The sequence below is a fragment of the Pseudanabaena biceps PCC 7429 genome, assembly GCF_000332215.1.
Lineage (GTDB): Bacteria > Cyanobacteriota > Cyanobacteriia > Pseudanabaenales > Pseudanabaenaceae > Pseudanabaena > Pseudanabaena biceps.
The window spans coordinates 1-51229 of the sequence record NZ_ALWB01000006.1 but is presented as its reverse complement, the minus strand read 5'-3'; the positions used below and the strand labels follow the sequence as shown (position 1 = coordinate 51229).

40 protein-coding genes and 1 pseudogene are annotated in these 51229 nt (G+C 42.6%); 3 read left to right on the top strand and 38 right to left on the bottom strand.

The genetic code is table 11. From position 1 onward, the window contains the following. From PSE7429_RS23210 to PSE7429_RS01330, 23 genes are all read right to left on the bottom strand, one after another. On the bottom strand, nt 1-1191 hold a 1191-nt coding region (locus PSE7429_RS23210; protein ID WP_158467601.1), incomplete at its 3' end, for an eCIS core domain-containing protein. 181 nt (nt 1192-1372) lie between these two features. Beyond that, nucleotides 1373-1801, bottom strand: a complete 429-nt coding sequence (locus PSE7429_RS01430; protein WP_009625253.1) for a hypothetical protein — start codon at nt 1799-1801, stop codon at nt 1373-1375. Nucleotides 1802-1852: 51 nt separating this feature from the next. Next, on the bottom strand, nt 1853-3739 hold the full coding sequence (locus PSE7429_RS01425) for a phage tail protein (RefSeq protein WP_009625252.1): 1887 nt from the start codon (nt 3737-3739) through the stop codon (nt 1853-1855). After that, complete coding sequence (locus tag PSE7429_RS01420) at nt 3721-4707, bottom strand: baseplate J/gp47 family protein (protein ID WP_009625251.1); 987 nt, start codon at nt 4705-4707, stop codon at nt 3721-3723. The genes PSE7429_RS01425 and PSE7429_RS01420 overlap by 19 nt, the downstream gene beginning before the upstream one ends. A 3-nt stretch (nt 4708-4710) precedes the next feature. Next, on the bottom strand, nt 4711-8400 hold the full coding sequence (locus PSE7429_RS01415) for a putative baseplate assembly protein (protein ID WP_009625250.1): 3690 nt from the start codon (nt 8398-8400) through the stop codon (nt 4711-4713). A 61-nt stretch (nt 8401-8461) separates the two neighbouring features. Beyond that, entirely contained in the window at nt 8462-8848 is a 387-nt protein-coding gene (locus PSE7429_RS01410) for a GPW/gp25 family protein (RefSeq protein WP_009625249.1), read from the bottom strand. Next, nucleotides 8848-9555 (bottom strand): phage baseplate assembly protein V, encoded by a 708-nt coding sequence (locus PSE7429_RS01405; protein WP_009625248.1) that lies wholly within the window; start codon nt 9553-9555, stop codon nt 8848-8850. Before PSE7429_RS01405 ends, PSE7429_RS01410 begins: the two co-directional genes overlap by 1 nt. Next, nucleotides 9552-10619, bottom strand: coding sequence for a phage late control D family protein (locus PSE7429_RS01400; RefSeq protein ID WP_009625247.1), 1068 nt, complete (start codon nt 10617-10619; stop codon nt 9552-9554). The genes PSE7429_RS01405 and PSE7429_RS01400 overlap by 4 nt, the downstream gene beginning before the upstream one ends. 49 nt (nt 10620-10668) lie before the next feature. Beyond that, nucleotides 10669-11316 (bottom strand): CIS tube protein, encoded by a 648-nt coding sequence (locus tag PSE7429_RS01395; RefSeq protein WP_009625246.1) that lies wholly within the window; start codon nt 11314-11316, stop codon nt 10669-10671. Then, on the bottom strand, nt 11307-14138 hold the full coding sequence (locus tag PSE7429_RS01390; RefSeq protein ID WP_009625245.1) for a hypothetical protein: 2832 nt from the start codon (nt 14136-14138) through the stop codon (nt 11307-11309). Before PSE7429_RS01390 ends, PSE7429_RS01395 begins: the two co-directional genes overlap by 10 nt. 116 nt (nt 14139-14254) lie before the next feature. Next, entirely contained in the window at nt 14255-14713 is a 459-nt protein-coding gene (locus tag PSE7429_RS01385; RefSeq protein WP_009625244.1) for a phage tail protein, read from the bottom strand. A 122-nt stretch (nt 14714-14835) separates the two neighbouring features. Continuing rightward, complete coding sequence (locus tag PSE7429_RS27860) at nt 14836-15012, bottom strand: DUF6760 family protein (RefSeq protein ID WP_407681151.1); 177 nt, start codon at nt 15010-15012, stop codon at nt 14836-14838. Further along, nucleotides 15009-15371, bottom strand: coding sequence for a hypothetical protein (locus PSE7429_RS01380; protein WP_009625243.1), 363 nt, complete (start codon nt 15369-15371; stop codon nt 15009-15011). Before PSE7429_RS01380 ends, PSE7429_RS27860 begins: the two co-directional genes overlap by 4 nt. Nucleotides 15372-15382: 11 nt before the next feature. Continuing rightward, on the bottom strand, nt 15383-15823 hold the full coding sequence (locus PSE7429_RS01375) for a phage tail protein (protein ID WP_009625242.1): 441 nt from the start codon (nt 15821-15823) through the stop codon (nt 15383-15385). 46 nt (nt 15824-15869) lie between these two features. Next, on the bottom strand, nt 15870-17054 hold the full coding sequence (locus PSE7429_RS01370) for a phage tail sheath family protein (RefSeq protein WP_009625241.1): 1185 nt from the start codon (nt 17052-17054) through the stop codon (nt 15870-15872). 69 nt (nt 17055-17123) lie between these two features. Next, nucleotides 17124-18434 carry a phage tail sheath family protein gene (locus PSE7429_RS01365; protein WP_009625240.1) on the bottom strand — a complete coding sequence of 437 codons (1311 nt, stop codon included), beginning with the start codon at nt 18432-18434 and terminating at the stop codon, nt 17124-17126. Nucleotides 18435-18504: 70 nt separating this feature from the next. Further along, entirely contained in the window at nt 18505-19419 is a 915-nt protein-coding gene (locus tag PSE7429_RS01360) for a carboxypeptidase regulatory-like domain-containing protein (RefSeq protein ID WP_009625239.1), read from the bottom strand. Nucleotides 19420-19470: 51 nt separating this feature from the next. Next, nucleotides 19471-20052 carry a DUF4255 domain-containing protein gene (locus tag PSE7429_RS01355; protein ID WP_009625238.1) on the bottom strand — a complete coding sequence of 194 codons (582 nt, stop codon included), beginning with the start codon at nt 20050-20052 and terminating at the stop codon, nt 19471-19473. A gap of 4 nt (nt 20053-20056) precedes the next feature. After that, nucleotides 20057-20269 carry a hypothetical protein gene (locus tag PSE7429_RS01350; RefSeq protein ID WP_009625237.1) on the bottom strand — a complete coding sequence of 71 codons (213 nt, stop codon included), beginning with the start codon at nt 20267-20269 and terminating at the stop codon, nt 20057-20059. A 186-nt stretch (nt 20270-20455) separates the two neighbouring features. Further along, the gene (locus PSE7429_RS01345; protein WP_009625236.1) at nt 20456-22417 is read right to left on the bottom strand and encodes a hypothetical protein; all 1962 of its coding nucleotides are present in this window, start codon (nt 22415-22417) and stop codon (nt 20456-20458) included. A gap of 367 nt (nt 22418-22784) precedes the next feature. Further along, nucleotides 22785-28679 carry a trifunctional serine/threonine-protein kinase/ATP-binding protein/sensor histidine kinase gene (locus PSE7429_RS01340; protein ID WP_009625235.1) on the bottom strand — a complete coding sequence of 1965 codons (5895 nt, stop codon included), beginning with the start codon at nt 28677-28679 and terminating at the stop codon, nt 22785-22787. A gap of 285 nt (nt 28680-28964) precedes the next feature. Further along, nucleotides 28965-31031 carry a PAS domain-containing sensor histidine kinase gene (locus tag PSE7429_RS01335; RefSeq protein ID WP_009625234.1) on the bottom strand — a complete coding sequence of 689 codons (2067 nt, stop codon included), beginning with the start codon at nt 31029-31031 and terminating at the stop codon, nt 28965-28967. A 303-nt stretch (nt 31032-31334) separates the two neighbouring features. Beyond that, nucleotides 31335-31913, bottom strand: a complete 579-nt coding sequence (locus tag PSE7429_RS01330; protein ID WP_009625233.1) for a hypothetical protein — start codon at nt 31911-31913, stop codon at nt 31335-31337. A gap of 716 nt (nt 31914-32629) precedes the next feature. On the opposite strand from PSE7429_RS01330, the gene PSE7429_RS01320 reads away from it, so the two are divergent. From PSE7429_RS01320 to PSE7429_RS01310, 3 genes and pseudogenes are all read left to right on the top strand, one after another. Further along, nucleotides 32630-34441 (top strand): tetratricopeptide repeat protein, encoded by a 1812-nt coding sequence (locus PSE7429_RS01320; RefSeq protein WP_009625231.1) that lies wholly within the window; start codon nt 32630-32632, stop codon nt 34439-34441. 131 nt (nt 34442-34572) lie between these two features. Beyond that, a complete protein-coding gene (locus tag PSE7429_RS01315) occupies nt 34573-35175 on the top strand; it encodes a Uma2 family endonuclease (protein ID WP_009625230.1) in 603 nt (200 codons plus the stop codon). Nucleotides 35176-35186: 11 nt separating this feature from the next. Continuing rightward, a pseudogene (locus tag PSE7429_RS01310) lies at nt 35187-35414 on the top strand (Uma2 family endonuclease); the annotation flags it as partial. Here the strand turns inward: PSE7429_RS01310 and PSE7429_RS01305 are convergent. The 15 genes from PSE7429_RS01305 to PSE7429_RS01235 all read right to left on the bottom strand — a co-directional run bounded on the left by PSE7429_RS01305 (nt 35397) and on the right by PSE7429_RS01235 (nt 51112). After that, nucleotides 35397-35660, bottom strand: coding sequence for a hypothetical protein (locus PSE7429_RS01305; protein ID WP_009625228.1), 264 nt, complete (start codon nt 35658-35660; stop codon nt 35397-35399). The pseudogene PSE7429_RS01310 and the gene PSE7429_RS01305 overlap by 18 nt on opposite strands. Nucleotides 35661-35678: 18 nt before the next feature. Continuing rightward, nucleotides 35679-36230 carry a histidine phosphatase family protein gene (locus PSE7429_RS01300; RefSeq protein WP_009625227.1) on the bottom strand — a complete coding sequence of 184 codons (552 nt, stop codon included), beginning with the start codon at nt 36228-36230 and terminating at the stop codon, nt 35679-35681. Nucleotides 36231-36260: 30 nt separating this feature from the next. After that, nucleotides 36261-37565 carry an MFS transporter gene (locus PSE7429_RS01295; RefSeq protein ID WP_009625226.1) on the bottom strand — a complete coding sequence of 435 codons (1305 nt, stop codon included), beginning with the start codon at nt 37563-37565 and terminating at the stop codon, nt 36261-36263. A 791-nt stretch (nt 37566-38356) separates the two neighbouring features. After that, nucleotides 38357-39220 carry a class I SAM-dependent methyltransferase gene (locus tag PSE7429_RS01290; RefSeq protein WP_009625225.1) on the bottom strand — a complete coding sequence of 288 codons (864 nt, stop codon included), beginning with the start codon at nt 39218-39220 and terminating at the stop codon, nt 38357-38359. Nucleotides 39221-39254: 34 nt separating this feature from the next. Then, a complete protein-coding gene (locus PSE7429_RS01285) occupies nt 39255-41042 on the bottom strand; it encodes a SulP family inorganic anion transporter (protein WP_009625224.1) in 1788 nt (595 codons plus the stop codon). 54 nt (nt 41043-41096) lie between these two features. Continuing rightward, nucleotides 41097-42170, bottom strand: coding sequence for a sulfate ABC transporter substrate-binding protein (locus tag PSE7429_RS01280; RefSeq protein WP_009625223.1), 1074 nt, complete (start codon nt 42168-42170; stop codon nt 41097-41099). A 487-nt stretch (nt 42171-42657) separates the two neighbouring features. After that, nucleotides 42658-42999, bottom strand: coding sequence for a 4Fe-4S binding protein (locus PSE7429_RS01275; protein ID WP_009625222.1), 342 nt, complete (start codon nt 42997-42999; stop codon nt 42658-42660). After that, the gene (locus PSE7429_RS01270) at nt 42996-44648 is read right to left on the bottom strand and encodes an FAD-dependent oxidoreductase (RefSeq protein WP_009625221.1); all 1653 of its coding nucleotides are present in this window, start codon (nt 44646-44648) and stop codon (nt 42996-42998) included. Before PSE7429_RS01270 ends, PSE7429_RS01275 begins: the two co-directional genes overlap by 4 nt. A gap of 165 nt (nt 44649-44813) precedes the next feature. Further along, nucleotides 44814-45488 (bottom strand): class I SAM-dependent methyltransferase family protein, encoded by a 675-nt coding sequence (locus tag PSE7429_RS01265; RefSeq protein WP_009625220.1) that lies wholly within the window; start codon nt 45486-45488, stop codon nt 44814-44816. 133 nt (nt 45489-45621) lie between these two features. After that, on the bottom strand, nt 45622-47013 hold the full coding sequence (locus tag PSE7429_RS01260; RefSeq protein WP_100228861.1) for an MFS transporter: 1392 nt from the start codon (nt 47011-47013) through the stop codon (nt 45622-45624). An 18-nt stretch (nt 47014-47031) separates the two neighbouring features. After that, nucleotides 47032-48315: an MFS transporter gene (locus PSE7429_RS01255; RefSeq protein WP_100228860.1), complete on the bottom strand. Its 1284-nt coding sequence runs from the start codon at nt 48313-48315 to the stop codon at nt 47032-47034. Between the two features lie 263 nt (nt 48316-48578). Beyond that, a complete protein-coding gene (locus PSE7429_RS01250) occupies nt 48579-49427 on the bottom strand; it encodes an Rpn family recombination-promoting nuclease/putative transposase (protein WP_009625217.1) in 849 nt (282 codons plus the stop codon). Nucleotides 49428-49505: 78 nt separating this feature from the next. Further along, the gene (locus PSE7429_RS01245) at nt 49506-50258 is read right to left on the bottom strand and encodes a class I SAM-dependent methyltransferase (RefSeq protein ID WP_009625216.1); all 753 of its coding nucleotides are present in this window, start codon (nt 50256-50258) and stop codon (nt 49506-49508) included. Nucleotides 50259-50383: 125 nt separating this feature from the next. Continuing rightward, a complete protein-coding gene (locus PSE7429_RS01240) occupies nt 50384-50848 on the bottom strand; it encodes a type II toxin-antitoxin system VapC family toxin (protein WP_009625215.1) in 465 nt (154 codons plus the stop codon). Further along, nucleotides 50849-51112, bottom strand: coding sequence for a hypothetical protein (locus PSE7429_RS01235; protein ID WP_009625214.1), 264 nt, complete (start codon nt 51110-51112; stop codon nt 50849-50851). Nucleotides 51113-51229: the final 117 nt, after the last annotated feature.

Sequence of the window (51229 nt, the reverse complement as noted above, 5' to 3'; positions counted from 1 at the left end):
AATTTGGGTTGCACTGAGCGTGACTTTGTCCCAATCAAGTCCATTGCTGTCAATTCGTGCATTCTCGACTGTGGCTTTGGCATCATTTAGTTTCGGAATGATGAGATCTGACTGTTTAATCTTGAGTGCTTTGCTAGGACGGTCGTATTGCAGATTATCTGCCTTAAACTGGAGGATCTCGGAAAGCATGACCTCCACACCAACATTTTCACTCTTGTAATCCCATTTCTTTGATTGGCTTTGGTAATTGATCTTGAAGCCACCCTTGGGCTGAATATTGCCAAAATCAGAGCCAAAATTCAGTTCTATTTGCCCTTGAATATCTAGACTGTAATTATTTGTTGTCTTCTCCAACTTGATGCTTGGTTTGACAAGCTTAAACCAAGGAAATATTTCGACTTCTGATGGTGGTGAATTTAGCCATGTATCTGAAAAGGCTTGAATTTCTTGAGCAACATCCTGAACAAAAGTCGCAATTTCTGGAAACGGTTCATTACTAAACTGGATTTTTCCTGCTCCTTTCCGTTGAATGGCAGTTTTTTGAGAATTTTGCTGAATCACATGGGTCAGTTCATGGGCAAGGAGTTCTTGACCTTGACGGCTGCGGGGTTGGTATGCACCCTGCTTAAAAAAGATGTCTGTTCCTGTAGTAAAAGCGATCGCCTGAATTGAGTGGTTTAACTGATGGGATTGTTCATTGGTATGGACACGCACATGTCTGAAATCGGCATTAAAAGCTTCTTCAAGGGGTTCGCGCACATCCTCTGGAATTGCTTGCCCCTGTCCCCTTTGCTGCTGGAGCGTGGTCTCAAACTGGGGAGTTACGGCTGTGCCAGTGGGTGCAGATGTCGGAGCAGCAGCTTTGGGCATAATGCGATCGCCCTTTGTTACCTCAGTTTTGCGGATAGGATCTGTGTTGATCCGCTTGACGACCTGAGCTGCTACTAGATCCGCTTCTCGTTCGTGGCGATCGCCTGCCTTAGTCAGCTTCAGCTTGGGTTGCACTACTAGCCCCTCTGTGCAACTCTGCCCCAACTCTTGCGATAAACCTCGAAAACCAGAGGCATGTATACTTTGTCTCTGGATCCTGTCCATTGGCAGAGGGGATGCCTGTGGCGATCGCCTCTGAGCTTGCAAAACGCGCCCCAAAGCCTGATTAGTCAAAAATTCCTGTGGCTCTTCACGCAGCATAGTAGACTCTTGCTTACTAGCTGTTTTTATTGAAGAAGAAACAGTTTTTAACGTTTGATATTGACCTAGTCGCGAATCACCCATGATTATTTCGCCCTTAATTCTCTTAAGTTCCAGTCAATTCCACATTGATCGCCAATTGGTCGAACAGAACTTTAATATTCCAATCATTATCTACGATTTATGTACCTTTAACCCGCATATTTGTAGTCATAAAAGTACCAGTACCTGAATATTGCGGCATAGCATCAGGAACTGGTCCTGCTGGTGTCGGTTGTTGAGCTGGCACCAGCACTTGAAACTTTGCATTAAATGTTCCCCCTTTCAGTAACACTGGCTTATTATTCGATTTTGTGCGGAGAGCTTTTTGGTTCGGAGCGAGGGAAGCAATACTGAGCATACCGACCCCAGGAATAGGGTGCGATGCAGTGATATAGGGACAGCCAGGAACCATAACTGTCTTTTCGTCCCCATCAATACAAACCATTTTTTTATTAATCATCATTTTGCCTGTTCCCGTTAAATTGCCTGGAATCACCGTGACGATCGCTGCTCCGAAAACAGGATTAAACATCGCTAAATCACCCATGGTTAAAATAAAATCAGCCATAACTGTGGAACCTCAAATCTTTAGCAAACCTATCTTTTTCGGGGATTCAAATTAATCAATCCAGTCATCCTCTTGTATACTCGCTCGGAGCATCGCAGGAGTGACCCGACCGAGAATAGTGTTTCCACCCATTGTGCCATCGGTATTCTGATGACAAATTTCTAACGCATGAACCCTTGGGCTTAGTTCAAAATTCTCCACCAAAACAACCAAAGAAGTAGGTCGCTGATTGAGATTAAAATTAATCTGAATCGTCACCGTCCCCGTCACAGTCTGATTATTGAGATTCTGGAGCACTATATAAAAACCCTGAATATTCTTGAGAAACCGCTCATAGGGCATATGGTGAGTAGCCCGAATACCTCGATCTACAAATTCCAATTCAGGGGTAAAGGGTGGAAAAGGAGCTGTTTGGGACTGCATTCGGACTACTAAAAGATGGCTGATTTTTGGCAATTCCTCTGGGTTGATAGATTGTATTTCGATCAAAGCTTCAATTTCGATGCGACGTTTATCGGGCGGATCAAAGAGATAAAATCGATAAATTCGTTCTAGCCATTGGGAGTTGGGGACGAGGCGTAAGGTGTCGCCGATCTCTGAACCTAGAAGCGTATTGCCGATTTTATATTCGGCGCGACGGGTATACACCTGAAGCGTTAAGTTCTCTGGGTCACGGGGCAATTGCATAGTTTGATCTGATCTGGAACCAAGGCGCGTACTGCCTTGCATCTGATCCCATCGGGTTCGAGGTTTATAGATGCGAAGCCGCGCATCGTGAACAAGGCGCATGGTCTGATCCATCCTCTTTTCAATATGCGTATTCCCGTCGATATAATGGGTTTGAGCTTGATGGAGACGAGGGGGCGAAGCGCTCTGTAGTCTCAGAGTAGTCTGAGGATCATCGGTGATGCGACTAGTACCAGACATCTCCTCGACTGGTCGCCAAGGTCGATAGATTCTGAGGTTTGGTTCTAGACGAAAGGGAGCAGTCAAGAGGACGACAGAGACATGTTGATGATTTAGAGTGAAGTTAAGTTGAACGGTCATAGTGCCGCTGAGATGGCGATCGCTCAGATTTGCCAAAGCCACAAAATAACCATTGGGATTCGCCAACATCTTTTCATAGAATACTGTCTGCCTGACCACTGGTCCCATTTGACTGCCGTTCGGCTCTAATACTTCTGTTTTGCCCTGAATGCGAATGAGAATTTGTTCTGCTAATGCTGGTTCAAAAAGTGTTGGGTCGAGGGCAACAGACACTTCCACCTGTACCTTCTGCCCTAACGGGGCTTCAAACATCGCAAAAGGATAACAACAACCCCAAGTTTGGGTCAATTGCATCGTCAGCGTTAAAATTCGGAGGGCATAGAAGGTATGGGCGGGCTTCTCTTCGTTGATGATTGCCTGAGCTGCTCGGCATTCTCGCCAGTAGCGATCGGGCTGAATCACCTGATTGCTGGGTAGAGCTAATTGCACTTGAAAATAATGGGGGCGATCGGCAAACTCAAAGACGGAAATAGTCCGTTCGGGATAGCTCAAACCCGAATTTTCAAGGTAGATCGTGAGCATTTTTTTGAGCCCAAAAATAGTCCCCCGCAGGCGATACAGGGGCACAATCTGGCTGATAAACTGCCGTTTTACCGCATCATCCCAATCTTCCCGCAAACTCAGTGCTACCCAACCCGCTAACCAAGGCAAAAAGTCAGCAGGTGTTTGTTGAGGATCAAGATAGGTATGAATTTGGGAAATAATAGTTTCGAGCCCCACAGGGGATTCTGATTCTGGAGTCAGAATATGAGGGCGAAAGGGAACGGGTTCAAGGGCGGGAATTCCACTCAAGCCCTGCTCAAAGGCAAGCAGAAATCGACCCAAAAATGGATCACTTTGCAGATAGGCGGGAAGGTATTCTAAATAACTGCTTAGATGTTTGGTTTCCATGTTGTTCCGAAGCGTTGCAAGGTTTGAATTTTGCCAATCTGGATCTTGACTAATTCGTGTTCGCGAATTGTCAGACCAATTAGTTGATTTTGCTCATTGAATTTTTGGCGATCGCCTTCTACTCCATCTAGTTCTATGGCTTCCACATAGTCAACACCAGCCAACCCATCGAGGAGTTGATATAGTTCTGAAAGGTATATATCATTGCCAAAGGGGTAGCCTTGCCCATCCCAAAATTCATGGGAATCAAGGGGGGCAAAGAAATGTTGAATCCGTTGTTCCGTTTGATTTAGGACTGCCCTGAAGTTGGCACTGTCTTCTAGATAGAGAGTAGCGGACAGTGTAACATTAACGTAATGGGGCTCAACGACATGGAGATGAGTGGTAATCAAGCGGCGTTGATTCAGGAAACGTTTGAGGGTATGCCTTAGTAGAGTGGTATCCTCTTGGGGATGGCGTGGTAAAACGACAAGGCTAATGTGAGCTTCGACAACCCGATCAATGTCAGCATGATCTAAATCTCTCTCAGGAAGACAATGGACACGGGCAATTTCAGCATTTGCCCCAAATTCCCTTGGGGCAGTTTTAGTTTGTAACCAGTCATGGAAAATGAGTTGCGTAAAATCGGCCGCAGTAACGGCGCGGTAGGGTTGGCGCAGTTGAGCTAGGGTCTTTTGGATTTCGCTTTGGAGTCGATTAGCTTGGTCAGTGGTGGAGAGTCCAGTCGGTATTGTCCAAGGTTGTCCTTTGAGTAGGGAAAGAAAGATGGCTTGGTTTGAGTAGGGAATTTGGTTGAGACGGTACAAAACCATTTCGGTCAACCAAGCCAATAGTTCAATGAGCACAATACCTGTATCGGCAGGATTGTAATCTGTCCATTGGGGAGCTTCGAGGGGGATGCGCCCGATCGCCTCTTCCACAAGGTCAGCGTAGGTGCGATCGTCTAGATTTGAGAGAGGGATGGGCATAGCTTAGGTACTAATTTCAGGTAGTTTTAGCTCAATTTGGTGGGTTCCCGAATAGATCAAGGTTTGCTGGTCAATGATCGCATTAGCAGGTTGGATATCGAGGGCATGAACATAGCGCACTCCAGGGACAGATTCGAGAACGGCGTAGACATCGGAATGGTGGGGACGACGACCAAATTGCCAACCACTGCCCTGCTGTCCTCCTGTTAAGGGATGAAAAAATTGTTGGAGAGCTTTCAGGACATCGGCTTTCACGGTTCCCGCATTAGCGACGCTCTGAGGAACGATTTCGGTGTTAACGCGGATTTCCTGCCATTTAGGTCCCGAAACGCGGAGTTGGAGAGTGGGAACATAGCGAGCTTTGAGGAATTGGGTAACACGGTTCAGGAGAGCTAGATTGGGGGTAGGTTGATGGTCGGGGCTATGGGGAACAACGATCACTTGCACCCAGCCAGCGCGGAGTTCATTTTTGAAGACATCGATCTCGTTGCCAGCGATCGCTTGATGATTGGGGTCGGGGTTAGGGTCGATCCAGAGTTCCTCAAGGAGGGGACTAAAGTCGGGAGCCATCATGTCAGGGGTGATCACTTGCACGCGGGCGATATCAATGGAGGCTTCATAGGTGAGATCGGCAAAGTCTTGGGCGGTAACAGCTCGATCGCCATGACGGAGATGCTTGGGCGATCGCTCCTTCAACCGCTCAAGGGATTCTTGATTATTGCCGCCTTGGGCCGATTCCCAGTTGATTGCTTGGGCGATATAGGGAATCGTTGTCTTCAGTTCCGTGATGCTTTGAGCGGCTTGATTACCTCGGATGCCACCACCCGTGCAGTAGGTATTTAGGCGAATATTATTGCGCCCACGGGGGGGGATTTTTCCTGCTTGACCATCTCCAAAGCGAATTTGTCCCAGTTGGCGATCAATCACATAGTGGCGATCGTTGGGCATAGAGCTGTGAAAATCTGGGACTTCTTGCCAACGCACCCAAACAGTTTCCAGACGACCTGTTTCATCGTAGTGGGCAGCGATCGCCTCATCGCCAAATTGCTGACGTAAATATTGTTGTTCGGATTCCGCTGGCAAGCGCCCCTCTTCCACAGCTAAGGATTCGCCCCATAAAATCGGAAACTGACTCGCCTTTAGTACTTGATTTGGTTCATGATTGCTAGATCCCAGCACTTCTCCATTCAGAGTAATGGATTGATTTGCCCAAGTCGTATTCGTTCGCACCGCACAGAGCCTTGGTGGTACGGGTAAATCTACCGAGCGAGCCACCAGACGTGCAAAGTAACGCATCATGCCGTAGAGATTGTATAGTTCAAAGGTGATCGCCCATTGCCAAAGATAAAACAAAACTATAGGCAAGGATTGCCAATCCAACGGCTGTTGACGTACCCGTAACCAATAGCATTGCTGTCCAAAATGGGGAGAAGTAATCCAATCGGTCGGACCCACAAACTGGATCAACCCCTTTTCTAAAAAACCTTGGGTCTCATCCACTACGGTTAAGGGTAGCCATCCCTTCGGGCTGGGATATTCCCATACTAAGCGCTGGGCGTGACTAAGATGAGCCATCTGATTTACCCCTGGAGCAACATCTTCAGGTTGGGGCGCTTGGATTTGTAGATAAAGCGTATTGGCTCGGTTGGGAAAAGGACGGTTAAATCCAAGATAAAGAGAAGAATCGCGATGGATCTGGGGCGTAAGCGGATGGAACGATCGCCATACCCTTGTCGCGTTGAGGTGGTCGTAATCTAAGGGCTTAACTAAAATTACCTGTTGGCGATCGCGATCGATCAGTTCAATCTGCCCCAGTTCGACCGTCTGCCCCGTAAACTTAATAATTTCCCCAACCGCCAACGCACTGACATCGTTTAACTCGACGATCCTTTCGCCAGCGAATATAGAACGATGGAGAAACAACTCTAGGGCATCGCCATCCGTAAAAATAAAATCGTTGTACGACTTTATCGTGGCTTTTCTTTCAAGAAAAAAGCGATAGGTCAGAGTGATCGATTGCAAAATCGGGGGGGCAAATATATCTGGTGTTTGGTCGGTGATGGCAAATTTGCTGAGGATACGACTGCCAGCGGTATAAGCATTACGGGTGGCTCGGTTTAGGACGACAACGGATGTCGCAGGACGAATGGCGACAATTTTAGCCTCCTCTTGGCTGGTCGGGGCTATTCCTGACTGGATGCGGATTGTATCCTCGACAGCCAAAGCCTCAATGTTATCCACCACAATTTCAGTTTGACCAATGGCGATCGCGGTCGAGAGCATGGTCACATCGTTATACATCACATACTGACGGGTACGTCCTCGGCTCCCATATAGCCCTTGCACAATCCGCGCCCTCAGCCAATAGCTTTCCTCCCCCATTGGTAATGGTGGCAAGGTGGCAGGAAACTGAAACGTCCCTGTCACACTTCCCTCTACCAAACGCAAAGGAGCGGAATCCGATCGCCATCGAAATTTTTCGACATCCTCAGTACTTTGATCTCTATCTTGATCTCTATCTTGATCTCTATCTTGATCTCTATCTTGATCTCTATCTTGATCTCTGTTTTGATCTGTACTTTCAATGGTATGCCATTGCTGTCCACAGCCAACTTCCCACAGTAATTCCAAATCATCGGTATGACGGGGTACTTGGCTTAATTGCGCCTGTATTTCGATCGCCATACTGGGTTGGATCAGATGCGGATCTAACGCCATCAGAAACGTGTCGTTATATTGCGGTGTCGTTCCGAAAGGATAAAAATCCTTACTCAGATCCAGCCTAATCGTATTAAAAAAGCACTCTTCGGGGAGAGCTGGGCGATCAATATGGGTTGTGATCAGGCTGGAAACGAGTTCGGGCAAATTTTGCCGATTATGAGGGGTCAAACTCACCCTTAGCCATTTGGCGGCAAGACCATTCACCTCAACCTCTTTCAGTTTCGGCAATTGCGAAAGCGTGACTTGCACCTGCGATCGCGCTGATTCACACTCACATTCAACAGCCGTCAAGGGTTGCCAAAATTTGCCATCCCACACCATCCAATCGCGTAACCGAAATGCTAGCTGTTCGGCACTCTTTGGAGAGTCCGTCTCAAAGGTCACCGTGATTGTCTCCAGTTTTGGCAAATCAAACAGATCCTTGCCATGCAAATAAAGGTAATGCTCTACGGGCTTATCACCATGGAAGACGTGGAATGGCTCATGGACAGCATCAACCATTGCCGCGCCATGGCGATCGCTATAGTAATCGCGATCTTCAATCACAAAAATTGCATTGAGTTGGGTGTCAGTGACCAGTAACTCCCGCTCTGTCTCGAACACAATTTCTTCGTCTTCACCCTCCTGTGGCGGAGCCGCAATTCTCGTTTGCTTTGGCACTAAGGCTTCCACAGGACTGCCTGCCGCCAAATTGAACGTAACTGGAACCCGTGATGGCTGTGGTGGAATCAACTCCGTACCGATCAGATTCATAAACGCGAGCTGATTGCGGCTGGGAACCTGATTGAGGCGATCTTGTACCACCGTCATCATGTGACCAAAAATTCGTACCAACGCTAGCCCCACATCGGCAGATGGGGAAGATGTAGAATCGGGCGATCGCCAATCCGTATAGGATTCCGCCAGCTTTACACTCTGCTGAACAATATCTTCATAACTGCGTTGATCTAGCTTAGGCGGTTCCAAGGACATATCTTTTACTGGAGATAAATTACTGGAGATAAATTACTGGAGATAAATTACTGGAGATAAATTACTGGAGATAAAAGGGATAGACAAGGTTAAACTCATTCGTTGTCGTTCGGACTTGATAATTAATCGAAATTTGTAACAAGTTCGGGTGAGTAAATTGCGGCAATAACTCAATATCTAAGACATCAATACGAGGTTCCCATTCAATTAAGGCGGCTCTTACGTCACTAATAATTTGCCCTACCGTTCCTGCCGTATTCGGCGCAAAAATATGATCGTGAATCCGACAACCAAAATCAGGACGCATTAACCGTTCGCCGCGCGCAGTACTAAGAATAGCCCAAATGGATTGACGTACTGCCGCTTCATATTTTGCAGTCTGGATCTGCTGTGTTTGATCTAATTGGATCGGTAATGACCAACCAACCCCTAAAAAATCAATATCCATTACATCACCTCCAACGCCCCGTTATTTACCTTTACCCCTGCCGAACAGTTCAACTCAAGCCCAGATTTGGAACTGAATTCCCCCTTCATTTTTGCTTGAATATTACAATTAGAACCAGCATTAATCTTGACATCCTGTTCGGTTTTAAGCTCTAAATTTTTACATTCCAGTACTATATCATTGTCACTACTTTTAATGGAAACTTTGCCCTTAGCCTTAATAATTAAGTCTTTTTCAACTTCAATCTGCATGGAGTCTTCTTCGCAATCAATCGTAATTTTATTCTTGCCACTTTTATCCTGAATAATGAATTTTTCTTTATCCTTAGTGTCATCAAAAATAATCATATGACCACTACGAGATTTAATGAAACGCTTATTATTTTTACCATCATCATTCTTTTCGGGCGGTTTATCCTTGCCATTCCATAAGCTTCCTAAAATATAGGGAAAAGCCATATCCCCATGCTCAAAGGCAACTAACACTTCATCATCCACTTCAGGTAAAAAATAAAAGCCGCGATCGTCCCCTGCCATCGGGGTCATTACCCGCGCCCAAGGACTTTCATCATCATCTGTCAACCAAGGAAATTTAACCTTTACCCGACCTAGACCATCATCATCTTTAATATTTGTAACTATAGCGATCGTAACACCATAAAATCTGGCTGTTCGATCCTCAGGAATCAATAAATCCAATCCCATCATGATGCTGTTCTCCTTGCGGTAAATGATGTTTGATAACCTGATTTGTGACTATAGTGATGCTCCGTTGAAGTCACATAGTAGAGTCCACTAAACCGTTTGCCTACCTCTTGAATATCAATGACTTTGGCAATTTGTAAAGTAGGATTGCCAGCACAGGTTCCTTCAGCAGTGATATAGGCAAGAGCCATATCTTTAAACTGTCCTAGAGCAATTTGATCTGCTTCTGCTTTGGTTTTAATCGGTTGATGCACAATCGTAGCAGTCGAAGAGCCAAAACTATCGACCACTTGCGGTCCCGTTTTCTTACCAGACATCTTACTGCCCTCCTTCCCTGCGGCTGCTTTCCCTAAGGTCTCCTTTTTATCATCTGGTAGCCACCCCCGTACCTCTACCTTTTCAACTTGATTCATCGTACTCAAACGAGGAAAAAACTCACTTAAACCCTCTTTGAATTTTAGGGTTAATACTTTTTGACTATCAATCTGAGGAGGTTGAAAAAAAATATTTTTTTTCTCAATGACTATTTCATAACCAATCCGTTCAGCTCGACTTTTTAAAAAATCCCAATCCGTTTGATTATGTTGCAAAACATAATCATGCTTAACTTCACTATCTTTAACTTTGGGCGTTAAATTTCTCGCTCTTGCAATATCACTGAAAATTTCGCTATCTTTCATTTTGGTAAATGATTTAGTCTTTGAGCCGCGTAAAAGTCGATGTCTTAGATCATGCCCTCGTACTACTAGTCTAGGAGTAGCCCCTTGACTAAATTCTGGCTCTAATCCTGTAATTTCACCAAAAATAACAGTTTTAACTGTATTTTGATAACCCATTTTTATTTCGACTTCATTCCCAATATCAAATAGACTGTCATCAATCCATGTAAACTTACTTTTTGCTAGATCCCAGCTTAGAAACTCCAAGGTGAACATGCTGGGAGCATCAATATCTTCAAATACTGTTACTTCCAGAAGATCGGCATCAGATTTCGTCGATAATTTTTGTCCTTGAATCAGGACTTCGACATTAGGAGATAGCGTTTTAACACCAGAATATTCAGACATTGATTACTATTATTTGGTTAATTTTTGTATGGTTTTTATAGGTGAACTTTTAGTAGGAAATTCTCAATGGGGGAATAGTTAAGACCATTCCTGGAGGTAAGGAACGGGGATTGATGAGATTATTTTCATTGGCAATAATTCGCCATAATGCAGGATCGCCATATTCTTCATTGGCAATACTGCTTAATGTTTCACCTCGACGGACAATGCGGACAGGATCGTCAATTAGATTGGCTTCCTTTCTCCGTTTTTCTAAATCTGCCCATTCTCGAAAAGTACAATTTAAGGTAGCCCTGACTGGGGTTCCGTCTTCTAGAAAATGAGTTAAGGTTTTACTCACTCTTTCTAAAAAACCATCGGGCAGTAAGACACTGTCATTGCCACCAATTTTTCCCCAAATCAATTTACAACGAGGGGGGCGCTTTGTATCTGTACCAATTTTAGGATGGGTTAAATTGAAGATTTTTTTCGTATGCTTTTGTACGTTTTCTGGAGGAGATCCGCTTAGAGTCGTATCAAAAAATAGATTAATTGTTAAAGTTGCTAGTTCATTAGCCGCAACAGGATAGCCATCACCTAATCGCCAACCTGTTTTGTCAATTTGGAGCTGGTTTGGATTAAAAAGCACTTCGATTTCCTCAGCGAAATCACCCTCTTGATCTCTTTCAGCCTTAATTTTTAATTTCTCTAGAGCCATTTTCGTTTTCCTCTTCGTTCACCTTCAACAATGAGGCGCTTGATTATTTTTCGTTCTACTTGTGCTACTAATAAGTCCATGTTTAAATCCATGTTAATTGTGTTTGCGCTCCTTGCTTCCTCTAATTGGATATTTTGAGGTCTCATCAGGGTGGGGGGATCTGGATTAAAGTTATTGGTGGTAGCGGCGGAATGTACTGGAGGTAATTGCGTAGATGGATTATTCGGGGTTGATGAGTTTGAAGTAGGGTAAGTAGATCTATTACTAGAGTTAGCGATCGCCCTTGCCTTGGGGATACTCTGATTTGGATGATTTCCTGCCATTTCTGATGTTGAATTAGAAGCATTATGACGGGATAAAAGTAGAGGTTCAAAGGTTTGTTCAGAGATTTCTACTATTGCTTGAACTGTCGGCAAAGTGGGGGATTGAGCAGAGGATGCGACGGAAGATGGCGCAACAAAATTGTTGTTAGTAGAAATCACAATGGGCTGAGAAATCTGATTAGTCTCCCTTGCTAAAGATAGTGCAAAATTAGAAGTAGAAACTTTTTCTCTAACTATTGGAGTTTGCAGGGGAGAAGATTTTAGTTGTTTTTGAGGATTGTTGCTTGGTATTGCATCAGGGGATTTTTTTGCGTTGGGATTAATGGAAATAGTAACTATTTTATTTGCTTTATCCGCTTTATCCGCTTTATTCACATTGACTGGAGTGGTATTTGATGCTGTAAACATCAAGCTATCTTGAGATGAATAACTTGTTTGTGCAGAGGGCATTGTAGCATTTTCAATTGTGGAATTGTCTACATTTTGAGTTGTAAAACTAGGATGAACTGTAGGTAATTCTATGTTTGTTTGCTCAAACAAGCTTGGCTCCTGAATAGTTCTGGGAACTAGAGAATCGGGCGAATTTTGAGTAGTCTGGGTATCAATCTTGCTAACCTTAAAGAGAGTTGGAGGCTCAAAGGTAGAACTTGCAATGCTTGTGCCTATTGACGGTAGTGATAAGACAATGGGGTCAGCGTTAACTATGGGCATTGAGTTCTGGGAATCGTTAGGGGATGTCCATGGAATTTCTGAGACTTCAGGCAAACTGGCTAACAAAGGTTGAGCATTGATGGTACTGGAAGCCGCGCTATCATACCGAGCCTGAATAACACCATCATTAACAGGTTGCATAACCAAGGGTTGAAGAATCTCAGGCTGAGCTTCAGAAGCTACCTGCACAATTGTTGGAGGGATCTCAACAGGCTCAGTATTGGCAGTATTGATTTGTGGGACTTGTAAGGATGATATTTGTTGCTCCGATCGCTCTGAGTCTCTACCTGAGTCTATATCTAAGTCTATGTTTGCAGGAAAACTCAAAGGCTTTGATGATAAGGTAGGCGGCGGATTTAATATCGTAACGATCGGGATCTGGGGAAGATCGGCAATTAACCTTTGTCCCATCAGCGTAGCATCTGAGCTTTGGGGAGACTGTACCAAGGATAATTCTTGGGATAGCTCTTGTTCTGAAGGTGCGATCGCTGAATTAAAACTAATTGGCTCTGAAATTGGTTCTGAAATTGGTTTTGCAATTAGCTCTGAAATTGGCGCGGATAAGGGAACAATTGGGGATCTTGCCTTTGTACTCAAATCCTCCTTGGCTTGAATTACAGGTTCACTTACTGTATTGATTGTGAGTGGTGTAGTCTCCGCGATCGCGTTAGTTGCATTTGATGAGATTTCCTGCATTACGAGACTTACATCTAATGCAGAATCACTCCCAGTAGCGATCGCGGTAACAATACTCATCTTACTTGTCACTGACCCAGATTCCCATTGTGCTGGAATTATTGGCATATCCACAACACCAATCATGGCAGGCGGGATCTCCGCGATCGCGGGAATTAGCGTTACAGATGCTTCTCCTGAGGCGATTGGGCTTGATGAGATCTCCTCCTGAACTACGATCCTTTCGTCTGATGCGGAATCAACCTGAGTAGCGAGCGGTTTAGCGATAGGATTAGCGATCGCTAATCCTATCGCATCTGTGCTGTTTTCGATCGCGTGGCTAATACTTGGAGGAGAGCGATCATACCGAGCTTGAATAACATTCTCACTGACAGCTTGAATACCCAAGGGTTGAATTGAGGGTAGAACTAAAGCCTGAATTGGGGCTTGAACTGAGTCTTGAATTGGAGCTTGAACTGAGTCTTGAATTGGAACTTGAGCGATTTCAGGCTGAGCATTAGAAACTAACGGTACGATGGGAATGCTCGGAATCTTCGGCGCGGTTGGTATTGCTTCTGTAGAAATATCTGTAGGCAAATCCGTAAGCAAATTTGTAACCAAACTAGATGCTTTTGGTAAGGATGGTTCTGAAGGTATGGGCAACCCTCGCTCAATTGTTGATTTAGAATCTGAGTTTTGTGGAAGCTGCACAAAAGATAATTCTGAGGATAATTCGGGTGCTGATGATGCGATCGCAGGGACAAATCCAGCCGCTTCCCCTGAGTCGATTGAACTTGGTGAGATTTGCTTGGGCAAATCGGCATTTTTTACATTTTTTTGAGCAGGCGATCGCATCTCTTGTTTTGTTCCTACTAAATTCTCCTGTAGATCATCTAGATCGCCTTCAAAACTTTGAGCATAAACAATGGGCACTTGTTCGGCATCTAATTCCACAACCGTTGACCAGCGGCTCATTTGACGATCCAACAATGGCAAACGATTTGCTAAAACTTGAAAACGTTCAAGCAAACCCTCAGACATCCGATGATTAGTTACACCAGGATGTTTTAAGGGTCGAGTCAAACGTTGTACAAGTCGAGGATCAAAATTCATACATTTTTAAAATTCATACATTGATTGATGCTAATTAATGCCAAGTAATTTTAAGTAATTTCAAGTAATGTCAAGAAAAAGCACAAAAAACAAATCTAAAACTCAAATCTAAAACTCTAAGCTTTATAAATACCTCTATGGACTAATTCCATACGCTCAAAAGCCACTTCTGTTGCATTTGTGGCATTTAGTTGGGGTCCTTCCCATGCCACGGGATAGGCTTTTTTAAAATTCCAAGCCATCACTTTTGATTGCTGACTATCTTTTAAGATAATCGTGCCATTTTGCAAACGAATTTTCCCTCTCGTCACATCCTCATACCATTTCCAAAGATCGTCTCTTTCCGTTAAACCTCGAACTAACACTAAATTCGGATAATCCATTTGCTTAGGAAAGCGGTGAATGTGATGATTGACTCCACCTTCAACATAGGACTCAAGCTCCAACTTACCACTTAAGCCAATCACCTCAGAGAATCCACCAACCGTTAAGCCTTCAATTTCAACTGCAAAATTGAAAGCCATATAAGGATCGCGAGGTTTTTCTTTCCCTCCTTTTTTTTGAGAGCTTCCCATTATCTAACCTAATATACAAACAGTAAGTAAAAAACAATCTGCGATCTCACAAAATCAATCTCACAAAATCAATCTCACAAAATCAATCTCAAAAAATCAATCTCAAAAAATCAATCTCAAATTTATGAGCGACCTTGATGCGATTGCTGGTTAATTTGTTGATTAATCTGCGCAACTTGAGAAACCCATTGTTGTCGCTCCCAATGCTCCATGTTGAGAACGTTTTCGTAAGACCAATGAAAATGATAGGAAAGGTATGCTACCTCCTCTAGCAAACGCTTGTGGGGGTAGCATGTCACTCCCCCACGGGGTCAGTTTCTACCTCAAATTCACCGTTGCAATGGGGACAGGCAACTCGAAAGCGAGTATGACCGCTTCGATTGATTCGTTGGTAAAAGTCTTGAAGATAGGCTAGGTCACCTGAAAACAACTCCTCGATAATTTTAGTATTGAGTTGCTCGATCGTACCTAATCTAGTGATTACCCTTGCTAACAGAATAATCACTAGATATCCTGAATTTTTTTGTACTCTAGGATCGCGGAGTGGCGTAATTTCATCTGTGGCTCTGGAGAGTCGCATGACCCCCTCTCGATGCAAGCATCCTTCAGCGTCAATATAGCCATGCGGCAAAGTAAATGGAAATTCAGTTTGATACATTTTTTACTTCATTAACCAACAGTCACGCCTTCATGAACTAGTTCTAATGACTCGATCGCCACTTCACTACCAGTCGCATTAAATTCAGGACCATTCCAATTAGTTGGCCAGCATTTCTCCAAATTCCAACGAATTTTTTCCTCGCCTTTATCATTAGCCAAAATAATCGAAACATTTTTTCTCTCTGTTTCACCATCAAGTAGCTTCCGATGCCACTTCCACAGCTCATCATTATCTGTAAAGCCCCGTTTCAAGCTGATGTTGCCGAAGCTATTCAATCCTGGTAGTTGACGTTGAGCCAAGTTTTTATCGGTTCCTTCACGATAGGTACTAGCGGTTCTTGTTCCCGTCAAACCACTGCACTCGCGAAATCCAGCATGGACGATGCCATCCCATTCCACCCAAAAATTATAACTGTTATAAGGATCGTGGGTATCTTTAATATTCGGCATGGAATCTATTCTCCCTTAGTAAAACAAGTGAATAATTAATAACATTCTAGGCAAAGGTGATACCGCTACTTCCATGAACTAGGGAAATAACAATAAACTCTGAGGGTGTTGTGGGCGATAGCCCCACTTCAGCCACCACTTGCCCTGCATTGCGAACCTCTAAAGGGTTTGTTTCTTCGTCGCATTTGACATAGAAGGCTTCTTCTGGTTCTTGACCTTGAAGTGCACCTTTTTGCCAAAGTGATTCACAGTAAACGGTGAGTTCCCGTGCAATTCGAGTCCATAATGCTATGTCATTGGGCTCAAACCCAATTCCCATCAGATTATGTTCAGCCCATCGCAAAACGGTAATGATTAAGCGACGAACATTCACATATTGCCAGCCAGAAATCTGACTGACAGTTCTCGCTCCCCAAACCCGAATGCCGCGACTCTTAAAACTATGAATCCAATTCACTCCAGCACCATGTTCCATATTAAGGCTTTGCCAATCTGAAGCCGATAAAGCAAGACTAATGTCTAGAACACCTTTGAGGACATAGTTGGCTGGAGCACGATGCACTCCACTTTCGCGATCGTTTTGGGCATAAATCCCAGCGATATGTCCACAGGGTGGAATAGGGGATGAAAGTGTTTCAACCATAATCCAAGACCCGTAGATTGCGCCGTTATTGCCAATAAGCTGTTGTCGCTGTTGATTGATCTCTTCCAGATTAGCAGTGTTAAGGCTGTCCAGAATGGCAAAGCGATCGCTCATGCGATCGCAGTGTTCGAGCACTAAGGCTTGTAACTGCACGATCTCACGACTGGAAGTCAATTGCATGATATCAGGCACGCAAACGAGATCAATCGCATCCAGAGTTTCAATGGTTTGTAAGCCCTGACCGAGGGTATCCATGGTCATGGAGAAAGCAGTACCGTTTGGGGAAGCATTCGGTAAAAGTAAGACATAACATAAGCGTCCACCATTTTCAAAAAAGCCCCTGACCGCATGGGTCAAATAATCACTCACTGGATATCTTCCAAATAGCTGTAAGAATTGCGGCCAGAGAGTGAGCATTTGGGGGATTGCAGGAAGTTCCAGCAGTTGATTGCTTGGATGATTACTTTGAGCGTCCGTGACACCTAAAAATACTGGAACACCAGTCATTAAGTCATCTCTCGGAATTAAGGCAATATCCTGAAGGATGACACCTGGTGCTGTTAGATAGGGCGAATTAAAGGGACTCACTCGACAATCTTTCCCGTGATAATTATGGGCGTTTTGCTTAGGTGGCTTGCTTGGGCGTTTTGCTTGGGCTTAAGCTTTTTCTTCCGTCACAATTTGTGTAATACGGAAAATTACAAATTCCGCAGGTTCAATGACAGAAACGCCAATTTCTGTTACTACCTGTCCCAACTTCCGTACATCAATGGGATTGGTTTCCGCATCACATTTAACAAAAAATGCTTCTTGAGCAGTTGTGCCAAATAAAGCTCCTTTACGCCATTCATTGGTGAGAAATGCCGAAATATTACGACGAATTCTCGCCCAAAGTTCGGGGGTATTGGGTTCAAAGACTGTCCATTGTGTTCCTTCGTCAATCGACTCACGGATATAGTTGAACTGTCTCCGAATATTGATGTATTTAAAGTCGGGATTGTCTTTGCCTGCTCCTAGGGTTCTTGCGCCCCAAACTCGGATGTTCCCGTTAAGATTGCGAATGCAATTAATCCCCGCTTCGTTGAGGGGTTCCTGTTTGATTTTGCTAATTTCTTGCTTCAATCCCGTTGCCCCCAAGATGGGCTCATTGGCAGGGGCTTTGTGGACTCCTCGCTGATTATCGACACGGGCATAAATCCCCGCGATATAACCACTAGGGGGCATGAATTTGGGCGCATTGCTGATGGGATCGAAGACCTGAATCCAAGGGAAATATACGGCGGCGTAGTCCGAGTTTCCTAGGATCTTTGCGCCTCCAGGTTCGAGTTGGTCTAAGGCGATTTCTTCCTCTGTGTCCAAAATAGCAAAGCGATCGCCTAATAGACGACAATGAATATCAATCTTGGCAAGGGTCGATTTGGCGGTTACTCCTGGAGCGGCTACGATCGCAATCTCATCAATCGCTTCAAATCTTTCTAATGCCAAATCAATATCTTTTTCGGCTTTAACCCAAGTGACAAAACAGCGCGTTCCACCGTTTCTAAAAAAGCCATAAACCGCATGGGCTAAGATATTATGACCAGAGTCAGTGGAGAAATCTCCAAAATATTTCTTGAATTCACTAAAGTTAGTGCAAAGCTGGACTTCCCCCACCTTGACAGATTTTGTAGTTGCAATCGCATCCTCAGCTTTCTTCTGATCTTGCAAGACAACCGAATACTGATCGTCTCCAATAATAAAATCGCCTTTTTTGGCAAGAATACTGGTTTCAACCGTTGATGGTGCAGTGGCAGGATCTTCAGCATCCGCCTCTTTTTTCGACTTTGTTTTAGTCGATGAAATAGGGGCTGGAACTGCAAGGGAAATAATTCCAATAAATCCAGCGGTGCTTGTTCCAACTCCTGTAATTGGAGCCAGTCCAGAAGCAACTTCTTCAACGTAGACACCAGGTGATAAATAGGTAGGCATTCTTATTTAGTCCTTTACCTGCAATTGGTAATGATTGATTACATAAACTAAATCAACGATCGCTCAACGATCATTGAGAAACCAACTGAAAATCGAGTTGTTTAATATCTCCTGTTTGCAAATAAACTTGGTGCTGTTGGGTTACATAGCCCTGAGCCGATACTGTTAAAGTTGTAAAAGGCTTGCTTGGCGATAAAGCAACTAAGCGATAATTCCATTCACTATGTCCATTTTGATGAACAGATCTTGAACTCATGGCATAGTCTTCATTTTCATGAATTTTGACTTTCGCCATGTCAATGATTTCCTTGGTTTCTGAATCAATGACTTTGCCAAGAAGTGTTGTGGGATTAAGCCTTATAATTAATTTCAGTCTATCAGAAAAAGAAGTGTTTAGATCCCTATCAGAAAAAGAAGTGTTTAGATCCAATTCAATATTATTTTTTGTTTCAGGTACTTCCACCTCAATGGAATTGTTGGTATAACGCATTTCCCTAAGCGGAAGCGATGCTTCTAATTGATAGGAACCTGTTGGCAGATCGGTAAAATAAAACCAACCATCTGAAGTTGAATAGGTTCGTTCTGGATATTTGGTATTTAGAATTTGATCGGATTGCCAACAATCTAGAATAATCTGTAGCGCTTGAAACTTTTGATAATTATTTAGAGAAGGATCTCCTATTAGTATTTTGAATAATTCTAGTTTCTCTTTCCTACTTATCTGAGAGTTGATCAGTTGTTCATAAAGCTCTTGAATTCTTGGTGATAAATATTCAAGAGGGGGCTGCGGAATTCTTGAGTATGATTGATTCATCCATAAACTTTCGGGTAATCCAAAGAGTTGGGTTTTGAAAATCACAACATCCACAAATTTATCTGGAGCTTGAACGATTTTGATCCTTGCCCCAGCGATCGCTTCACCAGTCAAATTATTGATTACTTGTCCTGCCAATGCGACTTGATGGCGACGTTTTTGGTTTAACATCTGGGCTTGATGATTATGGAAATATTATTGAAATCATGAGCTAGGGTGAAATTAGGACAAACGGGACAGTTGAGGTCGATTTTCTAAGACTAGTGGATATTCTCCAGTGTCTTTTTCGACTGGTACAGCAATGGTGACGGTGCAATGTAAGGAAACTTTAGCTTTACCGCCCATTACCTGCCAAAATTCGCTGGGACTTTGCAAATAGCCAGACTGCATGGACGTTAACACCACGGGCAATTCTTGGTTCTGTAAACTACCCTGCAACATTTCGGGAGGAATAACTGAATGCGAGAACAGCAATTTCATTATCTTGCTCAAGATGTGATGTTCTTGCTGCGGATCGTCAGCATTTACCCAGACCGTAATTAGATAGGAACAATCTACCCTTGCTGGTGGCTGTGTTTTAACGGCAGTGCCATTACCACGACGTTGCATTGTCCATTCGCGACTCCGCAAGTCTAAATTTTCTCGTACATCATAGAGAAAAAGATTAATGGCAGGTTTTTGCTGCATTCCTCCTTCTGTGGGCAGTTCAAAACTAATGGAAACACTGGTTTCCTCCGAGTTTTGTAAGTCGGGTAACCCATGAATCAGAAATTTTTTGAGGGTGCTATCCAGGTCGTCTAACATTTGACTATTCCTCCTTGCCTAAGGCTGCGGTGGATTGATCGCTCCCGCCCTCATTCGCGATCGCTAGTTCTTCTTCCAATACCTGAATTGCGCCACCAATCCGCAGCAAAGTCTCGCGCAAGCCCGCTTTCTTGGCTTCTAAATTTGCCAAGACTTGCTGCCCTGCTTCATATTCAGCCTTTAGGGATTGGAGTCGTTTTTGCAGTTGTTCTTGCATAGGAAAATACTTAGCATAATGAAAATCAAGCAGGAGCGATCGTTTAGAAACTATTTAAGAATTACCTAGATCCCCCCCAGCCCCCCTTGTGAAGGGGGGAGAATTTTCTTCTTCCCCCTTCACAAGGGGGATTGAGGGGGATCTCTGAGGATTTTTACTACTAAAAAGTAATTCTTAAATGATTTTTTAGATAAAATAGGGAAGCTCTAAATCATTAGTGCCAATTTCTCGGAATTTGATGACATCTTCAAAATTATTTTTCTCCTCACCTTGCTTGGTTAGATCGACCTTAATACTGATCAGTTGGGTAATACGATCACTGGGTGTAGTAAGGTTTAAAGCCTTGGCAATCATATCGGCGGGAATACGGGCAGCAATATAACGGTTATAAATCTTACTATTCCAATGCCGCGCAAAAGGATTGTCATAGGTGGCAAGAAAACGTTCAATCGGCTGATAGCTGTCCCCAATCTTGATCGAAAGCTCTGTATGTAAACATCCATTCCAACCGCTATTATGTTCAATTAGATACAACAGCTTATCGCGACCAGAGGGAACAACGGGAACGCGAATTTCGTAAGTTCTGAGATTATCGAAGTAACCTAAAATATCACCTTGATAATTATCTCTTTCCCATGAAGCAGTATCTCCTTGGTTCACGGAATCCGCCCAGTAATAGCCTAATGCCGATTGAGCTGCATGACCCCATGGATTTTTGCTAAAGGCAACCCCTGATAGCATCAACCACGATGGATCACATTTATGAATTAGCTTTACTAGCCCCGACTGCCCTACGGGAATTGGTAGCCATTGGTGATAGGGGCTAGATGAGTCACCTAAAGAGCCATCAGGACAGTAGCAATTCCCATTTCTTTTTCCTGCCGTCCAATTGCCCAAATCTCGGAATATTTTGCCATCTGTGGAAAATTGGGCATTTACAACATGCCACTCGTTGGTATTGCCAATTCTGACCCACACTGTATCATAGCCAGAAGGCACTGTAATGATTGCACCTCCTTTATCTTCTTTGCCTTTGCCATAACAAATTGCTTCGCGCCAAAAATAACTCCCTTTTGCACTATAACTTGTTCTGTCATAGGAGTTTTTAGGGAGATCGTCTGACTTAACGATTACGCCTGCCTTTTCGGCTTCAAAAATATCTTGATATATCGTTGGATTTTGGGGATCGGTGGAGCCCGCAGGATACATCCGATGGCGCATGGGGTTGATTACTTCCAGATGTTTAGCCCGAAGGGTTTCATGGACAACGACTAAGCCAGTGTCACGCTCAATGGTCAGGCGGGGCTTCTCAACACCATCTGCCGAGGCGAGTAGCCGTAGCAGAGAAGTGGGATCATTTTCATCCTCTGCTCCCTTAATTTTCCAGCCCACCATCTTGCCATCTTTTTGATCAAGGCGCACCGCAGGAGCCTCTCCCGTGGGCTTACCCGCATTAGATAACGCCGCTGCAATATGATCTTTGACCGCTTTTTCGGAGGGGATCACATTAGGGCGATCTATAGCAGGAATACTCTGGGAAATTTCTTGAATAAGAGTGCCACCCAATTGCAACGCACCTGATACTGTCAAATTGCCTTGAATGCTTAAATCCTTGCCATCGCTGCGGAGTTCGATATCTTGCGTAGCACTAGGAAGACGCACCCCAGAATATTGCCGCACGCTTGAATCAACAATTACCTGATCGTCTTGCAGCAACACCTTCGCCAAGGTAATCGTTATGGCATCGTTAGATTGAATTGCCTCTAAGGTAATGATTGGTGTTTCTTCAAAGCGCGTATAACTATCAGGAATTTCGGGCTGCTGCAATATTTTTGGTGTTTCGGCATAGCGCAGGCATAGCCAGCCCAAGCTATTAATTTTCCTAGTTACCGCCTCCTTGAGGATAATTAAATTGCCCTCTCCGTCAATCGCAGTTCCTGATTTGATGATGACCTCAGGCTGACCTGCGATCGCTTCTACCTCCAGCCCATCCACAATACCCGCTAAATGTAGGCGACTGTTGACATATTTTTGGCGATCATTAAGATAGCTATGGGCAAGTTCAAAGTCTTTATCAATTAAATACTGCCCAGCGAAATAGTTAGGACGTTGTAGAGCGAAATGAACCCAATCTTTTTTTGATGGCATAGTAGAGTTTCCTTGCTTTGATTCTTTGTAAAAAACCAAAGAAATCTAATACAGTTGGATAGATGTATTTTTTCTGCTTTGGATAATACAAAACATATAACAAAACATATAAAGTTGCAAATGAGCAACTTAAGAATTTAAGTAAATTTGAGTGATTTTTAATTCCCAACTATAGATATACTTCAGTTCATATGATTTGACAAGAAATCTTAAATCTACTTTAGACATTTCTTAACAAAAGAAGCAGAGCTATTGCCCCATCAAGTTGAGCCAATAGTTTGCGATGGAACTATAGCTTCTAGACTTTATACCAATTCACGAAAGTGTGACAACACTTTCGTGAATTGGTATTTCTTGACATTCTCGTTTATTCTGCCCTGATTGGTTCTCCACTGATCGGTTCTGCATTGATTGGTTCTGCATTGATCGGTAAGGTAATGATCAATTCTGTACCTTCCCCTAGTAGAGAGTTGACATGAATCGTACCGCAATGTTTTTCGGTGACAATCTGTCGCGCGATCGCTAATCCCAATCCCGTACCTTTACCAACAGATTTGGTCGTAAATAAATGATCGAACACCTTTTGTTTAACTTCTTCATGCATACCCTTGCCATTATCAGTAATCACAATTTTAACGAGATTATTCTCTAAATCTAAGGAAGTTGTAATGGTAATGCAGTTAGGATGGGCTTTAATTTGCTCGAAGCTCTTTCCCTGATTAGATTCTTCTAACGCATCGATCGCATTTGCCAAGATATTCATAAATACTTGGTTCAATTGTCCTGGAAAACATGCAATTTGAGGTAGATTGCCGTAGTTCGTGACAACTTCAATCGCAGGATGTTGTTCAGAAGCCTTCAGCCGATGTTTGAGAATGAGAATCGTACTATCAATACCCTGATGGATATCAAAAAGCACTTTGTAGTCTTGATCGGCGCGAGAAAATGTTCTTAAACTAGTGCTGATATTTTTTAGGCGATCGCAGGCGATCGTCATCGAATTAATCATCTTCGGTAAATCCTCTAGACTATATTCCAAGTCAATTTCTTCGGCATGGGCTTTGATCTCATCACTCGGATCGGGTAGGTTCTCTTGATAGAGTTTTAAATGTTCAACGATATCGGCTAATGTCGGTTCAGCTTGTTTGAGACTGACGGCAATAAACCCAAGTGGATTATTCATTTCATGCGCTACCCCTGCAACAAGATTGCCGAGCGCAGACATTTTCTCACTTTGCACTATTTGCAATTGGGCGTTTTGCAGATCGGTTAGCACTTGTTGTAAGACCTGTGATTTTTGCTCCAAAGCAATTTCAGCGAGTTTGCGTTCATGCAGAGCAGCTTGCTGTTTACTAATATCCAAAACTAGTCCATCCCAAACTAGAGTTCCATCAGCAAGTTGTTGGATTCGAGTTTTGATCTCAATCCACTTGATAATTCCCGATGGGGTTACAATTCGTCCTGACCACTCCAAAGGAGCTAAAGTTTGCATTGAGTTGGTCAAAGATTGCTGGTAACTTGCCACATCCTCTGGATGGATTGCTTCTATAAGAAAATGGATATTGGCGATCGCTTGTTCTTGGGTCATTTCAAACAAGTAGGAACATTCGGCACTAACATAGGATAGATATCTGCCCCCATCGCTATTTGAGCGGGCTTGATAAACAACTCCTGGCACATTATCTACAAGTTTCTCAAACCTAGAGTTACTGGCACTCAAGTTTTCAAGCGATCGTTCTAACTGTTGAGCATATTCTAGCGATTGCTCATAAAGTCGAGCATTTTCCAAAGAAATCGCCGCTTGAGCGCAAAGTAAATTTAGAATTTCCACACGATCTCTTGTGAAAGCCCCCGTTGCTAAACTATTTTCCAAATACAAAATGCCCTTCAATTTCCCCTGTTGCAAAATTGGACTGCACAAAATACTCTTCGGCTGCTGACGCATGATATAAGCGTCATTAGCTAAGGTCGGATCGGCTGTCGCATCGATCAGCACCGCAGTTTGTCTGCTATGCTGCACTTTATAAATCAGCTTCAGGGGAACGTCGTGACTGTCTTCAACAGGAAGTTTTTGCAACACAACAGGCTCCGCGCCCTCGATAATTGAACCTTTGATCAATAGGCGATCGTCTCGCAAGAGCATAAATATACATTTATCAGCTCCCGCATTTTCGATAACGATAGAAAGTAAAGCCGAGAGTAGTTTCTCTAATTCAATTTCACCAGAAAGAGTTTGAGAGGCTTTGAGAATGGCAGCTAAATCTAGAGCTACAGAAGCACTGCTGTGGGAAGTATCGGAACTGGTGGAGGTACTTCCCACAGCGAAGATGGTTTCGCTAGTGGAGAGTAGGGAACGGGGTTGCTCTAAAATGAAGGCAAGGAGTTGGGGATAGCGTCTTTCCAAGTCGGCAACCTTAGCTTTTGCACCCCAACGGGCATAGCCATAATAGGCTTCGGTCATGTATTCTTGAGCAATCCGTTCTTTACCCCAATCAAGATAGAACTTTGCCGCCAGTTCATTGGCTAGGGCTTCTTCTTGGATATATTCATTGGCTTTAGCTCCAGAGATAGCCCTATCATATAGCTCAATTGCCTCAGCTCTTTGCCCTAATACTCGACATCTTTCTGCTGACACCAAACTGTACTTATGTTCAAAATTTGAAGGCGCATGAACCATCCATGCTTCCATAATTTTTTGATTGTCATCTACTTGGGCAAGGAGGGATTGATGATTTTTTATTGTCAATGGGCGATCGCCTTCAGATTTAAGGAAATCAGTATACTGAGACAGCAGAGCAAGAGAGTAATAGAAGTTATGAATCGCAACAGTTAATCCAATCGCCGCATCAGCATAACTTGCTGCATTTACTGCCGAGATCACCGCTGCTGAATGATCCTCAAACAAATAGCTAAGAATGCACTTAGCTAAATATGTTGTAAAAGGTAGCGATCGATCATTACCTGAACAGAAAACAGGTAAAAGTTCTATTTCATCAAAATTATTACCTGATAATTGCTTTGGTTCAGTGACATCTCCCAGCAAATTGGAGACAAATTGCTGCCAAATTCGGGCATGATTAAGGGAATGTTCCTGTCTAATCGGCAGCAAAATTTCCAGTGCAGTATTTTGTCTTTTTTGCACTTCTGTTAGGATCTGTCCAGCTAAAACACAGTGGGTACAGTGATGGGCAGTTGCATAACTAGCGTACTCAATATCTCCCGTTTCAAAACCAATTTGACTAGCTCTTTCCAAGGATTCTATGGTATCAATCAGTGGTTCTTTCCAAGGTCTAATAAAAACATTAAACAAATTGTTCACTTTACATTCCAATTCTTTGGCAGAGAACCGATCCAATACTTTCAAAGCAAGTAACCCAGAATAATATCCTTTATCTACATCTTTCTCAAATCCACATAGCAATATGCCATAAAACACATAGGCAAAGGCACTCAGTGATGTATGTCCTTGTTTTAAACTCAGATCAATCATTGTCAAGACAATCTCTGGCAAAAGCTCTGGGCGGGTTGTATAGGCTGGGGAAAAAATTGCCATCAGAATCCGCATGACAGCAATCGAATGAGGTTCTAACATCACTGGCAACGATTCTATCGTGGTCAATATCGGCAACTGTATTGCTGAAGATCGAGGGGATGCGCCTAAATCGACTTCTAGAAGTTCCAAAGCAAATATTCCTACAGCAAGTGCTTTTGGCATCTCTGACTGAGCCATATACATTTGAATTTGTAATTCATAAAGCTTGACTCGATCAAGGGAGCTAGTAGTATGTTCTAAAACGAAATTAGCTAAGGTTTGGGCATGGGCAAAGTTGATGTTGAGATATTCAGCCGTAACCGCAGATTCATAAAGAGCTAAAGTCAACTCATAGTTACTTTCCCAACTATCAATACCTAGAGACTTCACTCCGTTATCGAAATATTTAGCGGCAGCAGCATAAGCAGTCGAAGTAAGCGCTTTTTTCCCAGCCATGAGATTCAATTGTGCCAATTGCTCTCTTTGTTTCTGGATAGTGATTAGCTCTACACCTATATTCAAATGATTAACAATATCAAAGATTTTTTCTTCCTGTTTTTCTTGGGAAAGGTTATGCAACAATAATTGTCCAATTCTCAAGTGAGTAATCTGTTTTTGATCATCAGAAATCAGAGAATAGGAAGCTTGTTGCACACGATCATGCAAAAAACGATAGGTAGGGTTTGCTGCGACATCAGAAACTAAGCTACTATCGGACTGCATAAAGAATTTATAAACTTCTGTGTTGGGAATAATCAAGCCTTCTTGTAATGCTTTCCATAATGCTGTAGCTGTGACTTTTACTGATTTCTCACTGATAATTGTCAAGGTTTGTAGATCAAATTGCGCTCCGATACAGGCTGCTAATTTCAACATATCTTGAGTTTCGATAGGCAACTTCTGTAATTGCAGGGCCATAAATTCCACTACGTCATCAGTAATTGCCAAATTTCTAACTTGAGTAATATCACACCGCCAATGTCGAATGTCCCAATCAAAGGTAATCTGTCCATCTTCATGCAAGGTTTTCAGAAATTGAGTTGTAAAAAATGGATTGCCATTAGTTTTTTGATAGATTAATTCGGTTAAAGCTTGAGCAAGAAATAATTCACAATTTAGCGTATCAGTCACTAATTGATTGACATTTAGCAAGCTCAATGCTTCGAGAGTAATCGTATTGACTAACGCACCAGATTTTATAATCTCATCAATAGTCATCATAAAGGGATGAGCGGGCGACACCTCATTATTTCGATAGGCTCCTATGATCAATAAATATTGAGTGTCTTCTATCAATAATTCCAGTAAATTTAGAGAAGCGGAATCTGCCCATTGTAAATCATCTAAAAACATCACTAAGGGATGCTCTGGGCTGGTAAAGATTTGCACAAACTTTTGGATCAGCAGATTAAAGCGGTTTTGAGCCGCAGTCCCTGATAGTGCTGTGGCTGCGGGCTGCTGACCGATAATCAGTTCTAGTTCAGGGATCACCTCAATTAACACTTGTCCATTCTCGCCCACAACTTCGAGGATTTTGTTTTTCCATACTTTAATTTGGCTATCTGATTCTGAGAGTAGTTGTCCCATTAGGTCGCGGAAAGCTTGGACAAAGGCAAAAAAGGGAATATTGCGCTGAAATTGATCGTATTTCCCTTTGATGAAGTAGCCCCGTTGTCTAACGATTGGTTTATGCACTTCATTAACGACGGCTGTTTTGCCTATTCCTGAAAAACCTGCAACAAGCATCATTTCTGTTGCGCCTTGACTCACTCGCTCAAAGGAATTCAGGAGTATTTCTACTTCGGTGGCGCGACCATAGAGCTTTTCGGGGATAATAAAGCGATCGCTAATATCTCTCTGTCCAATTTCAAAAGGTGCAATATTTCCTGTAGCTTGCAATTGTGCTAGACAAATCTCTAAATCATGCTTAATTCCCAAAGCACTCTGATAGCGGTCTTCAGCATTTTTAGCCATTAATTTGCTGATGATTGTTGATAAAACTAGGGGAATATTAGGATTGATCTGATTAACTGGTATAGGATTTTTTGCTAAATGACAATGGACTAATTCCATGGGGTCATTGGATAGAAAAGGTAACTTTCCTGCCAATAACTCGTAGAAAGTCACCCCCAATGAGTAGAAGTCGCTGCGATAGTCAATCCCACGATTCATGCGTCCAGTTTGCTCTGGCGAAAGATAGGCAAGAGTTCCTTCTAGAGCGTTAGCATTTTGGATCTCTTGTGTTTCCCTTGGTAATAGTGAGGCAATACTAAAGTCAATTAATTTAACTTGTTTTGTTTCAGGGTTAATTAATATATTACTGGGTTTGATATCCTTATGAATAACTCGATCTCGATATAATATATCTAAGCCATTACAGAGCGCGATCGCTATTTCCAAAAATTCTTTTAAAGAGAGCCTATTCCTACCTTTTACCGCATACTCTCTCAAGGAAATCCCCCCGAAGTCTTCCATCACTAGCGCATAACTATTTTGGTACGGTTCTAAGCTGTAGGTTTGGATGATTAGTGGTGAGTTGAAATTTTGAGAAATATTGTACTGATTGCGAAACTGAACTAATTCATTAAAGGTGGGATAGTCATTTTTCAGCAGTTTGATCACTACAGGGAGTTGATCCAAGGCGCGGACTGCCCGATAGACAACAGTCCGCGATCCCATGTAAAGATTTTCAGATAGAGAGTAGCCGAGGATTGTGAATGTGTCTACCATTGTTGTTGTCCTATTATTTGCTTTATTATTTGTCTTGTTATTTATCTTGTTATACCAATTCACGAAAGTGTGACAACACTTTTGTGAATTAAAAACCAAACCTAATAAGGGTTTTCAAAGCTCAAAATGGCTACGCCATTTTGAGCTTTGGTATTAAGTGGCTGGGCAAAATTAAACCCCAGAATCAAAAGCTGTAGCACAAGCGCAGCTTGTGCTACAGCTTTTTGGATTTTATATTTAATTGTACCCAGTTACTCATTTGTCTTGTCAGAGTTATGGCATAACTTAATGCTGGCGAATGGGAATCGTGACGACAAAGGTAGAACCTTGTCCTGCTCCAGAAACACATTCCAACTTACCACCATGCTTATCTACCACAATTTGATAGCTAATCGAAAGTCCCATCCCAGTTCCTTTGCCTACGGGCTTTGTGGTAAAAAATGGATCGAACAGCCTATGCTGAATTTCTGTTGGGATACCAATCCCATTATCGGAAATTTGAATCATCACTTCCTTAGAATTGACAAATGCAGTGCTAATTGTAATCGTTGGGTTATGGATTTGACCAATTTCCAAAGATTCTTCTAGAGCATCAATTGCGTTACTGAGTAGATTCATAAAGACTTGATTGAGTTGTCCTGCGAAGCACTCGACTATCGGTAACTCTCCATAGGCTTTGATAATTTCAATGATTGAGGCATCTGACCTTGCTTTTAGGCGATGTTGCAAAATCATCAGGGTACTATCGATACCATCGTGGATATTCACGGATTTCATGTCGGCTTCGTCCATGCGCGAGAAGGTACGCAATGATACGACAATTTTTTGGATACGTTCTGCGCCAACCTGCATAGAAGCGAGAAGATTGTGCATATCTTCTAGTAAGAAATTTAACTCGATCTCCTCGATTTGTTCTTGAATCTCGGCATGGGGAGTGGGATAATGTTTTTGGTAAAGGTCTAGGAGCTGCCCCAGATCTTTGGCATAGTTATGGGCATGGATTAAGTTGCCATAAATGAAGTTGACTGGGTTATTAATTTCATGGGCGACCCCTGCGACGAGTTGTCCCAGCCCCGACATTTTCTCCGATTGCACCATCTGGGTTTGAGTATGCTTAAGTTCTTTTAGGGTTTGTTCTAGCTCCGCAGTGCGCTGATTTAGCTCAGATTCGGTACGTTTGCGATCACTAATATCACGGATAATTGCAGCAATATACGAAGGTTGACCCGTATTGGGGTCTTTGATCGTAAATATGTTCCATTCTACGGGAATTTGTACTTGGGTAATCAAGTGCTGTAAGTGTAGTTCCGCACTTGCATAACCATATTGTCGCAAATGAGGCATCAATGTTTCTTGAATTTTAGCCATGTCCTCCCGATTGTGGAAATCGCTTAGGTGCAAATTCTTAACAGTATCGGTGATGCCAAGTCCCACTAGTTGCCGTCCCCCCGCATTCAAATAGAGCGTTTGTCCATCCTCAATGTTAGCAATGCTGATAAAGTCTGTAGTATTTTCGACTACAGAAGCAAGTTTTTGGACTTCTATTTCCGCCAGCTTGCGATCGCTAATATCTTCTAATGTAACTAGAACTCCAATAACATTACCATCAAGATCGCGTAGGGGCGTTTTACGGGTATCAAGCCATAGCGTACTGCCATCTGAGCGCTGGTGGATCATAATATGAAGATCTGATTGCCCAGAATCCATGACTCGGCGATCGCGTTCCACATTCTGAACTGCGGATTCAACCGTAAAGGGCAAAGTATAGTCAGTTTGACCAACGATCATATCAGGTGATTCTAAACCCACAAACTTAGCACCGTTTGTGTTACAGCCCATAAAATTAGATTCGCGGTCTTTCCAAAATACTAATTGCGGAATATTGTCGAGTAATAGACGTAAAAACTGCTGTGATTGCTGAAGTTCCTGTTCCGCTTGCTTGCGATCGGTAATATCTAAGATGATGCTATCCCAAATAGTCGAACCATCAGCTTGTCGTTCTGGTTGAGAAGTGACCTGTACCCATTTTAGATTGCCCGAAGGGGTAATAATCCGAAATTCTTCCTTAAAAAGCGTCAACTTTTCAGATGAATAGATTCCTGCTTGCTGAATTCTTGGGCGATCGTCTGGATGTTGCAAGTCTTCAAATTGCATGACTCCAGACAAAAAATCTTCAACTGCAACTTCGCAAATATCAACACAACCTGAGCTAACATAAAGTGTTGACAGAGAACCATCCCCCGTAGCGCGAAACTGAGTAATCATACCAGGGAGATTATTAGCCAACTTCTGAAATCTTGCCTCACTAGTTTGCAAATCTGCTAACTCTTGTTGAGCCCTCAATATATCCATAGCCTTTTCCGCCCCACCTCTATAGGTTTACAATTACTTTAATTACCTCAGCATAATTAAAATCCAGATCTAAAACCTGCGGCGCAAGCGCCGTTTGCGCCGTAGGTTTTAGGGTTTTATATTTAATTAAGCCCACTTACTTATTATATGGCTTTGCTAAAGGAAAGTATGAATCGGAAAAATTGCAGGAATCAGGTATTAAACCAAATTTGATTCCTTAAGAGGAATAGTATGTATTGATGACGACCAGCCTTGTTCAAGGGTTTGCCGTATGGCGATCATCTCTTTATCCAATGTAAGGGATTACCTGATATTGAAGCGACTGATGCCGTAGCTCTCCTCGACAAGGAGAGCTACAGTCCCATCACAGAAGGGCAATCTCTTCCCCTTGATAATCTGTTTTCGATCCCACAGTTGTCTGATCTCAGCTTCCATGGCAGGTATTTCATCCTCATGACCTTGATCCTTCAACTTTTGATGCTCAAGTTCGAGATGCCGAACCAACCAATCTGGACGAAACAACGTCGCTTCCCAATCCTCAGGTTCTCCTTCTACTAATATCCAACCCGAGTTCCACACATCATCGGGCAAAGTAAACCACACCAGTTTTCGCAGCAGTCTACCATCACTAGCGTGCTCATAAACAAACCAATCCACGGAGGTATCTCCATAAACAAAAAAGATTTCTCCCAATTGTCCTGATTTAGCTTCAGTGAGAGACTCTTCGCCGAATAGCACCTCATCATCAGGAAGTTCATCATCGGGCTGATAATCGCAAAGTAGCCAAGGGGAATCGGGAAGAGGTTCAACTCTTTTACCAAAGATCTTCTGGGCATTCTCAATCGCTTCGTTACGAACAAAATAGGCTGAGTAGGATTTCATACTTCATTTACCCTAGATTTTGATGGCTTAAGCTGGCTGGAGACAGTCTAAATTATCTAAGTTAAGTAAGTAGCTAGGCGCAATTAAATATAAAATCCCAAAACCTGTAGCACATGCACAGCGTGTGCTACAGGTTTTGATTCTGGGTTTTAATTATTCCTAGGTACTTAGTTCCGCATAATTAAAAACTAAAACTAGAGAGCATACCGCCCGCTAAGCGGGCGGTATGCTCTTCTAGGTTTTAAGTTTACTTATACTTAGCTACTTATAAGTTACAGCACTTTGCGCTCAAATCCAAACTAAGAGACCTTTTGAAAGTGCTGCGAAGCAGCACTTTCAAAAGGTCTCTTTTAGCTTTTTTGATCGAAAATAGCTGTATGTTATGATGCATTCTATTAAGATGCAGATTGTTAGAATAAGGGATTAGCGCTAGAGGTATTTCGGGAAACTCAACCTTAATAAACAGCGCAAGGTAATGTAAACGCAATACTTGAACGATCTTCGTATTGCTAATCATAGAAGATCGCTATCCATTGACGTAATTCTTTTTGTAGTTGAAGATAGGAATAAGGGACTTGCGATTTAATGAAGTACCAAATATAAAACCAGAATCGTTGGCACGGCTCCGCCGTGCCAACGATTCTGGTAAATCTGGATTGGTATCTTATTTTCTCGCAAGTCCCTAAGGGGAGATTGGTATCGATAATCTCGAAAAAATGAATCCACAAAATTCGACAAATCTTAGCTTTAATTCTCTAGAAATATTAAAAGACTATCTTAATCAAGATTACGACCTTGTCTCTGAAAAACTGATTTATATCCTAGAACATTTTGAAAGAACTACTTATTTAGAACTTGCACCAGATGCACAGCACTTTATCAATGCCTTTGTCAAAAACTTCTTATATGTCTTTACTCAGCCCGATTATTGCCTGAGCGATCGCTATGCAATCCGATTTATTCAACTAAACCTGACTATATCTAACCTAGTGGCAATTTCTTGCTTTAAAACCACAGATGACTATCTAGATTTGTTAACAGCCCAGCCTCAAGATCTCGCCAAAATCCTGACTCTATGCTCCGCTAGAAACAGTTGGCAATGCGATCGCCAAGTACTTTTTGATACTAATCCAGCACTGACTAGTCTATGGTATTCCCATTATCTAGAAATTTATCGCTCAGGTTTAGTAAATGCGATCGCATACAAAAATCTCCGTGAACATATTCTTTATGAAGACGCTCGTCTAACGGGCTTCTATAAAATTGATGATGTCTACTTTGGCTCAACCTATATTGATGGCGATGACGATCGCTTACTCAAAGCCAGAATTAACAAATTAGTTCAAAATAGCCAATTGGTTAAAGATATCAATATTTCCAATCAGCCCACCCCCACAAAAATTGCTATCATTTCAGGCTTTTGGTATCCCCAGCATTCTATTTATCGGATTTTGTCTGAATGTATCGCAGCACTCAAGGATAGCTACGAGCTGACCTTAATCCACATAGGCGATCAGAAATTAGCGATCGATACGCAATACTTTAAAGAAGTTAAATATTTGCGATTTGACAACGGTTTATCTGATCTGAGTGTCATCAAGCAAAATGAATTCGCTGCCATCTACTATCCAGACATAGGCATGATGAGCGAAAGCATCATATTGTCTAACCTGCGGATTGCTCCCATTCAAATTTGTGGGTTAGGACATCCCGTCAGCACCTTTGGTAGTGAGATTGATTATTTTATTAGTGGAGCCGATGCTGAGGATGGTCGCCATGCCGAAGACAACTATTCTGAACGTTTAGTTTTAGTAACTGGATTGGGTGCAGTTAATAATCGTCCTGACTATCAGTTATTAAAGGATATTAATTCTGACAATGCCATACAAACTTCTATCAAAAGCAGCGATCAATTCATTATTAACTGCCCTTGGTACGCTCAGAAAGTCAATTATCCATTATTGCTGACTCTCAAGAAAGTTATCCAAAATGCTAAATCACCCGTTCTTTTTCGTCTTTTTTCGGGTGGAGCCTTAACTCGCAAAAATGATTTTCTACCCTTCGCCAAAGATGTCGAAGAAGTTTTAGGTTCTGCGCATGTCCATATCTATCCATATATGCCCTATGCTGAATATATGGCAATTATGGAAGAAGGGGATATCTGTCTTGATTCCTATCATTTTGGTGGCTTTAATGTACTTATCGATGGTTTGTACCTCCAAAAGCCCTCGGTAGTCTTTGAGGGGAAACGTTGGTATAGTCGCTCAGGAGCTGCTTTAATGAAGAAATTAGGGCTGGGAGAACTTGTCGTCAAAACGCCGTCGGCATATTCTCAGTTAACGCTTAAGCTCATTGGCGATCGCCATTTTTATGAGTTAATGCAGGACAAGGTGAGGCAAATCGATCTGCAAAATATTGCTTTTCAGCCAATGAATGGTCAATATTTTAAAAAAGCGATCGACTTTCTCATTCAAAATCACGATCATCTAAAATCAGAATCCTCGAAAAAAGCTATTCGGATTTCTTAGCGATCGCTGTCATAGTTTAAATATCTACAAAATAGAATTATGGTGTTAAATCTAGGTCAAAGGTCAATGATATATTTAACTAGATAAATCCTGTAGGAATCCCATTAGTTTAATCTGTGGACTTAAATCTAATGACCCAAGCGATCGCAAACAATGATCTAGAATTAATTCAGCCCTTAGCAAATCCAAGAGCTTTGACTGATGAGCAGTTTATGTCATTACCTGAAGATGGCAATCGTTATGAATATGTAGATGGAGAGTTAGTCATTGTGGCAAATTCTGGTGTGGAGCATGGATATTTGGCTCTTACTCTGGGATATTTTCTGACAGGTTTTGTGCGGACTCATAGGCTTGGGGTGACTTGTGATTCGAGTACGGCTTTTAAAATGAAAACTGGTAACAAGCGATCGCCTGATCTTGCTTTTATTGCTAAGGAACGGTTGCAAGGGCTAAAGCGTTTACCAAAGGGATTTTTTGACGGTGCTCCTGATCTGGCGGTAGAAATTATTTCTCCGAATAATACTTTTGAGGAAATCCATAATAAGTTAGTGGAGTATTTTGAGAATAGAACGCGCTTAGTATGGGTAATTTTGCCTGATGAGGAATGTGTGTTGGTTTACCATAAACCTAAGCCCTCTAAGCTTTTGCAGTTAGAAGATAGCCTTGATGGTGAAGATGTAATTCCCAATTTTAATCTTCCTTTAGCGGAGTTATTTCAAGAGTTATCTTTTTAAAAGCTAAATAAATGATGCAGACGACACCTAAGCAGTTACTAAGTTTTGACGATTTTATCGCCCGATATGGTGACAGTAACCGCTACGAATTGATTGATGGAGAGTTGTTTGATTTGGAACCAACGGGCTACCACGAGGAAGTTTCAGCTTTTATTACTACAAAAGTCTGCGCCCAAATTGATGCGATCGCTTTAAATTGGTTTGTCCTTCAGCGAGGATTACTACGTGCTTCTAAAATCTCCACAGGGCAGATCTAAAAATGTGCTGATTTGTAATCTTTGCAATAACAGTGGTAATTCAGTCTGAATTTGTTGCGTTTGCGTTGTACTGGCTCCATCTCCTGAGAGCGAATCTTGACCACTCCAATGATTAGTTCTGTAAATATTTTGAAAAGTATTCTGAATTGAAAACTCGATTCCTTGCCCTAACAATTTCTGAAAATGATAGGGATCGAAGGGAACATTTTCTCTGCGATTGTTTGCCATAATTAACTAGTTGATCTTCTATGTTTCCTGTGCGCTCCAACGTTGAATTTTTGGTGAAGATTCCCAAAACTGTAATTGAAAGACATCTGGATTTGTTAGATTTTCCCACTCAGTGTAACCAAAGCAATTATCAAAATGCTTCAAAATCAGCGTCAGTAATTTGCCGTGAGTAGCGATCGCTGTTATCTCAACATCATATTTTAAGGTATCATCAATCGCAGCAATCGCTCGATTCGTAGCAGTTCGACTAGACTCACCACCTTCTAGACAAAGATCGAGATCGACAAAAGACTCAGCTAAGCGATCGCGCCAATCGTCTAAGGGTAACGAAGACAGCGTTTGTTCTACTAGTCGCTCATCGGTATTAATCGTTAAGCCTAAGCGATCGGCGAGGGGCTCAAAGGATTGATAGGCTCGCTTGTAGGTGCTAGAAACTAATCTCTCAATTCCTAATGAACCTAGCCAATCCGCTAGAGCAAGAGCTTGACGTTCTCCTTCTATGGTTAAAGGCGCATCTGGGGCTTGTCCATAGGATTGACAATGGCGAACAAGGTAAAGTGTTTTCGACATGTTGATTTTTGATGAATATTTTGATGAATATTAAGGAGCGGCAGGAATTTGTAATGATTTTGTTTCGCGATCGATCCAACGAGTTACAGATGGTAATTGTGCCGAGAACCATACAGCGCCAAAAATACTCAAAACACCACAGATAATCAAAGCATTCGTTGCACCAAAACTATTAGCTAACGTGCCTGCAAATAGATTCCCAAAGGGCATCATTCCCACCATCGCGAGTGCATAGAAACTCATCACTCTTCCGCGTTTATCCTCCGCAACTAGAGTTTGGATAATCATATTACTACTAGTGATTTGGAGAATCGTGAATCCGCCCGTAAAGACAAGAATCAAAATTGATAACCAAACCTGTCGCGACAGAGAGAAGGAAATCAAACTTATACCGATCGCCACTTGAGCAACTACAATCAAACGCTCTAACCCTGCAATTCCTCGTCTGACACTGAGATATAAACAGGCAAATAGGGAACCTATTGGAGCAGAAGTACTAAGATGCGCCATTGTTGTGGCATTTCCATTTAAAATTTCGGCAGCAAAAACAGGCATGAGCGCAATATGCGCCATTCCCACCAATCCTTTTAAGGCAATCATCAATAGGATCGCACGGATCGGCTGTGTTTTGGCGACATACACAAACCCTTCTCGTAATTTCTGAAAAGTCTCTCCTAAGCTAGTACGGACATTGGAATGGATCGCAGGAAGCTGCATTGCTTGCAGAGTCAAAATTGCAGGGATATAGCTAATTGTGTCGTAGAGAAAACAATATTTCACCCCTAACGTTGCCACCAAAATCCCGCCCACCGCAGGTCCTAGCACAAGAGAAGAACTTAACATCACTGAGTTTAAGGCGATCGCATTACTACTATCAGCGCGCTCGTCCACAGTTTCCGTGACAATGGTATGACGCACGGGCATATCTAGCCCTTTAATCATGCCGTTGAGAACACTCAGTACTAACAGAATTGGGAAAGTAATTAGATTTGTAAAAGTCAGAATCGTTAAAGCAAGAGAGACAGCAATTCCCACGATTTGCACGAACATCAATAAATCGCGCCGACTCCAGCGATCGCTTAATACGCCCGAAAAGGGAATCACGATTAATGTAGGCAAAAATTGTACAAATCCCGCCACTCCTAACATCCATGCTGAGTGGGTCAAATCATAAACCAGCCAAGGAATCGTTAACTGCTGAGTCATGAATGTTCCAGACATCGATAGCAACTGTCCACCAAAAAATAGGCGAAAGTTCTGCCAACGCGTTGCGGGTAAATAATGATAAATGATGTTACTTATGCGATCGCCTAGTGGTCTACTCTGATTTCCCATGCAGCTTATTCGTTATAGCCTACTAATAACTACTAATAATTAGTTTAACTAACTATCTTATAATGATAGCAATTATTTAACTGTGCTAGCTAACACGTTTAACAAATGGAGAGCAATCAAAGAGAACCTGCTGAGCATGATTCGTTCTTTTCCATTTGTGCTTGCTTTTCGCCAAAATCTGTGAGACACCTGCGATTAATAATACTACGATATCCCCATCAATTTACCGTAGTATTATCATAATATCGGATCTAAATCAAGTTAAATCAAGCCGTACAATCTTGTACGATTCCTAAAGCAGATATGCCATCAATCAGAGAAAGAACGCCTTTCACAATCAATGTAGATCGGTTTATCACGTCAAACTTTTTGTTAAATTTTTCCTAAAAACCAATAATGGAACTCATATTTCATATGTCAAGAGTTGTCTAACTATAATATTATCTTATAAATTATAGGATAAATACTTGAATAAGATTATCATTATATAACTTCTCAGATAAAACAACCATTTAGTGTAATAACAAGATTTTTGTAAGTTAATGTACCTGAATAGAGTTTTATTCATCAAAATGCAGCATAAGCTTCCTAAGCCTGTACTGCAAAATAGTAAGTAGTTGGCATAGTTAAAAACCAAAACCAGAGAGCATACCGCCCGCGTAGCGGGCGGTATGCTCTTCTAGATTTTAAGTTTACTTATGCCTAGCTACTTACATACCCGATCATCAAGTGGTTTGATAGCTATGAGTTCGTCTCGGATCTGCGATCGCATTTTTGAATCTCTCCAGTAACTAAGATGGCTTAATAAACTTTAAAGTCATGCGATCGCTTTCACCAATGGCAAGATAGCGTTCCTTATTCTTCTCTCCTAGCCTTAATGTCGGTGGTAATGTCCAAACCCCATCAGGATAGTCCTTAGTATCTTTGGGATTAGCATTAATTTCTGACTTGCCAAGGAACTTAAAACCTACCTTCTCAATCTCGTCAATTACTGCCCTCTCATCGATATATCCTGTCTTAGCACTCTCTTGTAATTTGGTTCCAGCCTTTGCCCGATGTTCCTCTATGCCTAAAATGCCATTGGGTTTCAGAGCCTGAAATGCGGCAGTATAGACCTGATCCGCATAACCGCCAATTATCCAGTTGTGAATATTACGGAATGTAAGAACTACATCAACGGAATTATTCGGAGCCAGAATTAATTTCTGAGGTGGATCGATCATAGCAACTTTCACCTTACCAAAGATTGCTGAATTAGCTGCTAACTTATCTTGCAAAGCTTTGGCTGGCTTGCTTTTAGTCGGATCAAGATTTGTCACAATTAGCTGACCGCGATCGCGCAAAAGTGGAGCGAGAATCTCTGTGTACCAACCGTTCCCTGGCCATAGCTCAACTATTGTTTGAGTGGGGCTTACACCAAAAAATTCTAGGGTTTCAAGGGGATGGCGATCGCGATCGCGGGCGCGATTTTTGGCAGAACGATGGGAACTGGCAAGAACTTTTTGTAAAGTAGGATTATTGAGAGAACTTTCATTTTGAATCGCATTCGCGAAGTCCCAAGAGGTCGTTAAACTGACTGAAATCAGAAAGACGATTGTTAAAATCTTCAGGAATGTAGGTCGAAATAAGGATGGCAAAAACTGTTTTACTTTCATGGGGAAATCCTATTTAATCCTATTTAATTTGATATCAAACCAGATAATAAAGCGATGCTCTTCGATCTTCTTGGGTTTTGATCGCGGCACAATGTTCACAATTGTTAGCGTCATCACCTAGCAGTTCATAGGCATATCGCACAGCTTTCAGAGTTGCTGAATCTGTATCATCATTCTCTTGTTCTATAAAAATCTGATTTTCAGGGAACCACTCTTTAAACCCAGCGCGACTAAAGGCTTGATCCAACTCAGGACGGACACCTGCGAGTACTACGGTGATACCGCGTTTGTGAGCTTGGTGGAGAAAATGCTCGATCCGTTCAAGGCAGACAATATCGGAGTTGCGAACTCGCTTGAGGCGGAGAACGATAAAACGGACATCCGCACCGATGGCTCTATTTATCAGTTCCTCAAGATAGCGATCTAGGTCGGGTGCTGCTCCAAAGAAAATTTCGCCTTCGAGATCAAAGAGAAGAACGGAAGTGCAAGGCGGATCGATAGAAAGCTTCTCACGCACGATTCCTTCATTATTAATTACTAGTTCTGCTCCCTTAAGTTTGGCAGCACGGGGGACAAATAGGAGAATCGAAAGAGCAACTCCCGTCAAAATTGAGTATTCAATATCCACAAAAATAGCTGTAAAGACGGTGATCAGCACTAAACCAGCATCAAATAGTGAAGCTTTAAAGGTATAGCGCAACCGCTTTAGATCGATCAAACGGGCTGCTGTGATGATCAGTAACCCCGATAAGGCTGCCTTGGGAATAAATTTTGTTAAAGGAGCTAGGGTCAGAATTGCGACAGCTACAACTGTTGCCGCGATTACACCTGAAAAGCGTGTCTTTGCACCTGCTTGGAAATTGATCGCGGAACGGCTTAAGGAACCCGATCCTGGTAAGCTTTGAAGGAATCCACCCCCTAGATTGGCAAATCCTTCCGCAAGACATTGCTGATTGTAGTCAAGAACTTGTCCAGTTTGATTGGCAATGGATTTGGCGATCGCTAAAGCTTCTAATAAACCAAGGAAGGCGATCGCAAAAGCGCCACGGGAAAGCTGACCAACCCAAGCAAACTTAATTTCAGGAATATGGGGTAGAGGCAAGCTGGCAGGTACTGAAGCCGATACCGCCACCAAAGTTTTGCCACCATTGGGAACAGTCCAGCCCAAGAGATAAGCGCCAACGGATACGAAGATCAGCACAAATAACATATCAAATTGCGGCAGTCCGTACTTACGCACCACTTGGCGTAAGGCTAAAGCCAATACAATCGTGACAATCGTTATTCCCAAAGCCTGATAATTGGGACTACCTCCTGTCAAGGTGAGCCAGAGGCGATAGAAAACTTGATCGTGGGCAGTTCCTTTTTCGCGGATGCCAAGAGCATTGCCTATTTGCCCGATCGCCAATAGTACCGAAGCTCCTGTCATAAATCCCAAAATCACCGACTCAGAAATGTAGCGCGTCAAGTCGCCTAGTTTAAACACAGCAATTAAAATCTGAATACAACCGACCATGATCCCTAATAGAAACATTCCTTCATAGGCATCAAGACGAGCATCGGGTTCAAAAAATCCCAAAGTACTAAATACCACAAGGGAAATGGCACTAGTTGGACCATTGATCAAATGAGAAGACGAGCCGAAGATCGAAGCGATCGCCGTAACAAAAATCGCAGAATACAGTCCAAAGCGAGGATCTACGCCAGCAATGAGGGCATAGGCGATGCCCTGTGGTAAGGCGATCGCCGCAACGGTTAGGGCAGCAATCACATCTGCACGACCCTTACCCAAGTTGTAGTTTAAATATTTTAAATAGCTCATTTTAGTTCCATTAAGCAAGCTAAGCTTTACCTTTCTTTTAATTGTTTATATTCTCTATTTAGCCTTTGGCTTATAAACGCGATCAATGATGCCGTTATCACCAAAAAACTTTTGTTTCGCATCGTCCCAATCCTTGGCAATAAGAGTGATGGGGAATAGCTCAATCTGACCAAACTGACTACTATATTTATTCAGAATTTCTTGGTTAATTGGACGATAGCCAAACTTAGCGATCGTTTCCTGAGCCTGATCCGTAAATAGAAATTCTAAATATGCTTTCGCTTCGGCAGCATTCTTATGCTGTGCCGTATTCTTATCAACCCATACCACGTAAGGCTGAGCGAGAATACTGGCTGAAGGATAAACAATTTGCAATTCACCCTTGGATTCGGCAACTTCTCGAATCGCCTCATTCTCCCAAGTCAAATGGACATCACCGATTTTTTCGACAGAAAAGTTGATTGCCGAAGTCCGTGCGCCCGCAGCAAGTGAGGTAGTATGTTCATAAAAAGCCGTGAGAAAAGCAAGTGCATCAGCTTCACTACCGCCACGCTTAATTACTGAACCCCAAGCCGATAATGCGCTTAGCTTGCCATTGCCAGAGGTCTTAGGATCGGGAGTAACAATTTCCACATTAGGTTGAATCAAATCTTGCCAGTCTTGAATATTTTTGGGATTGCCTTTGCGGACAACAAAAACGATAGTGGAAGAATAGGGTTGGGAATCGTTGGGTAGTCGTTTTGACCAAGCCTCAGGAATAAGGCTCTGTTTACGGAGTGCGTCAACATCTGTATAGAGTCCTAAAGTCACTACATCCGCAGGCGCACTGCCATCGATTACTGATCGGCTTTGATAGGAAGATCCTGCATGGGACTGTTTAATCTTCAGGTGCTTACCAGTTTCCTTCTCATATTTGGCAATAAATTGTTCATTTAAACTAACGTAAAGCTCTCTAGTGGGGTCGTAGGATACGTTAAATAATTGACTGGACGTATTACCACTTTCTACATTCTTAACTACAACTAAAGTAACCGAAAGAATAACCGCTGCCACTGCCGCTAGATTAGTCCAAGAGATTCGCTGTATTTTTAGTTTGCCAAGATTCAAATAGTTTTTACTTTGGGACATCAGTACACCATTATTGCAAGGAAAGTTAAAACTTTTTTGGCATTATACATTAAATCTACTTAAAACCTATCGACTTACCGTAGATTGAGATTAATTATATTGCGTTATATAAAGTTAAGTAACGTCAGTTCGAGTTAAGCTAGCAAATTCTCAAAGCCCGTTTTAAATTATCCCGAGCTCACGTTAAATAAATGTGTGTCTCCTATAACCGAAAGAGCTATAGCCCGATTAACCATTGTTTTGTAATTTCAGGCGATCGCAAATGTACAAAAGACAGGTGCTTATATTTTGACTACTGCAATAACGCTAGATATTTCCGACGATTGTTAGAATATGGTTTTAACATCCAAACCAAAATAGAATCTTGGCTAAAAAATGCCTTACGGATACTTTCACGATTGCCACTCCAAAGATCTTCTTGCCTGAGCGATCGCCTAGATATTGAAGTCTAAAAGCTATAGCGATCGCCCTAAAACTCAATCAACATTTAACTTTGATAAGGACGGGGAAGTAACCGCAACCGATGCGCCATATCCTGTTCGCTATTGTTCTTGCGACCATAGCCCCAGCCTAAAGTACGCCGATATTCACCCATGATGCCGCGATCGATTAACTCATCCTCATTCACCGCCACATTGGTATGGGACTCTGGCGCAACATAGAGCGCATCCGCAGGACAATAGGCCTCACACATAAAACAGGTTTGGCAATCTTGCTGACGAGCGATCGCAGGTGGTTGATTGGGAACTGCGTCAAAGACATTGGTGGGACAGACTTGAACACAGACATTGCAACTGATGCAGAGTTTATGGCTGACAAGTTCGATCATGATGCGACTCCTGAAGGGATTTTGGTGGTTGCGGTAGGCGTTGAATTGGGTGGTGTGGTGATCGCTTCCGTAATCCAGTCACGTCTAACCCAGAGGCGATCTAAACCGCCCGTGGCTTGGTAATAGCGCTGATTGGGATCGGTTTCCGTATAGTCGGTGCGAATATGTCCACCACGAGTTTCCTTACGATGTAAAGCGCTGAAATAGCCCCATCTGGCGACTGCGGTGAGAGAAGCAGCTCGACGCGAGAATTCCACATCGCGCACGGTGTCTTGTTGAGGATTGGCTTGCAACTGTTCCCATAGCTTCTCTAATTTCGAGAGAGAATCTAACAGCCCTTGTTCAGAACGGAAGAAGTTTTTATCGAGGGGAAATACTTCATCTTGGACACCCTTGATGATCGCCTCACTATCGAATTTTTCGGAAGAAGATGAATGCGATCGCAGTCCCGCTTGTCCCGCAGGATAGGCTTTTCGTTCATTGGCATGAGCGCCCAAACTCAGCGCAAAGACGGCAGCTCCTGCTCCGGCCCATTGCCCTGTGGAAATTGCCCAAGCTGCGTTAGGTCCACCTCCACCAGAGGCTAAACCAGCTAGAAATTCACGGGAAGCAGCATCGCCTGCGGCGTAAAGTCCTGCTACTTTGGTAGCACAGGTTTCATCTACGAGTCTGATGCCACCCGTGCCGCGTACTGTTCCTTCCAATAGTAAGGTCACAGGCACTCGTTCTGTATAGGGATCGATATTTGCCTTCTTGTAGGGTAAATAGGCAATGAAATGGGATTTTTCAATGACTGCTTTTACTTCATCGGTAGCGCGATCGAGTCTCGCGTAAACGGGCCCTTTCAAGAGCGCCGTAGGCAGAAAGAGAGGATCGCGACGACCATTGATATAACCGCCTAAATCATTACCTGCCTCATCGGTAAAGCTTGCCCAACCAAAGGGAACGCCTCTGGTGACGGTAGCATTGAAGGCGGTAGAAATTGCGTAATGACTGGAAGCTTCCATGCTAGAGAGTTCGCCGCCAGCTTCTACTGCCATTAATAAGCCATCGCCTGTATTGGTATTGCAGCCGAGTACTTTGCTCAAGTAAGCACAGCCTCCATTGGCGAGAACGACGGCTCCTGCGCGAACGGTGTAATGGCGATTGTGCTGACGCTGTACACCTCTCGCCCCTGCAACGGAACCATCTTCTGCTAAGAGTAGTTCTAAAGCAGGGCTTTGATCGAGAATCTGTACGCCTACTTTCAGAAGATTCTTGCGAAGGACGCGCATATATTCGGGACCATAGTAGCTCTGACGCACCGATTCTCCATTCTCTTTAGGGAAGTTATAACCCCATTCTTCCACGAGGGGCATACTCAGCCACGCTTTCTCAATCACACGCTCGATCCAGTGAATGTTACCTAAGGTTTGAGTGGAGCGATAGCGATCCCATTTAGCCTTTTCCCAATTGTCTGGCGTAGGAGCCATTACGCCATTACCACTAGCGGCGGCAGCTCCACTGGTTCCTAAGAATCCTTTATCGGCAATGATTACCTTTGCACCATGCACGGCGGCTGACCATGCCGACCATGCGGCGGCGGGACCTCCACCAATTACCAAGACATCAGCGGTTAACTGAAGTTCTATTTCTCTTTCAATACACATTTTTGTTTCCTTTTTCGTTTGAGATTTAAGAATTGATGCTATTTAGACCCTTCGCTATCTATCTGCGTTTCAAGTCTTAGATCACCCTCAATCCTCCTTTACAAGGGGGAAGCAGAAAAGAATATTCTCCCCCCTTGTAAAGGGGGGGCTGGGGGGATCGTTAATCTAAGGCGTAGAGACGAGCAACCCAGCCTTTTCAGGAGTTCCTGTAAACTCGAAGAAATGCTCATCAAGAGGTTCGGAAATAGTTTGACTATCAAAGCGGTGACGACCAACTGCCATATTGCCTGTAGCGGTTAGCTGGAAATCTGCTTCAGAAAAATTGTTTTCTTGAAAAATAGCTCTCACTCGTTCAGAATAACGAAATCCATCACGCTCCCCTCTAGTCCAGATCGCAAAAGCACCCGTTTTTGCAAAGTAGGTAAGATTGCGAATCAGTTTTTGGAGAACTTCTTCATTGGGCAAATTGCCAAAAATACCTGCAACAATGATCACATCCGCAGGAACATGACCCGCAAAATTAGCGGTAAGGGTGGCATCACCGTTGATGAATTCAATCTGATCGGTGAGTCCTAATTTGGCGATCGCCTCTTTGCCACGTTCGACCAATTTAGGATCGAGTTCCACTAACCGCGCTCTGACATCTTTAGCACGGGGATGAGTTTCCAAAACCCCCAATAAATCGCGTCCATCGCCCGAACAAGCACTGACAACTTGAATCGTTCCTGCGGGGGCAGCATCAAGGCTGTCAGAGATGTATTTCTGAACGATCGCTAATCGTTGTTGTAAAAGTTCCTGAGAGTTGTAAAGATCGTGCCATGCAAACCAGTCTTTAGCCATGATATTTGGTTCCTTTAATTTTGAAATTTGGTATAAAATTTAGAGATTTTAGATCCCCCCCAACCCCCCTTATACAGGGGGGAGAAGAATTTAAGTCCCCCTTTATAAAGGGGATTTAGGGGGGGCTCTTCGATTAAGCCACAGCTTTCTCAGCTTTATTAATCGAGTGCATTGCATTGAGAATCGACTTAGAAATTAGCGGTAACTGTCGCCAAAACCAAGCCGAAGCGAGAATACAGATACTGCCAGTAACTAGCAAAGTATTGGGCGCACCGAGCCAATGGGCAAGAGTTCCTGTAAATAGATTACAGATTGGCAACATCCCAATTAGCGAAAGGGAATAGAAACTCATTACCCTGCCGCGTTTACTGTCATCGACAATAGTTTGAATCACAGTATTACTACAGGAAATATGCAAAGTGGAAATACCTCCCATGATTACGAGTAAAGGTAGAGAAATCCAGAGAACGGTCGAGAAGGCATAGGCGATCGCACATAGCCCAATAGAAAATGGACAAAGGGCAATCAATCGCTCTAAACCTGCCACTTGGCGACGTTGGCTGAGATAAATTGAGGAAAGAATTGCTCCGAAAGCAGGAGCCGCACTTAACCAGCCCAAAATCTTTTCGCCACCTTGGAGAATTTCGGCAGCGTAGATCGGTAATAGCACCACATGGGCAAATCCGAAGATGCCTTGCAAAGCCAATAGCAAGATAATCGCCTTCACGGGCAGAAAGTCAGCAACATAATTAAATCCTTCCTGCAAGCGCTTCCAAGTGCTAATCCTCTGTGAGATTTGCATCGGTTTACTAGCGGGAAGGGTCATCACTGCTAACGCCCAAATTGCGGCGACATAACTGATGGTGTCATAGAGAAAACAGAACTTCACACCCACAGTCGCCAGCAGTAGACCACCGATCGCAGGTCCCATTAAGCGCGAACAGGCAAGCATTGTCGAATTAATGGCGATCGCATTGCTTAAATCCTGCCGATCCTCCACCATTTCTACGACAAAGGCATGACGCACAGGCATATCTAACCCCTTGAGAACACCGCCGAGAATGCTGAGAATTAATAATGACCAGAATTCGGCTAACTCCAAAGCAGTGACTAGAGTCAGGGTTGCCGATACGCTAATACCGAGAATCTGCACTAGTTTTAAGAGGTCTTGACGATCCCAGCGATCGCTAAGCACTCCCGAAAAAGGAATCAGAACTAAAGATGGCAGAAACCCTAAAAAGCCTGATAAACCCAGCAACCAAGGGGATTTGGTTAGATCGTAAATCAACCAAGGAATCGCCATCTGCGTCATGAAGGTTCCCGATAAAGAGAACACCTGACCGATGATATAGAGGCGAAAATTACGGGATTTGAAGGCAGGAAAACTTTTGTAAATATTATTAGTGATGCTATTGGTGATGGAATTGGTAAGAGGATTCTGTGATGCTTCGCTTTCTGTAGGTAATTGATCAATATGATGCAAATTCACCTTATGTAGGTGCGATCGCCGTTTGGGATTTTCCATATCCATCTGTTGTCCCTCCTACTGCGCCTGTGCAGAAACTGAATGATGCTCTTGTACACCTGCTGTGACCCATGCAGCGATCGCAGGTAAGAACTTCACAAATAAAAGAGAGCCGACAATGCAAACCGCACCGCCTATAATCAGCGTATTTTGCGCCCCGATCGCATTTGCGGAAGTCCCCAAAATCAAGTTCCCAAAAGGTGACATACCCATAAAGCACATCGTATAGAAGCTCATCACTCTTCCCCTCTTTGATTCTTCCACACCATGCTGAATGACAGTGTTACTAGCGGCAACCTGAAGCGTAGAGCTAAATCCCACCACTGTTAATGCTGCTACTGAAAGCCAAAATACATGGGAAAGTGAGAAGACAATCATGGCAATTCCTAAACTGGCAGGACAGAAAGCAATTAATCGATGTAGCCCCTGAATCCCTTTACGGAAGCTGAGATAGAGACAGGCAAAGACTGCCCCTAAAGCCGAAGCCGCAGTTAAAAATCCCATTGTCGCAGCATCCCCTTGGAAAACCTGTACGGAGAAAATTGGTAGCAAGGTAGCATAGGACATATTAATCAGGCTTGCCAAAGCTAGTAGTAGCAATAGAGAACGAATGGGGACAACCTTATAAGCGTATTTGAATCCTTCCTTTAGATTTTGCCAAGGATGCTTTTTGTGGGATTCGATTTTACGAGGAGCGATCCGCATCGCAAATAGGGCAGCTAATACAGCGATGTAACTGACGCTGTCATAGAGGAAACAGAACCCCGCACCAACTGAAGCGATCGCAATTCCGCCCATCGCAGGACCTAATAGCCGCGCCGTATTCAGAAACGCATAGTTGAGCGAGATTGCGCTATTCATTTCTTCGCGATTGACAATATCTGTCACAAAAGCATGGCGAATCGGCACATCTAAGCCCTTAAGCACACCTCCAAGGGTTCCTAATAATAGCAAGACCCAGAAATTCGCCCATCCCAAAAAGCTAGTAACCATCAAGGCGATCGAGATCGAAATCCCAAATATCTGCAACAAAATCATCAAGTATTTGCGATCGTAGCGATCGGCAAGAATACCTGAGACAGGAGCGAGGAGAAATACGGGCAACTGCCCAAAAAATCCTGCTATACCCAGTAATAACGCTGAATCTGTGACCTTGTAAATCAGCCAGAGAACGGCAACTTGGGTCATAAAGCTACCCGTCATCGATAAGCTTTGACCAGCAAAGTAGAGTCGATAGTTACGCGATCTAAATGCTGGCAGATCCACATTAAAATTGAACCAGCCCATTGCTCTTTTTGCCATGCGGATAGTTTTTACGAGACTAATTGTTAGATAATCTAAATAATAGATAGACAAACATCTTCTGGCATGATTATAGATTTAGTCAAGTTAGCTACGTTACAAATATTCAGAAAAAAGGGATTAATTAATGAGCCTACTAGCGATCGCTATCGCTTGCCCGTCTAGCAGTTAAGATGCAGAGATCGTGTTATGGCAATGGTAAGTAGAAAATGCGATCGCGAATGAGGATATGGCTATGAAAGAGGACATGAAAAAAGCTTGGCTTAAATCCTATTAATAGTTTCGTAGGATAACCCAGTCGATTCGGCAATAATTTCCATGGCTACATTTTGCTCTTTCAATGCTTTGGCAACTTTCTCAATACCCTTCTCAATACCTTTCTCAATACCGACCTTTTCACCTTCTTCAAAAGCTGCGTCAAATACGTTTTTCACTTCTAAATACTGGACTAAGCTCTTTTTATATTGTTCATACTGCTCTAGATTTAAGTGCGATATTTCGGCGATTTCAAATCCTTTTTGAAAGATTGGTTCATTGAGTATTGCTGGTATGTGATTAAAACTTTCTAGGTTCTTTAAAAAATACAGCCATTTATCGAAGTGAGTTACCAGTTCATTTTCTTGTTTGTTGAATAGCGGCATTTGTAAAAACTTAAAATTTAATTTATCGAAAAATATATCTCCATCTTGGTCTTTGAGACATACATCGCGCCTAAACTTGGATGTGGTATTTTCATCGTACTCAAAATCTAATATGGCAATAAAATAGATTGGTAATAAATAGAAATTCCAATCACCTTTTTCTGATTGTTCTCGAATTGGGAATGTAGAATAGAATAAGGCTCTATCTTTGAAATACTTGATTTTCGCTTTTTGCATTTCCACAATAAACTTATCGCCAGTTTTGCTTTCGCAGTAAATATCAAAAATGGCTCTGCGCTCTGTTACTGTGTCGGCAAGATTTTCAGAATTTTTAAATGTTAATTGTTGAATTTGATGATGTATTGGTAAAAGTTGATTGAGAAAATCGATGAGCAAATCCTTACTGCCTTCTTCGCCGAACAGTTTCTTAAAGCCAAAATCAGTATAGGGATTAAAGTATCTCGCAACCATAATTATTTCTCAAAGTATGTGCGTATTTAGATGTGAAGACTTTGTATAATACTTCTTATATAGCACAAAAGATGGTCTCTATGCAGACTTTCTACTGGCTTTTAAAAACAAAGGCCATTGCACTAATTTAGTTGTATCAGGCTCATTCCAGATTGTTTTCAATTTTAGCTCCAGTTGCTCAACTGGGTCGTTGCCAAGTTCTACTGAATAGCGTTTCACCGCAGACCAAGTACGGTAATACCCTAATAATTGCTCTAAATTCCATTCTACCTTCATTGAAAAATTGTTTTGGATGTTAATTTCATCAAACGGAAGGACTAAATCACGATAGCGATTCCTTAGTTGGTGATTGCCGCTTGCCCAAAATCGGTCGATCGGCTCAAGTAAATTCTTAGTAGTAACTTCATCAATTTCGGGTTCAATTTCTAACCGACCATAACCCCAAACAGCTAAAATACCTTTTGGCTTTAGTACTCGTTCCACTTCTTGAAAAAACTTTTCTTGGTCAAACCAGTGTATTGCTAAAGCTACCGTAACCAAATCAAATGACTGGTTTTCAAATGGAGTATGTTCGGCAGGAGAAACACTGTAGTTTATCTTAGGATGTGTGATGCAGTTTTGAATTTGCTCGACACTAAGATCAGTTGCTTCAATATGCGAAAAAAATTCTGCACATGAAATTGCTGCTTGCCCATTTCCTGTTGCACAATCCCAAGCGCGATCGCAATGTTCGCAAATTTCGCTCAAATATAAAAAAAGCTCACCGGGGTATTGAGGTCTATGTTTGGCATATTGTTCCGAATTGAGCGAAAAGCTTTGAATGTTGTTCATGGTTACTCCGATAAAAAGAACTGGAAGTCCAACGCCATAGTTGAGCCGCTTCAGTCAACCTTTGTTTTTTAGGATCGCTTTTGAAAGGTTGGCTCCAACGCAGTGTTGTGCTGGCTGGGCTAGAGTTAGGGGTAATTATTCGGGTTCTCGATAATTAGTCCTTCACCCAATGCGGCAGTATTTAAGTAGTTGTCTGCTGAAACAAAATTTATCCCAGCCAGACCATTTGCAATACATAAAATATTTAATTCACGCCCTGAAGCAAGTTGAACAGCATCATAACCACGCAGAGCATACAGTTCAGCAATATTTATAGCTGAATTAATTATTTTCTCTGAAATTTCAATAATCTGATATTCAGTTTGGAAATCTTGCTTGAACTGATTACGGACAGCTATTGCATCTGCAACATTAATGCTTCCATTTTTTGCTCTCCGCGTAATTGCAGAAACAATTTCTACGCCTGCAATAGCAGCAATAAAAAACTGATTACCTAGACTAGGATCAAAAAGGTTGCAAACCCAATTAGAGCCAGTTTCACTGATATAACGCTTAACTAATGCACTGCTATCCAGAAAATAGATAGCCATTTAACTACGATCCTCAATAATTGTTTGAGATATAGGATTACCCTGTATTGCGATCAAAGATCGTCTAGGTTGTTGGTGTGAATAGATTGGTTTTATTTGACTTACTAAACCTGAAGTTAGTAAGGAACTGTAAAAGCCAGCTAGTTTATCCGACTCGTCTACAGCGTTAAGACGAACGTTGATTGCCAGACTCAGCTTTTGAAGCTCTTCTATTTCAAGCTCTTCAATCTGACTGATAAGCTTAACAAGAATTGCTTGTGTCATTGGATACTAAACCTTTATGACTAAGATATTAAATATATATTATCAAACTTTAGTTTGAGTAGTTCGGCATAATTAAAAACCAAAACCTAGAAGAGCATACCGCCCGCTGCGCGGGCG

Bases quoted from the DNA above. Each gene is read 5' to 3' on its own strand.
- PSE7429_RS01430 (WP_009625253.1), bottom strand. From the start codon at position 1,801: ATGGCTGATTTTATTTTAACCATGGGTGATTTAGCGATGTTTAATCCT.
- PSE7429_RS01425 (WP_009625252.1), bottom strand. From the start codon at position 3,739: ATGGAAACCAAACATCTAAGCAGTTATTTAGAATACCTTCCCGCCTAT.
- PSE7429_RS01420 (WP_009625251.1), bottom strand. From the start codon at position 4,707: ATGCCCATCCCTCTCTCAAATCTAGACGATCGCACCTACGCTGACCTT.
- PSE7429_RS01415 (WP_009625250.1), bottom strand. From the start codon at position 8,400: ATGTCCTTGGAACCGCCTAAGCTAGATCAACGCAGTTATGAAGATATT.
- PSE7429_RS01410 (WP_009625249.1), bottom strand. From the start codon at position 8,848: ATGGATATTGATTTTTTAGGGGTTGGTTGGTCATTACCGATCCAATTA.
- PSE7429_RS01405 (WP_009625248.1), bottom strand. From the start codon at position 9,555: ATGATGGGATTGGATTTATTGATTCCTGAGGATCGAACAGCCAGATTT.
- PSE7429_RS01400 (WP_009625247.1), bottom strand. From the start codon at position 10,619: ATGTCTGAATATTCTGGTGTTAAAACGCTATCTCCTAATGTCGAAGTC.
- PSE7429_RS01395 (WP_009625246.1), bottom strand. From the start codon at position 11,316: ATGGCTCTAGAGAAATTAAAAATTAAGGCTGAAAGAGATCAAGAGGGT.
- PSE7429_RS01390 (WP_009625245.1), bottom strand. From the start codon at position 14,138: ATGAATTTTGATCCTCGACTTGTACAACGTTTGACTCGACCCTTAAAA.
- PSE7429_RS01385 (WP_009625244.1), bottom strand. From the start codon at position 14,713: ATGGGAAGCTCTCAAAAAAAAGGAGGGAAAGAAAAACCTCGCGATCCT.
- PSE7429_RS01380 (WP_009625243.1), bottom strand. From the start codon at position 15,371: ATGTATCAAACTGAATTTCCATTTACTTTGCCGCATGGCTATATTGAC.
- PSE7429_RS01375 (WP_009625242.1), bottom strand. From the start codon at position 15,823: ATGCCGAATATTAAAGATACCCACGATCCTTATAACAGTTATAATTTT.
- PSE7429_RS01365 (WP_009625240.1), bottom strand. From the start codon at position 18,434: ATGCCTACCTATTTATCACCTGGTGTCTACGTTGAAGAAGTTGCTTCT.
- PSE7429_RS01360 (WP_009625239.1), bottom strand. From the start codon at position 19,419: ATGTTAAACCAAAAACGTCGCCATCAAGTCGCATTGGCAGGACAAGTA.
- PSE7429_RS01355 (WP_009625238.1), bottom strand. From the start codon at position 20,052: ATGTTAGACGACCTGGATAGCACCCTCAAAAAATTTCTGATTCATGGG.
- PSE7429_RS01350 (WP_009625237.1), bottom strand. From the start codon at position 20,269: ATGCAAGAACAACTGCAAAAACGACTCCAATCCCTAAAGGCTGAATAT.
- PSE7429_RS01345 (WP_009625236.1), bottom strand. From the start codon at position 22,417: ATGCCATCAAAAAAAGATTGGGTTCATTTCGCTCTACAACGTCCTAAC.
- PSE7429_RS01340 (WP_009625235.1), bottom strand. From the start codon at position 28,679: ATGGTAGACACATTCACAATCCTCGGCTACTCTCTATCTGAAAATCTT.
- PSE7429_RS01335 (WP_009625234.1), bottom strand. From the start codon at position 31,031: ATGGATATATTGAGGGCTCAACAAGAGTTAGCAGATTTGCAAACTAGT.
- PSE7429_RS01330 (WP_009625233.1), bottom strand. From the start codon at position 31,913: ATGAAATCCTACTCAGCCTATTTTGTTCGTAACGAAGCGATTGAGAAT.
- PSE7429_RS01320 (WP_009625231.1), top strand. From the start codon at position 32,630: ATGAATCCACAAAATTCGACAAATCTTAGCTTTAATTCTCTAGAAATA.
- PSE7429_RS01315 (WP_009625230.1), top strand. From the start codon at position 34,573: ATGACCCAAGCGATCGCAAACAATGATCTAGAATTAATTCAGCCCTTA.
- PSE7429_RS01305 (WP_009625228.1), bottom strand. From the start codon at position 35,660: ATGGCAAACAATCGCAGAGAAAATGTTCCCTTCGATCCCTATCATTTT.
- PSE7429_RS01300 (WP_009625227.1), bottom strand. From the start codon at position 36,230: ATGTCGAAAACACTTTACCTTGTTCGCCATTGTCAATCCTATGGACAA.
- PSE7429_RS01295 (WP_009625226.1), bottom strand. From the start codon at position 37,565: ATGGGAAATCAGAGTAGACCACTAGGCGATCGCATAAGTAACATCATT.
- PSE7429_RS01290 (WP_009625225.1), bottom strand. From the start codon at position 39,220: ATGAAAGTAAAACAGTTTTTGCCATCCTTATTTCGACCTACATTCCTG.
- PSE7429_RS01285 (WP_009625224.1), bottom strand. From the start codon at position 41,042: ATGAGCTATTTAAAATATTTAAACTACAACTTGGGTAAGGGTCGTGCA.
- PSE7429_RS01280 (WP_009625223.1), bottom strand. From the start codon at position 42,170: ATGTCCCAAAGTAAAAACTATTTGAATCTTGGCAAACTAAAAATACAG.
- PSE7429_RS01275 (WP_009625222.1), bottom strand. From the start codon at position 42,999: ATGATCGAACTTGTCAGCCATAAACTCTGCATCAGTTGCAATGTCTGT.
- PSE7429_RS01270 (WP_009625221.1), bottom strand. From the start codon at position 44,648: ATGTGTATTGAAAGAGAAATAGAACTTCAGTTAACCGCTGATGTCTTG.
- PSE7429_RS01265 (WP_009625220.1), bottom strand. From the start codon at position 45,488: ATGGCTAAAGACTGGTTTGCATGGCACGATCTTTACAACTCTCAGGAA.
- PSE7429_RS01260 (WP_100228861.1), bottom strand. From the start codon at position 47,013: ATGGAAAATCCCAAACGGCGATCGCACCTACATAAGGTGAATTTGCAT.
- PSE7429_RS01255 (WP_100228860.1), bottom strand. From the start codon at position 48,315: ATGGCAAAAAGAGCAATGGGCTGGTTCAATTTTAATGTGGATCTGCCA.
- PSE7429_RS01250 (WP_009625217.1), bottom strand. From the start codon at position 49,427: ATGGTTGCGAGATACTTTAATCCCTATACTGATTTTGGCTTTAAGAAA.
- PSE7429_RS01245 (WP_009625216.1), bottom strand. From the start codon at position 50,258: ATGAACAACATTCAAAGCTTTTCGCTCAATTCGGAACAATATGCCAAA.
- PSE7429_RS01240 (WP_009625215.1), bottom strand. From the start codon at position 50,848: ATGGCTATCTATTTTCTGGATAGCAGTGCATTAGTTAAGCGTTATATC.
- PSE7429_RS01235 (WP_009625214.1), bottom strand. From the start codon at position 51,112: ATGACACAAGCAATTCTTGTTAAGCTTATCAGTCAGATTGAAGAGCTT.